The 53,594-nt window shown below is 62.9% G+C and carries 56 protein-coding genes and 2 tRNA genes (2 of these 58 running past the window's edge); 34 read left to right on the forward strand and 24 right to left on the reverse strand.

Annotated features, from left to right (window positions below; all coding sequences use genetic code 11):
- Positions 1-1,484, reverse strand: the 5' portion of a protein-coding gene (locus HMPREF9696_RS02750; RefSeq protein ID WP_002711419.1) for a xanthine dehydrogenase family protein molybdopterin-binding subunit. 886 nt of this gene lie to the left of the window's left edge; the window shows 1,484 of its 2,370 coding nt (coding positions 1-1,484); its start codon is at positions 1,482-1,484; its stop codon lies beyond the left edge, outside the window.
- Between the two features lie 202 nt (positions 1,485-1,686).
- On the opposite strand from HMPREF9696_RS02750, the gene HMPREF9696_RS02755 reads away from it, so the two are divergent.
- Together HMPREF9696_RS02755 and HMPREF9696_RS02760 are read left to right on the forward strand one after the other, a co-directional pair.
- On the forward strand, positions 1,687-2,748 hold the full coding sequence (locus tag HMPREF9696_RS02755; protein ID WP_002711420.1) for a Ppx/GppA phosphatase family protein: 1,062 nt from the start codon (positions 1,687-1,689) through the stop codon (positions 2,746-2,748).
- Between the two features lie 67 nt (positions 2,749-2,815).
- Complete coding sequence (locus HMPREF9696_RS02760) at positions 2,816-3,517, forward strand: RlmE family RNA methyltransferase (RefSeq protein WP_002711421.1); 702 nt, start codon at positions 2,816-2,818, stop codon at positions 3,515-3,517.
- Here the strand turns inward: HMPREF9696_RS02760 and HMPREF9696_RS02765 are convergent.
- Positions 3,514-4,977, reverse strand: coding sequence for a DHA2 family efflux MFS transporter permease subunit (locus tag HMPREF9696_RS02765; RefSeq protein ID WP_040301775.1), 1,464 nt, complete (start codon positions 4,975-4,977; stop codon positions 3,514-3,516). The genes HMPREF9696_RS02760 and HMPREF9696_RS02765 overlap by 4 nt on opposite strands.
- A 331-nt stretch (positions 4,978-5,308) precedes the next feature.
- Here HMPREF9696_RS02765 and guaB point away from each other — a divergent pair, with 331 nt between their 5' ends.
- The 3 genes from guaB (at position 5,309) to HMPREF9696_RS02780 (ending at position 8,747) form a co-directional block, all read left to right on the forward strand.
- On the forward strand, positions 5,309-6,802 hold the full coding sequence (gene guaB / locus HMPREF9696_RS02770) for an IMP dehydrogenase (RefSeq protein ID WP_002711423.1): 1,494 nt from the start codon (positions 5,309-5,311) through the stop codon (positions 6,800-6,802).
- Between the two features lie 146 nt (positions 6,803-6,948).
- Positions 6,949-7,575, forward strand: coding sequence for a hypothetical protein (locus HMPREF9696_RS02775; RefSeq protein WP_002711424.1), 627 nt, complete (start codon positions 6,949-6,951; stop codon positions 7,573-7,575).
- A 137-nt stretch (positions 7,576-7,712) separates the two neighbouring features.
- Entirely contained in the window at positions 7,713-8,747 is a 1,035-nt protein-coding gene (locus tag HMPREF9696_RS02780; RefSeq protein ID WP_002711425.1) for an NADP-dependent oxidoreductase, read from the forward strand.
- A 116-nt stretch (positions 8,748-8,863) separates the two neighbouring features.
- On the opposite strand, the gene HMPREF9696_RS02785 is transcribed toward HMPREF9696_RS02780, so the two are convergent.
- Positions 8,864-9,478, reverse strand: coding sequence for a hypothetical protein (locus HMPREF9696_RS02785; protein WP_002711426.1), 615 nt, complete (start codon positions 9,476-9,478; stop codon positions 8,864-8,866).
- 152 nt (positions 9,479-9,630) lie between these two features.
- On the opposite strand from HMPREF9696_RS02785, the gene HMPREF9696_RS02790 reads away from it, so the two are divergent.
- The 4 genes from HMPREF9696_RS02790 to HMPREF9696_RS02805 all read left to right on the forward strand — a co-directional run bounded on the left by HMPREF9696_RS02790 (position 9,631) and on the right by HMPREF9696_RS02805 (position 13,949).
- Positions 9,631-10,053 (forward strand): MAPEG family protein, encoded by a 423-nt coding sequence (locus tag HMPREF9696_RS02790; RefSeq protein WP_002711427.1) that lies wholly within the window; start codon positions 9,631-9,633, stop codon positions 10,051-10,053.
- A gap of 25 nt (positions 10,054-10,078) precedes the next feature.
- Positions 10,079-11,380 carry an RsmB/NOP family class I SAM-dependent RNA methyltransferase gene (locus tag HMPREF9696_RS02795; protein ID WP_002711428.1) on the forward strand — a complete coding sequence of 434 codons (1,302 nt, stop codon included), beginning with the start codon at positions 10,079-10,081 and terminating at the stop codon, positions 11,378-11,380.
- A 230-nt stretch (positions 11,381-11,610) separates the two neighbouring features.
- Complete coding sequence (gene guaA / locus HMPREF9696_RS02800) at positions 11,611-13,206, forward strand: glutamine-hydrolyzing GMP synthase (RefSeq protein WP_002711429.1); 1,596 nt, start codon at positions 11,611-11,613, stop codon at positions 13,204-13,206.
- Positions 13,207-13,256: 50 nt separating this feature from the next.
- Positions 13,257-13,949: a hypothetical protein gene (locus HMPREF9696_RS02805; protein ID WP_002711430.1), complete on the forward strand. Its 693-nt coding sequence runs from the start codon at positions 13,257-13,259 to the stop codon at positions 13,947-13,949.
- 24 nt (positions 13,950-13,973) lie between these two features.
- Here HMPREF9696_RS02805 and HMPREF9696_RS02810 read toward each other — a convergent pair whose 3' ends face one another.
- Together HMPREF9696_RS02810 and HMPREF9696_RS02815 are read right to left on the reverse strand one after the other, a co-directional pair.
- Positions 13,974-14,612, reverse strand: a complete 639-nt coding sequence (locus HMPREF9696_RS02810) for a Vgb family protein (protein WP_002711431.1) — start codon at positions 14,610-14,612, stop codon at positions 13,974-13,976.
- 33 nt (positions 14,613-14,645) lie between these two features.
- A complete protein-coding gene (locus HMPREF9696_RS02815; RefSeq protein ID WP_002711432.1) occupies positions 14,646-15,881 on the reverse strand; it encodes a hypothetical protein in 1,236 nt (411 codons plus the stop codon).
- Between the two features lie 130 nt (positions 15,882-16,011).
- On the opposite strand from HMPREF9696_RS02815, the gene HMPREF9696_RS02820 reads away from it, so the two are divergent.
- Together HMPREF9696_RS02820 and HMPREF9696_RS02825 are read left to right on the forward strand one after the other, a co-directional pair.
- Entirely contained in the window at positions 16,012-16,794 is a 783-nt protein-coding gene (locus HMPREF9696_RS02820) for a DUF899 domain-containing protein (RefSeq protein WP_002711433.1), read from the forward strand.
- A 35-nt stretch (positions 16,795-16,829) separates the two neighbouring features.
- The gene (locus HMPREF9696_RS02825; protein WP_002711434.1) at positions 16,830-17,093 is read left to right on the forward strand and encodes a hypothetical protein; all 264 of its coding nucleotides are present in this window, start codon (positions 16,830-16,832) and stop codon (positions 17,091-17,093) included.
- 11 nt (positions 17,094-17,104) lie between these two features.
- On the opposite strand, the gene HMPREF9696_RS02830 is transcribed toward HMPREF9696_RS02825, so the two are convergent.
- Positions 17,105-18,019 (reverse strand): LysR family transcriptional regulator, encoded by a 915-nt coding sequence (locus HMPREF9696_RS02830; protein WP_002711435.1) that lies wholly within the window; start codon positions 18,017-18,019, stop codon positions 17,105-17,107.
- Between the two features lie 99 nt (positions 18,020-18,118).
- Here HMPREF9696_RS02830 and ilvD point away from each other — a divergent pair, with 99 nt between their 5' ends.
- Entirely contained in the window at positions 18,119-19,969 is a 1,851-nt protein-coding gene (gene ilvD / locus HMPREF9696_RS02835; protein ID WP_002711436.1) for a dihydroxy-acid dehydratase, read from the forward strand.
- A gap of 72 nt (positions 19,970-20,041) precedes the next feature.
- On the opposite strand, the gene HMPREF9696_RS02840 is transcribed toward ilvD, so the two are convergent.
- Positions 20,042-20,524 (reverse strand): SRPBCC family protein, encoded by a 483-nt coding sequence (locus HMPREF9696_RS02840; protein ID WP_002711437.1) that lies wholly within the window; start codon positions 20,522-20,524, stop codon positions 20,042-20,044.
- Positions 20,521-20,856: an ArsR/SmtB family transcription factor gene (locus tag HMPREF9696_RS02845; protein ID WP_002711438.1), complete on the reverse strand. Its 336-nt coding sequence runs from the start codon at positions 20,854-20,856 to the stop codon at positions 20,521-20,523. Before HMPREF9696_RS02845 ends, HMPREF9696_RS02840 begins: the two co-directional genes overlap by 4 nt.
- Before the next feature lie 138 nt (positions 20,857-20,994).
- On the opposite strand from HMPREF9696_RS02845, the gene HMPREF9696_RS02850 reads away from it, so the two are divergent.
- The 3 genes from HMPREF9696_RS02850 to HMPREF9696_RS02860 all read left to right on the forward strand — a co-directional run bounded on the left by HMPREF9696_RS02850 (position 20,995) and on the right by HMPREF9696_RS02860 (position 23,412).
- Positions 20,995-21,576 (forward strand): 2'-5' RNA ligase family protein, encoded by a 582-nt coding sequence (locus tag HMPREF9696_RS02850; RefSeq protein WP_002711439.1) that lies wholly within the window; start codon positions 20,995-20,997, stop codon positions 21,574-21,576.
- Between the two features lie 26 nt (positions 21,577-21,602).
- The gene (locus HMPREF9696_RS02855; RefSeq protein ID WP_002711440.1) at positions 21,603-21,950 is read left to right on the forward strand and encodes an ArsC family reductase; all 348 of its coding nucleotides are present in this window, start codon (positions 21,603-21,605) and stop codon (positions 21,948-21,950) included.
- A 133-nt stretch (positions 21,951-22,083) separates the two neighbouring features.
- Positions 22,084-23,412, forward strand: a complete 1,329-nt coding sequence (locus HMPREF9696_RS02860) for a dicarboxylate/amino acid:cation symporter (RefSeq protein WP_002711441.1) — start codon at positions 22,084-22,086, stop codon at positions 23,410-23,412.
- Between the two features lie 15 nt (positions 23,413-23,427).
- Here HMPREF9696_RS02860 and HMPREF9696_RS02865 read toward each other — a convergent pair whose 3' ends face one another.
- The gene (locus tag HMPREF9696_RS02865; protein ID WP_002711442.1) at positions 23,428-24,030 is read right to left on the reverse strand and encodes a PAS domain-containing protein; all 603 of its coding nucleotides are present in this window, start codon (positions 24,028-24,030) and stop codon (positions 23,428-23,430) included.
- Between the two features lie 339 nt (positions 24,031-24,369).
- Here HMPREF9696_RS02865 and HMPREF9696_RS02870 point away from each other — a divergent pair, with 339 nt between their 5' ends.
- The 7 genes from HMPREF9696_RS02870 to HMPREF9696_RS02900 all read left to right on the forward strand — a co-directional run bounded on the left by HMPREF9696_RS02870 (position 24,370) and on the right by HMPREF9696_RS02900 (position 30,858).
- Positions 24,370-25,125: an ABC transporter ATP-binding protein gene (locus HMPREF9696_RS02870; protein ID WP_002711443.1), complete on the forward strand. Its 756-nt coding sequence runs from the start codon at positions 24,370-24,372 to the stop codon at positions 25,123-25,125.
- A complete protein-coding gene (locus HMPREF9696_RS02875) occupies positions 25,118-25,846 on the forward strand; it encodes an ABC transporter ATP-binding protein (RefSeq protein WP_002711444.1) in 729 nt (242 codons plus the stop codon). Before HMPREF9696_RS02870 ends, HMPREF9696_RS02875 begins: the two co-directional genes overlap by 8 nt.
- Before the next feature lie 76 nt (positions 25,847-25,922).
- Positions 25,923-27,143, forward strand: a complete 1,221-nt coding sequence (locus tag HMPREF9696_RS02880) for an ABC transporter substrate-binding protein (RefSeq protein WP_002711445.1) — start codon at positions 25,923-25,925, stop codon at positions 27,141-27,143.
- 84 nt (positions 27,144-27,227) lie between these two features.
- Entirely contained in the window at positions 27,228-28,091 is an 864-nt protein-coding gene (locus HMPREF9696_RS02885) for a branched-chain amino acid ABC transporter permease (protein ID WP_002711446.1), read from the forward strand.
- A gap of 1 nt (position 28,092) precedes the next feature.
- Positions 28,093-29,058 (forward strand): branched-chain amino acid ABC transporter permease, encoded by a 966-nt coding sequence (locus HMPREF9696_RS02890; RefSeq protein WP_002711447.1) that lies wholly within the window; start codon positions 28,093-28,095, stop codon positions 29,056-29,058.
- Positions 29,059-29,193: 135 nt separating this feature from the next.
- Entirely contained in the window at positions 29,194-29,838 is a 645-nt protein-coding gene (locus tag HMPREF9696_RS02895) for a DUF47 domain-containing protein (protein WP_002711448.1), read from the forward strand.
- 9 nt (positions 29,839-29,847) lie between these two features.
- Positions 29,848-30,858 (forward strand): inorganic phosphate transporter, encoded by a 1,011-nt coding sequence (locus HMPREF9696_RS02900; protein WP_002711449.1) that lies wholly within the window; start codon positions 29,848-29,850, stop codon positions 30,856-30,858.
- 18 nt (positions 30,859-30,876) lie between these two features.
- On the opposite strand, the gene sugE is transcribed toward HMPREF9696_RS02900, so the two are convergent.
- Positions 30,877-31,191, reverse strand: a complete 315-nt coding sequence (sugE, locus tag HMPREF9696_RS02905) for a quaternary ammonium compound efflux SMR transporter SugE (protein WP_002711450.1) — start codon at positions 31,189-31,191, stop codon at positions 30,877-30,879.
- A gap of 161 nt (positions 31,192-31,352) precedes the next feature.
- On the opposite strand from sugE, the gene HMPREF9696_RS02910 reads away from it, so the two are divergent.
- Positions 31,353-32,969 carry a peptide chain release factor 3 gene (locus HMPREF9696_RS02910; protein ID WP_002711451.1) on the forward strand — a complete coding sequence of 539 codons (1,617 nt, stop codon included), beginning with the start codon at positions 31,353-31,355 and terminating at the stop codon, positions 32,967-32,969.
- Positions 32,970-32,984: 15 nt separating this feature from the next.
- On the opposite strand, the gene HMPREF9696_RS02915 is transcribed toward HMPREF9696_RS02910, so the two are convergent.
- Positions 32,985-33,434 (reverse strand): SRPBCC family protein, encoded by a 450-nt coding sequence (locus tag HMPREF9696_RS02915; protein WP_002711452.1) that lies wholly within the window; start codon positions 33,432-33,434, stop codon positions 32,985-32,987.
- A 34-nt stretch (positions 33,435-33,468) separates the two neighbouring features.
- Positions 33,469-34,443, reverse strand: coding sequence for a Bug family tripartite tricarboxylate transporter substrate binding protein (locus HMPREF9696_RS02920; RefSeq protein WP_002711453.1), 975 nt, complete (start codon positions 34,441-34,443; stop codon positions 33,469-33,471).
- Positions 34,444-34,622: 179 nt separating this feature from the next.
- On the opposite strand from HMPREF9696_RS02920, the gene HMPREF9696_RS02925 reads away from it, so the two are divergent.
- The 6 genes from HMPREF9696_RS02925 to der all read left to right on the forward strand — a co-directional run bounded on the left by HMPREF9696_RS02925 (position 34,623) and on the right by der (position 39,425).
- Positions 34,623-35,207, forward strand: coding sequence for an NnrU family protein (locus tag HMPREF9696_RS02925; protein ID WP_002711454.1), 585 nt, complete (start codon positions 34,623-34,625; stop codon positions 35,205-35,207).
- A gap of 3 nt (positions 35,208-35,210) precedes the next feature.
- Positions 35,211-36,059, forward strand: coding sequence for a 3-methyl-2-oxobutanoate hydroxymethyltransferase (panB, locus tag HMPREF9696_RS02930; RefSeq protein WP_002711455.1), 849 nt, complete (start codon positions 35,211-35,213; stop codon positions 36,057-36,059).
- A 94-nt stretch (positions 36,060-36,153) separates the two neighbouring features.
- The gene (locus HMPREF9696_RS02935) at positions 36,154-36,534 is read left to right on the forward strand and encodes a helix-turn-helix transcriptional regulator (RefSeq protein ID WP_002711456.1); all 381 of its coding nucleotides are present in this window, start codon (positions 36,154-36,156) and stop codon (positions 36,532-36,534) included.
- Positions 36,535-36,753: 219 nt separating this feature from the next.
- Entirely contained in the window at positions 36,754-37,407 is a 654-nt protein-coding gene (locus tag HMPREF9696_RS02940) for a tetratricopeptide repeat protein (protein WP_002711457.1), read from the forward strand.
- A 13-nt stretch (positions 37,408-37,420) separates the two neighbouring features.
- A complete protein-coding gene (locus HMPREF9696_RS02945; RefSeq protein WP_002711458.1) occupies positions 37,421-37,939 on the forward strand; it encodes a hypothetical protein in 519 nt (172 codons plus the stop codon).
- Positions 37,940-38,027: 88 nt separating this feature from the next.
- Complete coding sequence (gene der / locus HMPREF9696_RS02950; RefSeq protein ID WP_002711459.1) at positions 38,028-39,425, forward strand: ribosome biogenesis GTPase Der; 1,398 nt, start codon at positions 38,028-38,030, stop codon at positions 39,423-39,425.
- 18 nt (positions 39,426-39,443) lie between these two features.
- On the opposite strand, the gene HMPREF9696_RS02955 is transcribed toward der, so the two are convergent.
- Together HMPREF9696_RS02955 and HMPREF9696_RS02960 are read right to left on the reverse strand one after the other, a co-directional pair.
- Entirely contained in the window at positions 39,444-39,821 is a 378-nt protein-coding gene (locus HMPREF9696_RS02955; RefSeq protein WP_002711460.1) for a DUF2147 domain-containing protein, read from the reverse strand.
- A gap of 99 nt (positions 39,822-39,920) precedes the next feature.
- A complete protein-coding gene (locus HMPREF9696_RS02960) occupies positions 39,921-40,664 on the reverse strand; it encodes an SDR family NAD(P)-dependent oxidoreductase (protein WP_002711461.1) in 744 nt (247 codons plus the stop codon).
- Here HMPREF9696_RS02960 and HMPREF9696_RS22105 point away from each other — a divergent pair.
- The gene (locus HMPREF9696_RS22105; RefSeq protein WP_283805003.1) at positions 40,663-40,785 is read left to right on the forward strand and encodes a hypothetical protein; all 123 of its coding nucleotides are present in this window, start codon (positions 40,663-40,665) and stop codon (positions 40,783-40,785) included. The two genes, HMPREF9696_RS02960 and HMPREF9696_RS22105, sit on opposite strands and share 2 nt — an antisense overlap.
- 39 nt (positions 40,786-40,824) lie before the next feature.
- Positions 40,825-41,952: a GNAT family N-acetyltransferase gene (locus HMPREF9696_RS22165; protein WP_347335769.1), complete on the forward strand. Its 1,128-nt coding sequence runs from the start codon at positions 40,825-40,827 to the stop codon at positions 41,950-41,952.
- Positions 41,953-41,979: 27 nt separating this feature from the next.
- Here HMPREF9696_RS22165 and purF read toward each other — a convergent pair whose 3' ends face one another.
- The 7 genes from purF to HMPREF9696_RS21145 all read right to left on the reverse strand — a co-directional run bounded on the left by purF (position 41,980) and on the right by HMPREF9696_RS21145 (position 50,217).
- Entirely contained in the window at positions 41,980-43,500 is a 1,521-nt protein-coding gene (gene purF / locus HMPREF9696_RS02970) for an amidophosphoribosyltransferase (protein ID WP_002711463.1), read from the reverse strand.
- A 42-nt stretch (positions 43,501-43,542) separates the two neighbouring features.
- The gene (locus HMPREF9696_RS02975; RefSeq protein ID WP_002711464.1) at positions 43,543-44,187 is read right to left on the reverse strand and encodes a CvpA family protein; all 645 of its coding nucleotides are present in this window, start codon (positions 44,185-44,187) and stop codon (positions 43,543-43,545) included.
- 218 nt (positions 44,188-44,405) lie between these two features.
- Positions 44,406-45,872 carry a DNA repair protein RadA gene (gene radA, locus HMPREF9696_RS02980; protein ID WP_002711465.1) on the reverse strand — a complete coding sequence of 489 codons (1,467 nt, stop codon included), beginning with the start codon at positions 45,870-45,872 and terminating at the stop codon, positions 44,406-44,408.
- Between the two features lie 141 nt (positions 45,873-46,013).
- A complete protein-coding gene (cnbZ, locus tag HMPREF9696_RS02985; protein WP_002711466.1) occupies positions 46,014-46,772 on the reverse strand; it encodes a 2-amino-5-chloromuconate deaminase CnbZ in 759 nt (252 codons plus the stop codon).
- A 26-nt stretch (positions 46,773-46,798) separates the two neighbouring features.
- A complete protein-coding gene (gene alr / locus HMPREF9696_RS02990) occupies positions 46,799-47,965 on the reverse strand; it encodes an alanine racemase (RefSeq protein WP_002711467.1) in 1,167 nt (388 codons plus the stop codon).
- A 73-nt stretch (positions 47,966-48,038) separates the two neighbouring features.
- Positions 48,039-49,541 carry a replicative DNA helicase gene (locus HMPREF9696_RS02995; protein WP_002711468.1) on the reverse strand — a complete coding sequence of 501 codons (1,503 nt, stop codon included), beginning with the start codon at positions 49,539-49,541 and terminating at the stop codon, positions 48,039-48,041.
- Between the two features lie 340 nt (positions 49,542-49,881).
- Positions 49,882-50,217 (reverse strand): hypothetical protein, encoded by a 336-nt coding sequence (locus HMPREF9696_RS21145; protein WP_002711469.1) that lies wholly within the window; start codon positions 50,215-50,217, stop codon positions 49,882-49,884.
- Between the two features lie 276 nt (positions 50,218-50,493).
- On the opposite strand from HMPREF9696_RS21145, the gene HMPREF9696_RS03005 reads away from it, so the two are divergent.
- Together HMPREF9696_RS03005 and HMPREF9696_RS03010 are read left to right on the forward strand one after the other, a co-directional pair.
- Positions 50,494-50,946: an Hsp20 family protein gene (locus HMPREF9696_RS03005; RefSeq protein WP_002711470.1), complete on the forward strand. Its 453-nt coding sequence runs from the start codon at positions 50,494-50,496 to the stop codon at positions 50,944-50,946.
- Positions 50,947-51,043: 97 nt separating this feature from the next.
- Positions 51,044-51,262, forward strand: a complete 219-nt coding sequence (locus HMPREF9696_RS03010; RefSeq protein WP_009736055.1) for a hypothetical protein — start codon at positions 51,044-51,046, stop codon at positions 51,260-51,262.
- Positions 51,263-51,578: 316 nt separating this feature from the next.
- Here HMPREF9696_RS03010 and HMPREF9696_RS03020 read toward each other — a convergent pair.
- From HMPREF9696_RS03020 to HMPREF9696_RS03025, 3 genes are all read right to left on the reverse strand, one after another.
- Positions 51,579-51,664, reverse strand: a tRNA-OTHER gene (locus HMPREF9696_RS03020).
- 29 nt (positions 51,665-51,693) lie between these two features.
- Positions 51,694-51,769: transfer RNA gene (locus tag HMPREF9696_RS21545), tRNA-Cys, on the reverse strand.
- 86 nt (positions 51,770-51,855) lie between these two features.
- Complete coding sequence (locus HMPREF9696_RS03025; protein WP_002711472.1) at positions 51,856-53,115, reverse strand: cyclopropane fatty acid synthase; 1,260 nt, start codon at positions 53,113-53,115, stop codon at positions 51,856-51,858.
- A 309-nt stretch (positions 53,116-53,424) separates the two neighbouring features.
- Here HMPREF9696_RS03025 and HMPREF9696_RS03030 point away from each other — a divergent pair, with 309 nt between their 5' ends.
- Positions 53,425-53,594, forward strand: partial view of a hypothetical protein gene (locus HMPREF9696_RS03030; protein WP_002711473.1) — the beginning only. 739 nt of this gene lie beyond the right edge of the window; only the first 170 of its 909 coding nucleotides appear in the window; its start codon is at positions 53,425-53,427; the stop codon falls past the right edge of the window.

Here is a 53,594-nt window from a genome sequence, read left to right on the forward strand (position 1 = left end):
CCGTCGGCTTCAAACACGATCTTGCCAAGCTCGGCGCTGGGCGGTGCGGTGATTTCGAGATAGGAGCCGACGGCGATGCCGCGCAGCTTGCCGCGCTTGCGGCTCTCTTTCTTGCGTTTTGCAAAGCCTGCGAGATCAGCTTGCTCAACAGCCTGGGCGAACACCCCGGGAAAGTCGCCGCTGTCGTAGGTGAGGCCGTTCGCCGCCGCATATGGAATCTGCGACGGCTTGATGAAGTTGCGCTTGCGCAACGCGAGACGGTCGAGACCCATTTCGTCGGCCGCGCGATCGATCAGCCGCTCCATGAAATAGTTCGCCTCGGGCCGGCCCGCGCCGCGATAGGCGCCCATCAGCGTGGTGTTGGTGAGCACGCACTTAATGTCTACGCCGATCAGCGGCATGCGATATACGCTGTTGATGTTCTTGGCGATGTTCAGCGACAGCGGCAGCGGGGCGACGCCGGTGATGTAGGCGCCGAGATTGCCAAAGCCGCGTACGCGCACGCCCAGGAACGTGCCGTCGGCGGTGAGCGCCAGTTCGCAATGCACGTCCTGCGCGCGGCCGTGGCTGTCGGAGAGAAAGCTGGTCGAGCGCTCGTCGGTCCATTTCACCGCGCGGCCGAGTTCGCGCGCGGCATGCAGGATGCAGATGTATTCCGGATAGTTCGTGTTCTTCATGCCGAACGATCCGCCGACATTGCGCGTGCGCAAATGAACCTTGTCGGGTGGCACGTTCAGCGTCTTTGCGAGCGACAGGCGGTTACCGGACACGCCCTGGGTCGGCACCTCGATGGTGAAGCGCTGGGTCTTCTTGTCGTAGCTCGCAACGCCTGCGCGCGGCTCCATCGCCACGACCGCGAGGCGGGTGTTGACGATACCGAGGCGTGTGACATGCGCGGCGCTTGCAAACGCTGCATCGAGCGCGGCGTCGTCGCCGGAATGATAATCGAGCACGACATTGGACGGGATGTGATCGTAAAGCAGCGGCGCGCCCGGCGCCGCGGCATCTTCCGCGCTTGTCACGGACGGCAGCGGCTCGATATCGACCACGACGGCTTCTCCGGCGTCGCGGGCCTGAGCCAGCGTTTCGGCTACAACGAACGCGACGGGATCGCCGACAAAGCGAACCTTGTCAGTCATCAGCGGCAGGCGGTTGGTCTGTAGCAGCGGAGAGCCGTCGCGGTTCTTCAGCGGCAGGCCGACGCTGAAGGGGGTGTATCCGGCAAGGTCCTTGCCGGTCCACACGCCGAGAACACCGGGCATCGCCTTTGCCGCCTCGGTATCAATGCTCTTGATTCGGCCGTGCGCGTGGGTGCTGCGGACGATCCACGCATATGTCTGGCCGGGCAGGTTGATGTCGTCGGTATAGGTTCCCTTGCCCCGGACCAATGTGTCGTCTTCCTTGCGCCGGACCGGCTGGCCGACCCCGAATTTTTGCAGTGCGATATCGTTCTCGGCCGAAAGTCCGGAGGGATGATCGAGCATGGTGAATCCGTTGAAAAGGCGGTGTGACGCGGGAAATGGCAGGGTTAGGTGCACATTTGCTGGGGCTTCTCCTGAAATATGTCAGCAAAACCAGAACCGCAATGTCCGAAAGGACATGCTCCGGTTGCGCCGCTGACCCACGCTGTTAGACTTTGTTTGAACAGAGTTCGCGGTGTGGATTCCACGCCGCAGAGGGATTTGCATGACTGAGGATGTGCGGCTGCACGACGGATCGTCCGTCAGCCCGCCACCGGCGACGGTTGAGGAGGCGCAGGGCCGCGGCGACGCCCGCGTCCACGGCGCTGCCTATGCTGCCCTCGATCTTGGAACCAACAACTGCCGTCTGCTGATCGCGCGCGTATCCAATGACGGATTCCGCGTAATCGATTCCTTTTCGCGCATCATCCGGCTTGGCGAGGGTATTTCGACGACCGGACGCATCAGTGACGCCGCGATCTCGCGCGCGGTCGGGGCCTTGGGTGTATGTGGCGACAAGATCCGCGCCAAGGGCGCGAAGCGGCTGCGCACCATCGCCACCGAAGCCTGCCGCGCCGCCGACAATTCGGATGCGTTTCTCGACCTGATCGAGCGGGAGACCGGCATTAAGCTGGAAGTCATCGACCGTGAGACAGAGTCGACGTTGGCGGTGATCGGCTGCTCGCCGCTGCTTGATCCGAAGGCCGCGGGTGCGATCCTGTTCGACATCGGCGGCGGTTCGACCGAAGTGGTGCGCATTGCACGTCCTGCCAGACAACCGCACGCCGCGCCGGTAAAAGGGCCATGGGTCTCGCTGCCGCTTGGCGTGGTGACGCTGGCGGAAAAGTTCGGCGGCATGCATGTGACACGCGAATCCTATGGCGCGATGGTTGCCGAAGTGGCGAGCCATCTCGCGCCGTTCGCCGAACAGCACGGGCATGATCTGACCGGCATGCATTTGCTTGGCACATCCGGCACCGTAACAACGGTTGCGGGCATTCACCTTGGCCTCTCGCATTATGACAGGCGCCGGGTCGATGGTTTGTGGATGAACGACGCCGACATGGACCGCGCCATCGCGCGCCTGCTCGACATGACCTATCAGGACCGCGCGCGGAATGCCTGCATCGGCGCCGAGCGGGCCGATCTCGTGCTGGCCGGATGCGCCATTCTCGATGCGATCCGCAAGGCGTTCCCGTTGCCGCGCCTGCGGGTGGCGGACCGTGGTCTGCGCGAGGGGATGCTGGTCGAAATGATGCGGGCCGACGGCGCGATCCCGAATTGCTAAAGTGTTCACGCCGCGGCTGAAACGTCGTATGGGATGCGTGTACCCCGTTTTAGATTGATCCTGCTTTATGGCGAAAGACACCACCGGCCGGCTGCATGTGACCGTCAAGACCGGCGGCAAGCGCAAGCTGTCGTCGAAACTCTGGCTCGAGCGTCAGCTCAACGATCCCTATGTCGCGCAGGCCAAGCGCGATGGCTTCCGTTCGCGCGCAGCCTACAAGCTGCAGGAAATGGATGACAAGCACCGGCTCCTGAAGCGAGGGCAGGTCGTGGTCGACCTCGGTGCCGCGCCGGGCGGCTGGAGCCAGATCGCCGCGAAGCGCGTCGGATCGCTGGAAGGCAAAGGCAAGGTCGTCGCCATCGACCTTCTGGACATGCCGGAGGTCCCCGGCGTGACTTTCGCGCAGATGGATTTTCTCGACGACAATGCACCGGACAAACTGCGCGCGATGATCGGCGGCGGCGCGGATGTGGTAATGTCCGACATGGCGGCGAACACCACGGGCCATCGCAAGACCGATCAGCTTCGCATCATCGGTCTGGTGGAAAGCGCGGCGGCCTTCGCCTGCGAGATTCTCAATCCGGGCGGCACGTTTCTGGCAAAAGTGTTTCAGGGCGGTGCCGACGCCGACCTGCTGGTGCAGCTCAAGCGCGACTTCGCCAGCGTGAAGCACGTCAAGCCCGCCGCCAGCCGGCAGGATTCGTCGGAGCGCTATGTGCTGGCCACGGGATTTAGGGGCGAGAACGGGCTATCGAAACAGGTGCGTTAGCCCAGCTTCTGATCCCGCGCGTCATGGGTGGATTCCGCGGCGGCCGCTTCGGCGGCCTTGGGGCCTTCCATCGTCGGAACCCGGTGGCCCGAAATTTCGTGCCCGGCATCTTCCGGCAGCCGCCAGAACGACACCGCCGACAGCGCCGAGAGAATGGCCACGACAATGAAGGCCGGCCAGAAATCGTTCACGCCGAGTTCCGTTGAATGATTGGCCGCCATGGTCGCCTCGACCGCGAAAGCGCCGACCGCAACGCCTGCCGAGATCGCAAGCTGCTGGTTGACGCTGACCAGCGTCGTCGCACGGCTCATCTCGCCGGGTGACACTTCAGCATAGGCCATGGTGTTGATCGCCGTGAACTGCAGCGAGCGGAAGAATCCGCCGACGATCAGGATGATCATGATCAGCAGCAGCGATGTGTCCGGCGTGAACAGGGCGCAGGCCGCGAGGAAGAATGAACTTGCGACCGCATTGATCGACAGGATGTTGCGGAAGCCGAAGGTGCGGATGATCCGTCCGGCCAGTGCCTTCATGAAGATGGCACCGACCGCCGATGCAAATGTCACAAGGCCCGACTTGAACGGCGACAGCCCAAAGCCGATCTGCATCAGCAGCGGCAGCAGGAACGGCAATGCGCCGATGCCGAGGCGATACATGAATCCGCCAGTCAGGCTCGCGCGTAGTGTCGGATGCCGGATGAGCGTGAAATCGAGCACAGGCGAGGCGGTGCGTCTGGCGTGCCACAGATAGAAGCCCATGGCGATGCCGCCGCCGACAATCAGCGCGATCACGATTTGCCATGGCAGCAGGCCAAGCCCGGCGACCGAGAGGCCGAACGCGAGGCCGGCCACGCCGAGGCCCGCGAGCACGAGACCGACGAAATCGAACCGTTCGGGATTTTCGCTCTTGATAGGGTCGATGTATTTCAGCGCCAGCCAGATGCCGAGCAGCCCGATCGGAATGTTGATCAGGAAGATCCAGTGCCATGAGAAATATGTGGTGATAAAACCGCCGAGCGGCGGTCCGATCACCGGGCCGATCAGCGCGGGCATGGTGACCCACGCCATCGCATTCACCAGTGCGCTTTTGTCGATGGAGCGCAGCAGCACGAGACGGCCGACCGGCGTCATCATCGCCCCGCCAATGCCCTGGATGATACGTGCGATCACAAAGTGGGTAATCGACGTCGAGAGCGCGCAGCCGATCGAGCCGATCATGAACACGCCGATGGCGGCGCTGAACACCGCGCGTGCTCCGAAACGGTCGGCGGTCCAGCCGCTGGCCGGAATGAACACTGCGAGTGACAGCAGGTAGGACGTGATCGCCAGCTTCAGCGTCAGCGGGCTGGTCCCGATGTCGGCGGCGATGGCGGGAAGCGACGTTGCGATCACCGTCGAGTCCATGTTCTCCATGAACAGGGCGCAGGCGACGATCAGCGGTATCAGGCGTTCCTTCTGCATCATCTCGGCTTTGTGGAAGGATTTTTGGAGCAGGACAGGCAGGGAGAGAATAGCGATCCCTGATAGGCCAGTCCGGGCGCATTGGGTCAATAAACTCGTTGTGAAATCGGCCCTGTGGAGAAAAGCCCGCTGTTAGAGGGGCTTTTGCAGACGTCCCATGCGCAAAAACCGCTGAATTTCGAGCGAAATGCTTTGAAACGTCATGCGGTCATGCTATCGACCACCGCCAACCCTACCGATGGGCTTCGATTCGAGCGACGCGCTGGCGGCCGCCGAACACGCGCATCCTCAAGGTTATGTCGCAGTCACGGGCTGCTGAACGGAGTTGGCAATGGCAAATCAGTTGGGTCAGGGTATTCGCGAAGCATTCACATTCGACGATGTGTTGCTGAAACCGGGCCTGTCCGACATTCTGCCTTCGGATGCCGATGTCCGCACCCATCTGACCCGCGCGATCCCGCTCAATATTCCGATCATCGCCTCCGCGATGGACACCGTGACCGAAGCCAGCATGGCGATCGCCATGGCGCAGGCCGGTGGCATCGGCGTTCTTCACCGCAATTTCGATCCCGAAGGTCAGGCCGCGCAGGTCCGTCAGGTCAAGAAGTACGAATCCGGCATGGTGGTGAATCCGCTGACCATCAGTCCCGAGGCCAAGCTGGTCGATGCGCTGACCTTGATGAAGGATCACGGCATCTCCGGCGTTCCGGTGGTGACCGGCGGCAGCAAGGCGCAGCCCGGCAAGCTGGTCGGCATTCTCACCAACCGCGACGTGCGTTTCGCCACCGATCCGGAGCAGAAGGTCTCCGAGCTGATGACGCACCAGAACCTCATTACGGTGAGGGAAGGCGTCAGCCAGACCGAGGCCAAGAAGCTGCTGCACCAGAACCGCATCGAGAAGCTGCTGGTGGTCGACGATCAGTATCGCTGCGTCGGCCTCATCACCGTGAAGGATATGGAAAAGGCGGTCGCACATCCGCTGGCATCCAAGGACGCGCAGGGACGTCTGCGCGTTGCTGCTGCAACGACGGTCGGCGAGGGTGGTTTCGAGCGCACGGAAAGGCTGATCGACGCAGGCGTCGACGTGATCGTGGTCGATACCGCGCACGGACATTCCATGCGCGTGCTCGAAGCCGTCAACCGCATCAAGCGGCTGTCCAACGCCGTACAGGTTGTCGCGGGCAATGTCGCGACCACGGCAGGCACGCAGGCGCTGATCGATTCCGGCGCGGACGCGATCAAGGTCGGTATCGGCCCGGGCTCGATCTGCACCACGCGCATCGTTGCGGGCGTCGGCGTCCCGCAGCTCACCGCGATCATGGATTCGGTCGAGGCGGCGAAGAAGGCGAACATTCCAGTGATTGCCGACGGCGGCATCAAGTACTCCGGCGATCTCGCCAAGGCGCTTGCCGCCGGTGCGGATGTCGCGATGGTCGGCTCGCTGCTGGCCGGTACCGACGAGACGCCGGGCGAAGTGTTTCTGTGGCAGGGCCGTTCCTACAAGGCCTATCGCGGCATGGGTTCGGTCGGCGCGATGGCGCGCGGCTCGGCCGACCGCTACTTCCAGCAGGATATCAAGGACACGCTCAAGCTGGTGCCGGAAGGCGTGGAAGGACAGGTCCCCTACAAGGGACCGGTCGCCAATGTGCTGCATCAGCTCGCGGGCGGTCTGCGCGCCGCGATGGGCTATGTCGGCGCGAAGGACATCCAGGACTTCCACGACAAGGCGGAATTTGTCCGCATCACCGGCGCGGGCCTGCGCGAAAGCCACGTCCACGACGTGACCATCACCCGCGAAAGCCCGAATTATCCGGGCGGGGCTTAACTGGTTCCGTCCCATTTCGGCCTCAACGTCCTGTCAGAACAGGCTGCCTGCGCGCGCCATTGCGCTGCGCGGCGGCGTTCGTTTCCGGAGCCGCCGAGCGGCAGCTTTTCCGGACGCAATTTTCCTAAAACTTAGAGAAGAACATTATGGTTGATTGGACAGACGACAGGATTGCAGGGCTTTCGGATCAGGATCTGAAGAACCTGATGGTGAACGCCGAGCGGAGGTCCGTCGCGGACGTGGTGGCGAAATGCCAGACCGAGCTCGAGAAGCGCAATGCGCTGAAGCCGCGCAAGGCATCGAAGCCGCGTTCGGAGCTGAAGGAATTCGAGCACACGGTCTCTGAGCAGCTTGCCGAGGTCGGCAAGGAAGTCGCCGGCAAATACGATCTTTCCGAAGAAACCGCCAAGGCGAAGTCGGAAGGCGTGAAGGGTTTCAAGGCCCATCGCCTTTTGGACTCGAAGGGCTTTGCGAAGCTGGGCGGCATGCAGCGCGACGGCTCGGTCGCTATCGAGCGTTACATCTCCTATCGCCGCGGCGACAGCACGGCCTATCTCGGTGTTTTCCTGCCGAAGGATGCGCCGGCCGAAGATCACGAATTCCATGTGATCGCGCCGAAAGCTGTTCTTGAGGACGGCAAACCGGTTGCCGAAATTCGTCCGAGCGCGACCGACAAGCAGAAGCAGCCCGCCGACAGCGGCCTCGCGTTCAAGGATTTGCCGAGCGCAGCGGCGGCTTTCGACAAGGCGCTGGCCAAGCTCACGGCGGCTTGATCTTTAAAAGTACATACTCTGTTTAAAACGGGAGCGGCATGGATGTCATGCCGCTCCCGTTGTTGCTTTGGGCCGCATGGTCATGAGGCACGCGCTCGGCTAAACAGTCGTCACGATCCATAAGCCGAGGAAACACCATGTCCCAGTCAGCCAAGCGTATCGTTCTTGCCTCCCGTCCTGTCGGTGAACCCAAGCCGGAGAATTTTCGCCTGGAGGATTACCCGGTGCCAACGCCGGGAGAGGGGCAGATTTTGCTGCGCACGGTCTGGCTGTCGCTCGATCCCTATATGCGCGGGCGCATGGACGACGGACCGTCCTATTCCGCGCCGGTGCCGATCGGCGGCGTGATGGAAGGCGGCACCGTTTGCGAAGTGATGGACTCGAAGAATCCCGGCTTTGCGAAGGGCGATTACGTGCTCGCACACACAGGCTGGCAGCAGTTCGCGCTGTCAGACGGCAAGGGCGTGCGCAAGGTCGATCCGAACATCGCGCCGATTTCCACCGCCGTCGGCGTGCTCGGCATGCCGGGTATGACCGCCTACACTGGCCTGCTCGCCATCGGTCAGCCGAAGCCCGGCGAGACCGTGGTGGTCGCAGCGGCGTCAGGCGCGGTGGGGTCGGCGGTTGGCCAAATTGCGAAGATCAAGGGTGCGCGCGCTGTCGGCATCGCGGGCGGCAAGGAGAAGTGCGACTACGTCAAGAACGAACTCGGCTTCGATGAATGCCTCGACCATCGCGACGCTGACCTCAAGGCGAAGCTGAAGGAAGCGTGCCCGAAGGGCATCGACGTTTACTTCGAGAATGTCGGCGGGAAGGTGTTCGATGCGGTGCTGCCGCGCCTGAATGATTTCGCGCGCATTCCGGTGTGCGGCCTGATTGCCGACTACAACACGATCTTCGGCAAGGACACGCCGACGCCGCCATGGGCCAACACCATCATGCGCTCCATCCTTGTGAAGCGGCTGACCTTCCGCGGCTTCATCGTGCGCGACTTCGCGGCGATGTATCCGGATTTCATCCGCGACATGTCGCAGTGGCTGCGCGAGGGCAAGCTCAAGCACAAGGAGTTCGTCACCGAGGGACTCGCGAGCGCGCCGGAAGCCTTCATGGGCCTGCTCAAGGGCGCCAACTTCGGCAAGCAGCTTGTGCGTGTCGGGCCTGACAAGGCGTGAACATGAAAAGCCTCCTTCATCCCGCTTTTCAGTGGGATGAAGGAGGCTGAAAATTGTAACGTGATGAAATGCGTCGCGTACAAAGGTTTCGGTGATGAAATGTCGGTGCCGGTGCTTCACAGCACGCGGTAACGGATGGCGAAGGTGTCGTCCGGGATGCCGCGCGCGGTGTCGGTGCGGGTCTTGGACATCACGCGATCGACCATGTGCCAGGGTCCGAATTCATCCGAGGGGCTCGGATTTGCCGGAAGCCGCAGTTTGAAAGCGCGCTGCGCTTCACCGGGCAGGCTCAGGACGACCATTCGCTCGGAGGTGCGGAATTTCAGCGGAACCGAGCCGCGCAGCACGGCGCGGCCGTCTTCTGTCGCAAGCAGGCCGTCGTCGATCTGCGCCAGCGTCTGGTTCTGATCGGTCAGAAGTTCAACCTGCGCTTCGCGCTTGAGGTCAGCGGCTGCGGCGGTTCGCGGCAACCTGATTTCAAATTCCACGGCGGGCGCCTTGGCCACCATCCCGAGATGCGACAGCACGGCAGTGCGCAGGCCATAACCGCCGGTGGCGAGCGCGCCCGTCATCAGAATGACGGCGAGGCTGCGAAGGGCGAGGCCGCGGAAGGTCCGCACCTCGCCCTTGACGAGGTTATCGGAACCGGTTGCGGCGGCGATCATCGCCACCGCGGCCCAGCTCGTGAGCGCGCCCAGCACGCCCGCCATTATCGAGATGATATACAGCATCGCAGCACCCGCCGGTCCGGCCAACGCCGGAACCGATCCTTTCCAGGCATTGGTCGCCGCCGTCCGCGCTCCGGTTCACGGGGCGGAGACAATTGTCAGCGCAGGAGGGGGCCGCTATAGCGGTGGGACAACACATTTTCCGGGGGATTTCGATGTCAGTTCAGATGGTTCTGCTGCCTGTCTTCATGCTGGTTTTGCTCTCCTTCATCCTGATGTTCAGGATGTTTTCGGTGCGCACCGGCGCGCTGAAAAGCCGGGAGGTGCGGATTTCCGAGATTGCCGTCGGCCAGAAGGCATGGCCCACCAAGGCAGCGCAGGTGAGCAACGCCTATTCCAACCAGTTTGAACTGCCGGTGCTGTTCTTCGTGTTGATCGCCATCGCGCTGCCGCTGCGTCAGGCCGATCTCCTCACGGTGCTGCTGTCATGGGTGTTCGTGGTCACGCGCTACATTCACGCCGGTGTCTATGCGACCTCGAATAACCTCAAGGCGCGCTTTTCGGCCTTCGCCGCCGGGGCGCTTGTGCTTCTGGTGATGTGGGTCTATTTCGCGCTGAAGATTTTGCTCGCGATCTGACGATTGCCGATTCTGAAAGACGACCATGACGCCTGCCGCGCGGCTGTCCGCAGCCATCGAGATTCTGGGAGCGATCGACGCGCAGCGCATTCCTGCGCCGAATGCGCTCAAGGAGTGGGGCACCGCGCACCGCTTCGCCGGTTCCGGTGATCGCGCGGCCATCGCGGGGCTCGTGTTCGACGTGCTGCGCCGCCGGGCCTCGTCCGCATGGCTGATGGATGCAGATACGCCGCGTGCGCGGCTGCTCGGCATGCTCAGGCTGGAGCGCGGTCTGGATGCCGATGCCGTCGCGGCCCTGTGCGATGGAGGACGCTTTGCGCCGGATCCGCTGACGGACAATGAGCGCGCGGCGCTGACCTCGCGCAGCACGAAGGACGCACCAGCGCACATCGCCGGCGATTACCCGGAATGGCTCGACCCGCAGTTCGCCACTGTGTTCGGTGACGAGCGAGTGGACGAGGCGATCGCCATGGCCAGCCGCGCGCCGCTTGATCTGAGGGTCAATACGCTCAAGGCGAACCGTGAGAAGGTGCTGGCGTCGATGAAGCATCTCGGCGCGCGCCCAACGCCTTGGTCGCCGTGGGGATTGCGGATTGATCTTGGCGCCGATGCGCGCAATCCCGGCATCCACTCGGAAGAGGCCTTCATCAAGGGCGGGGTCGAGGTGCAGGACGAAGGCTCGCAACTCGCGGCACTCCTGAGCGGCGCGAAGCCGGGCGAGCAGGTGATCGACATGTGCGCGGGCGCAGGCGGCAAGACGCTGGCGCTCGCCGCGATGATGCAGGGCAAGGGCCGTCTGATTGCCACCGACCATGACAAGCGCCAACTTGCGCCGATCCATGAGCGCCTCTCGCGCGCGGGCATTCACAATGCGGACGTGCGCACGCCGCGCGGGCCGGACGATACGCTGAGTGACATCAAGGCATCCGCCGATCTTGTGGTGATCGACGCGCCTTGCACCGGCACCGGAACATGGCGGCGCAACCCGGATGCGAAATGGCGGATGCGCCCCGGCGCGCTCGAGGTTCGCATCAAGGATCAGGCGGAAGTGCTGGACCGCGCGGCGGGATTGGTGAAACCCGGCGGGCGCATCGCCTACATCACCTGTTCCGTCCTGCCGCAGGAGAACAATGCGCAGGTGAAGGCGTTCACGGCGCGGCATCCCGACTACGAGGTGCTCCCGACGGAACGGGTGATGTCGCCCCTCTGGGACAAGGCCGATGACTTCGCCGCCGCCACCATCCAGTCGGTCGAGGGGCTGTTGATGACCCCGCGCCGGACCGGGACAGACGGGTTCTTTGTGTCGGTGTTGAAAAAGGCGGGATAGAAATCTCGGGTCGTCCCGGCGAAGGCCGGGACCCATAACCACAGAACGTCGTGGGGCGCGAAACGATCGCTCCGGCATCTCTCTCAAATCGAGAGTTCAGGGAGTATGGGTCCCGGCCTTCGCCGGGACGACCCTGGAGGAGATCGCAAGGCACCAAAACCTGCCGATAAGCCCTGTTTTGCGCACGTTCCGGGGTTGCGACTCCGCCCCCCGTCGCGTATTTCCTGCCCATGACAGCACACAGCCAGACCGCCCCAGCGACGCCCGACCCGGCGGCCGCTCACGAAAAGATTCTGATCGTCGATTTCGGCTCGCAGGTGACCCAGCTCATCGCGCGCCGCGTCCGTGAAGACGGCGTTTACTCCGAGATCGTGCCGTTCCAGAAGGCCGAAGCGGCCTTCAAGGAGATGAAGCCGAAAGCCGTGATCCTCTCCGGCGGCCCGGCCTCCGTGCTCGATCAGGACGCGCCATCCGCGCCGATGTCCATCCTCACCGCCGGCATCCCGGTCCTCGGCATCTGCTACGGCGAGCAGACCATGGCGCAGCAACTCGGCGGCACCGTCGAGGCCGGTCATCACCGCGAGTTCGGACGGGCACTGATCGAGGTCACAGATGACTGCGCGCTGTTCGAGGGCGTCTGGAAAGTCGGCGAAAAGCATTACGTCTGGATGAGCCACGGCGACCGGGTGACAAAACTGCCGGACGGTTTTCGTGGCGTGGCCAAGGCGCCGGGCTCACCGATCTCGGTGATCGCCGACGACAAGCGCAAGTTCTACGCGATGCAGTTCCACCCCGAAGTGGTGCATACGCCCGACGGCGCCAAGCTGATCAGGAATTTCGTGCGCAAGGTCGCCGGCCTCAAGGGCGACTGGACCATGCGCGCTTTCCGCGAGGAAGCCATCGAGAAAATCCGCGCGCAGGTCGGCAAGGGCCGGGTGATCTGCGGCCTCTCCGGCGGTGTCGATTCATCCGTGGCGGCGATCCTGATTCACGAAGCCATTGGCGATCAGCTCACCTGCGTGTTTGTCGATCATGGCATGCTGCGCAAGGACGAGGCCAAGACTGTCGTCGATCTGTTCCGGCATCACTATAACATTCCGCTGGTGCATGTTGATGCGTCGAAGACTTTCCTGGGCGAGCTTGAGGGCGTCACCGATCCGGAAGTGAAGCGCAAGACCATCGGCCGCCTGTTCATCGACGTGTTCGATGCGGAAGCCAAAAAGATCGGCGGCGCGGATTTCCTTGCGCAGGGCACGCTCTATCCCGACGTGATTGAAAGCGTCTCGTTCACCGGCGGCCCGTCGGTGACCATCAAGTCGCATCACAACGTCGGCGGCTTGCCGGCGCGCATGAACATGAAGCTGGTCGAACCCTTGCGAGAACTCTTCAAGGACGAAGTGCGCGCGCTTGGCGTCGAGCTTGGCCTGCCTGATGTGTTCGTCGGCCGGCATCCGTTTCCGGGACCGGGCCTTGCGATCCGTTGTCCCGGCGAGATCACGCGCGAGAAGCTCGACATCCTGCGCGAAGCCGATGCGGTCTACATCGACCAGATCCGCAAGGCGGGCCTTTACGACGCCATCTGGCAGGCGTTTGCCGTGCTGTTGCCGGTGAAGACCGTCGGCGTGATGGGCGACGGCCGGACTTACGAATACGTGGTCGGCCTGCGCGCAGTGACATCCACCGACGGCATGACGGCGGACTTCTATCCCTACGACATGAAATTCCTTGGCGAGACCGCGACGCGCATCATCAACGAGGTGAAGGGCGTCAATCGCGTGGTCTACGACGTGACGAGCAAGCCGCCGGGGACGATCGAGTGGGAATAGAAGTCTGACCACGCTTTCGGTCGTAGTGTATCGATTGAAGTGAGGAGGCCATGCTGCGCAACATCGACTTCAGCTCTTGGCAAAGCCTGCTCATTACGCTGATCGGTCTGGCGCTGGTGACGCTGATCGGCGTCGGCATTCGCCTCGTCATGATGTTCACGATTCAGCAGCGCCGCGAGCGGATGAATCGTCAGATCAATGAACGGTTGCGCGTTCTGATCGCTGCCTACAAGACGCTTGGCGGCTCGTTTACAGGCGATCTCTCGGTCGATCCGACACATTTTCGCGATCTGCGCCGGCAGCGGGAAGACGCCGAAGCGGACATCGCCGATATCACGGACCCCGTCGTCGTGAGGTCGGACCGCGCCCGCCGGATTCGCGATGCCGTCGAAACCGCATTGTCCGACGTCATCCTGCTCGGGACCGAACAGCACGTTCGCCTGGCCGAGCACGCGGCGCGAGAACTGGTTGCCGGGCGTCCCGTTCACACCCACGACCTTGTTGTCTCGCTTCGCGATTTTATACGTCAGGCGCTCGATCTCGATCCTATTCCCGCAGACCTTGCGATTCCGATGCAGGGGCCTGTCCGCCCGGCGGGGAACGGCGGCGGTCGCGGCAAAGGCGAGCGCGATGGAAAAGGCGGAAAGGGCGTCGGTGCAGGAATGGGCGGTGGCATCGGAATGGGCGGCGGTGCCGGCGGGGTGGCCGATGCTGACGATCTGTCTTCACCGGATCATCGCTGAGATGCAGGCCAACACCGTCGCGGATTAACTCCGCTTCGGCCTTTTCACCGCGCGCAGTTTTCCGCTCTTTCCGCCGCCGCAGAACAGCCGATCCTTGCCGTCGGATTCAAGGCCCGAGACGCCCGTACCCGCCGGCAAAGTGAGTTCTTCAAAGACTTCGCCGGTCTGCGGGTCGATCCGCCGCAGCGCGCTGTCGTCGCCTTCCCACACGCCATGCCAGAGGTCGCCATCGACCCAGGTCACGCCGGTGACAAAGCGGTTCGATTCAATGGTGCGGATGATCGCGCCGGTCTCCGGGTCGACCTGATGAATCTTCTTCTCGCGATACTGCCCGACCCAGAGCGAGCCTTCAGCCCAAGCCATGCCTGAATCGCCGCCGTCGCCGGGCGCGGGGATGGTCGCAAGCACGCGGCCTGACGCCGGGTCGATCTTGCGGATGTTCCGTTCAAAAATCTGGAACAGGTGACGCCCGTCGAAAGCGGTGCCCGCATGAGCCGGGATGTCGATGGTGCGCAAGGGCTTCCCGCTCTCCGGATCGAAAGCGTTGAGCTGGTCGCCAGAGGCGAACCAGACATTCTGGCCGTCGAAGGTCACGCCATGCACGTCCTCCGCGCCGGGAAAGGGGCCATATTCGCGCAGGATTTCTGCTGCCGCTCGTTTCATGATCTGCATCTCCATTGCTTTGATGATCGCAACCTAATCACCCGGCAGCGCAGCAGGGAGTAACAATGCCGTCGTGAATCCGGCTGCCGGCGGCGTCATCCAGCGCCGCGCGCGAGCGCGACCGAACGATTGCACCTTGCCTGCCATCGCTAGTTCGTCGAGCGCACGCTGCACCGTGCGCTGGCTGGCGCCGAGCGCCAGCGCAAGCGCGGAACTCGACCAGGACTCGCCGTCGGCGAGAAAGGCGAGCACCGCAGCGTGTTCTTCCTCCACAGGCGTTGTCAGCACCGCGACCTTTCGCGCGCTGTTAGGGATCAACGCAAAGCCGTCCTTGGTGGCGGCAATATCGGCCAGCGGGCGCAGCGCCTTGCGCAGCCGCCCGATCTCGACGCGCAACCGCGCCCGGTGCGAGTCATCGGCGTGCTTTGCGCGAAACGCGCGCACGAGCAGTTCGTTTCTGGACGCGTCGTTCGGCCACGCTTCGGCAAGCGTGCGGGCAAGCGTGAACAGCACGGGCCGCGTGGCGAGCGGGATTGTTGTGCCTGCCTGCCGGACGGCATAACGGCACGCGTCCACGATGAACGTCTTCGATGCAAGAAGCGTCTCGACCTCCGCGAGCAGGAGCGGGCACTCCTCGCACCGCGTGATGAGGCGCGCGGCGGGCGTGTCCAGCACACGCGATGCACTCTCCACTTCTGTTATCAGCGCGGGAATTCGGGCCTCGCGGGCGGCGCGTTCGGCCCGCGCGAGGGCTGCGCGCGCATTTTTGATGCGCAGGCGGCGCATTGCGAGACCCGCCACGGTAAGTTCATGGGCTGCGCGCCATGCGGGCGGCAGCGCGGCGGGATCGAGACCGGTCGTTGCGCGCTCTGCCTCGTCGAGATGCCCGATCAGAAGAAGCCGCCGGATTTCGAGTTGCCGGGCGTGGCCGGCGTTGATCCTGTCGCCATGCCGCTCAAGAACCGCGCGGGCGTCGTCGAGCGCTTTCGCGGACCAGCCGAGATGACCCTCGATGACATCGCGCGAGACCAGCGCGATCTCGGCCTCGGCGACGACGCAGCGGGCGCGGGCAACGGCCTCCCGTGGGCCGAATGCGCGCGCGGCCTTTTGTAAAAGTGTCCGCGCCTTGGCGAGATCGCCAAGCTGCGCCATGGCGAGGCCCCGCAGCGCGAGCGCGGGCGGATCGTCGCGCAGCGCGACGCGGTTCAGCGCGCCGAGCGGATCACCGGTGGCGAGGGCGCGTGCGGCGGCCGTGATCAGCGAGTCCATCGAAATCCCGACACACTTGTCACTCCCGCCCGCTCCTGATCCGGACCTAATCTACCTCACGACCAGACGCCAGCAAGCCGTATCGGGACGGCGCGAACCGGCGATTGAGGAACAGAACGGAGACCAGATCATGCCGCAAGGAACTGAAGCTACAACCGGAGCGCCGCTCACCATCGACATGCCGCCGGTGGTTTCGGCACAGGAATGGGAGGCCGCGCGCGAGCGGCTTCTGGTCAAGGAGAAAGCGCATACCCGTGCGCGGGACGCACTGGCCGCCGAACGGCGGCGGATGCCGTGGATGGCGGTGGAAAAGAATTATCAGTTCGATGGACCGGACGGGACACTGAGCCTGCTCGACCTGTTCGACGGCCGCCGCCAGTTGATCGTCTATCGCGCGTTCTTCGAGCCCGGCGTACATGGCTGGCCGGACCATGCCTGCATCGGCTGTTCGCTCGGCGCGGATCAGGTCAGCAACCCGGTTCATCTCAATGCACGCGATACCACGCTGGTGTACGCCTCGCGCGCGCCGCAGGCCGACATCAAGCGCCTCAAGGCAAAGATGGGCTGGCAGCGGATTCCGTGGGTAACCATCACCGACAGTTTCGATGCCGATTTCGGTGTCGACCTATGGCATGGGCACAATGCCTTCATCCGCGACGGCGACCGCATTTTCCGCACCTACCTCATCAACACGCGCGGCGACGAGGCGATGGGGACCGTGTGGAGTTATCTCGACATGACCGCGCTTGGACGTCAGGAGGTGTGGGAAGACTCGCCTCCGGGCTATCCGCAGGACCGGACTTACAAGTGGTGGAACTGGAACGACAGTTACGTTCCGGGCGCCGCGCCCGATCCGAAATGGGTCGCGGTTTCGGATGCCGGCGAAGAAGCGTTCCGCAACAAGGACGCCTAGCCGCCGTCAGCACGTCCACCATGCAGGAGAGCGTCATGAGCAATGCTCTTGCGGATAAACCGGCCGCCGCTTGCGAAGGCAACAACGCAAAGGTTCTGTCAGGTGCAGCCGAGTGGCTGCACCTGATGGCCGCGCCAACTTTCGCGATCATGGCGCTGGTGACGGGGATCAGCGGCGACGGTGCGATGGCGATGCTCTGCGCGCACGATGCGTCTCCGCTCGGAAGCATGGCCGCGATGTATGCGCTGATGAGCGCGTTTCATGTCGGGCCGTGGCTGAAACTGATCGCGGCCCGGTAAGGCGCGGACGATTATGCCGAACCGCCCGCCATCTCCCGCGCGATGCTGACAAAGCGTTCAATGGTCGGCGTCGTATCTCCAGTGCGCCATGTAATGCCGGTTTCAAGGATCGGGGCGTCACCCGCGAGATCGACATAGCGGACGCCGGTGCGCGCTAAGTTTCGCAGCGAGGCGGGCACCAGCGCGATGCCCATGCCAGCGGACACCAGACTGATGATGGTCTGCATCTGGATCGCTTCCTGCGCGATCCGTGCCTGTCCGCCGTGGGCCGTGTAGTAGCCGGTCACGAGATCATGGAAGGCGGGCGCGCTCTGCCGCGGAAAGATAATGAGCGGGGCGCTCACCACTGAATCCGGTGCAAGGCGATCCGCCGACAGCGACAGCGTGCCGTCGGCAAGCCAACTCTCCGGCACGGCGGCAACGAGCGGCTCGGTGACCAGGGGCAAATAGGAGAGCGGGTGGGGGAGTGCTGCATTCGGCGGCGGAATCACGAGGCCGACATGGCCGTGGCCTTCGAGCAGGTTTGCGATCTGCACATTGCTGGTTGCCTCGGTCAGCGTGATCTCGACATTCGGATAGAGCGAGGCATAGCGGCGCACCAGCAGCGGCAGGATACTGTAGTCCGCCGTGCTGACGAAGGAGAGCGCGAGGCGGCCCGCGGTGCCGTCGCGCAACTGATGCGCGATCTCGGGCAGGGCGTTGACGCCATCGAGCGCGGCGCGGACGCGGGGCAGCCACTCCGCGCCGAACGGGGTCAGCGCCACGCTGCGTTTGGTGCGCACGAACAGCGGCGCGCCGAGTTCGCGTTCCAGCATCATGATCGACTGGCTCAGAGGCGGCTGGGTCATGCCAAGGCGTCCGGCGGCCCTGCCGAAATGCAGGGTGTCCGCGACGGTGACAAAATACCTGAGTTGACGGATATCCACTTCTGATACTCTGGTCGACCTAATCGTCTTCTAATAATATATTTTACAGCGTCGAATAACCCCTTTATTGGAACCGTTCCAATAAAAGAGGGAACACCCATGCCGGCATATCGCTCCAGAACCTCCACCCACGGCCGCAACATGGCCGGCGCCCGCGGCCTCTGGCGCGCGACGGGCATGAAGGACTCGGACTTCGGCAAGCCGATCATCGCGATCGCCAACAGCTTCACCCAGTTCGTGCCGGGCCATGTGCATCTGAAGGATCTCGGGCAGCTTGTTGCGGGCGAGATCGAAGCCGCGGGAGGCGTGGCAAAAGAGTTCAACACCATCGCGGTCGATGACGGCATCGCGATGGGCCACAGCGGCATGCTCTATTCGTTGCCGAGCCGCGAACTGATCGCGGACGCCGTCGAATACATGGTCAACGCGCACTGCGCCGACGCGCTGGTGTGCATTTCCAACTGCGACAAGATCACGCCCGGCATGCTGATGGCCGCGATGCGGCTCAACATTCCGACCGTGTTCGTGTCGGGTGGACCGATGGAAGCCGGCAAGGTCGTGGTGAAGGGCACGCAGCGTTCGGTCGACCTGATCGACGCGATGATCGTCGCCGCCGATGACAGCTACACCGACCAGGAAGTCGCAGCAGTCGAGCGCTCGGCGTGCCCGACCTGCGGCTCGTGCTCGGGCATGTTCACCGCGAACTCGATGAACTGCCTCACAGAAGCGCTCGGCCTCTCGCTGCCCGGCAACGGTTCGGTGCTGGCGACGCATGCCGACCGGGAGCGGCTGTTCCGCGAGGCGGGCCATGTGATCGTCGATCTCGCGCGCCGCTGGTACGAACAGGACGATGCCAACGCGCTGCCGCGCAACATTGCGAACTTCAAGGCTTTTGAGAACGCCATGAGCCTCGACATCGCCATGGGCGGATCGACCAACACCGTGCTGCATCTCTTGGCCGCCGCGCAGGAAGGCGAGGTGGACTTCACCATGGCCGACATCGACCGGCTGTCGCGTCGCGTGCCATGTCTCTGCAAGGTCGCGCCGGCGAAGAACGACGTTCACATGGAAGACGTGCATCGCGCCGGCGGCGTGATGGCGATTCTCGGTGAACTCGAGCGGGCCAAGCTGATCGACACCAGCCTGCCGACCGTGCACGCGCCGACCATGGCGGATGCACTCAATCGCTGGGACATCGGCCGCACCAACAGTGAAGCCGTGCGCACCTTCTTCCGCGCGGCGCCAGGCGGTGTGCCGACGCAGGTGGCCTTCAGCCAGTCCGCGCGCTGGGACGATCTCGACACCGACCGTCAGAAGGGCGTGATCCGCTCGGCCGAGCATCCGTTCTCCAAGGACGGCGGCCTTGCGGTGTTGTTCGGCAACATCGCGCCCGAAGGCTGCATCGTGAAGACCGCGGGCGTCGATGAATCGATCCTGACCTTCCGCGGCACCGCGCATGTGTTCGAGAGCCAGGACGATGCAGTGTCCGGCATTCTCGGCAATCGCGTGAAGCCCGGTGAAGTCGTCGTGGTGCGCTATGAAGGGCCGAAGGGCGGGCCGGGCATGCAGGAAATGCTGTATCCGACCAGCTATCTGAAGTCGAAAGGCCTCGGCAAGGTCTGCGCGCTCGTCACCGATGGCCGCTTCTCGGGCGGCAGTTCGGGTCTGTCCATCGGTCACGTTTCGCCGGAAGCGGCGGAAGGTGGCCTGATCGGTCTGATCGAAACCGGCGACCCGATCCTGATCGACATTCCGAACCGCATCATCAGCGTCGAACTCGACGATGCTGTTCTCGCGGAACGCCGTGCAGCGATGGAAGCCAAGGGTGCTGCGGCATGGAAACCTGTGGACCGCAAGCGTGTGGTGTCACCGGCATTGCGTGCTTACGCGGCGCTGACCACCAATGCGGCGCGCGGCGCGGTGCGCGACGTATCTCAGGTCGAGAAGTAACTCTCACCTCGGACGTGTTTTGAACGCCGCCGCCTGTTACGGGCGGTGGCGTTCTGCTTTGCGGATCAGGCGTTAGCCCTTCACATACGCAGCCAGCTTCTCGAAGGTCTGCATGCCAAGCTCAATGGCGCCGAACTTCATCACGGCGTTGCGCGCCTCGACCGACGGGAAGGTCGAGGTCTTGGTCAGCAGCGTGCGGTTTCCTCCAATGGCCTTGAACGTGGTGACGACTTCAAATGCATTGGGGTCGTTGTCGACGTCCGTGCCATGACGATAGACAAGGCGCGCGGCGGGAACGATGTCGCGATAGAGCATGCGGTTCGGATAGTCCGTGCCATCCGGCCCGTGCATGGTGAAGCGAAACAGGCCGCCGACGCGGAAGTCCATCGCCAGCACCGTGATGGTGAAGCCGTTCGGGCCGTACCAGGCCTTCATGGCGTCGGGCTCGCTGTAGGCGCGAAACAGAAGAGCCGGCGGCGCGTCGAACTCGCGCTCCATCATGATGGTTGGCTGGTTGTCGGGTGCGCTCGCGGTGACCTTGAGAGTTGCTGTCATGTGTCCTCTTCCTTTGCTTGAATGTCTTTCAGGTAGAGGTCGAGCTTGCCGAAGCTCTCCTCCCAGAACCGCCGGTATTGATCGAGCCATTCGCTCGCTTCCTTCAGCGCCTTCGGCTCAAGACGGCAGGGCCGCCACTGCGCCGTGCGTCCGCGCGTGACGAGCCCGGCGGTCTCCAGAACCTTCAGGTGCTGGGACACGGCGGGCAGACTCATGTCGAACGGCTTTGCCAACTCCTGCACCGAAGTCTCACCCAGTGCGAGACGGGCGAGGATTGCGCGCCGGGTCGGATCCGCGAGGGCCTTGAAGGTCATGTCGAGCGCATCGGCCATGGTCAAACTCGTATTTAAGGTATTGCTTAAATACAATCCGGGACGTTAGAGGTCAAGCAGAAGGCGCCAAGCTGGCACGGGTGCTTTACGCCCAATCATGTTCATGATTTGTTCTTTGGCGTGACCGGGGTGCGTATCATGTCTGAGCGAAGCCTGCCGCGTGGCTTTTCGGGCGGGAAGCAACGTCAATCGCTGTTCTTCGCTCTGCTTTTCATGCCCGATGACCAGCAAACGCTGACGGCGCTCGCCAGCGAATGTTGCTGCAGGGAAGGGCTGACCGGCGCGCCGACGCCGGGGCCGCGATTTCATCTTTCGCTTCACGCCGTGGGCGGCTTCGCCGAACTTCCCGACCGGATCGTGAGCGCCGCTGCGAACGCGGCGGCTTCGGTGCACGTTCCAGCGTTTGCGGTGGCATTCGACCGGACGATGACCTTCCAGATCAGGCAGCCGGCCAATCCGTTCGTCCTTTGCGCCGGTGACGGCATGATGGCGCTGGATTCCTTGTATGGGCAATTGGGGCAGGCGCTAAGGCGCGTTGGCCTTGGCCAGCATGTCTCGCGGCGCTTTACCCCGCATATCACGCTGCTCTATGACCGGCGTTGCGTACCGGAACGGTTGATTTCGCCAATAACATTCCGCTTCGACAGTTTCGTCCTGATTCACAGCCTTGTTGATCCAAGACGACATGCTCATGTGGCGCGTTGGCCGCTGCGTTCATAAGGTCGCGAACAGCAAGGGAGAGCACGTTGGCGACGACGATCTACGGCATCAAGAACTGCGACACGATGAAGAAGGCGCGTGCCTGGCTGGACAAGCACGGAGTCGCCTACAGCTTTCACGACTACAAGGCCGAGGGTATCGACAAGGAGCGGCTGGCGCGCTGGAGCAAGGCGGTAGGCTGGGAGACGCTGCTGAACCGGGCCGGGACCACTTTCCGTAAGTTGCCGGAGGCCGACAAGGACAACATCACCGAGAAGAAGGCGATGGCGCTGATGCTGGCGCAGCCGTCGATGATCAAGCGTCCTGTGCTTGAGATCGGGGGCAAGCTGCTGGTCGGTTTCAAGCCGGAAAGCTACGCGGCACAGATCAAGTAGCTTCCGTCGGCAGCCGGCGTTCGGCCGTGCAAAATCCCGTTAGCTGCCGGGGATTTTCCTTGAGGGGTGCGGCGTTCTGGCGCAGGCTAAGGCGTGCTGAAATACCATCGCCACTCCCTCGCATGAGCCAGCTATGACAGTCACCGCCGTACCGACCGGACAGGCCTCCACCCGGTCGCCCTGGTATTCGATCCTCTATGTCCAGGTCCTGATCGCCATCGCGCTCGGCATCCTGATCGGCCATTTCTACCCCGGCACGGGCAAGGCGCTGAAGCCGCTCGGCGACGGCTTCATTTCGCTGATCAAGATGATGATCGCGCCGGTGATCTTCTGCACAGTGGTGCATGGCATTTCCTCGATGGGCGATCTCAAGCGCGTCGGCCGCGTGGGCCTGAAGTCGCTGTTCTATTTCGAGGTCGTCTCGACCATCGCGCTGGCGATCGGTCTGCTCGTTGGCGAAATCATCCAGCCCGGCAATGGCTTCAACATCGACCTGGCGACGCTCGATCCAAAAGCGGTCGCGACCTACGTTCACAAGGCGAGCGAGGATGGAATCGTCGCGCATCTGATGGCGATTATTCCGAACAGTTTCATCGGCGCGCTGGCAAACGGCGACCTGCTGCAGGTCCTGCTGGTCTCGATCCTGTCGGGCTTCGCGATTGCCTTTATGGGACCCGCGGGCGAACCCATCGCCCATGCCATCGACATGGCGGCGAAAGTTTTCTTCGGCGTGATCCGCATTATTGTGCGCGCCGCTCCGATCGGCGCATTCGGCGCAATGGCCTTTACGGTCGGCGCCTATGGCCTCGGCGCGTTGTGGAATCTCGTGGCGCTGATCGGCACGTTCTACCTGACCAGCATTCTGTTCGTCCTGTTTGTGCTCGGAGGCATCGCGCGGTTCGCGGGCTTCTCGATCCTGCGGTTCATCGCCTACATCAAGGATGAACTGCTGATCGTGCTGGGCACCAGTTCATCGGAGACGGTGCTGCCGAACATGATCACGAAGATGGAGCGGCTCGGCGCCTCGCGCGGCGTGGTCGGCCTCGTGATTCCGACCGGCTACAGCTTCAATCTCGACGGCACCAACATCTACATGACGCTGGCGACGCTGTTCCTGGCGCAGGCCACCAACACCCATCTGACGATCTGGCAGGAGCTTGGTATCCTCGGCGTGGCGATCGTCACGTCGAAAGGCGCGTCCGGCGTCACCGGCGCCGGATTCATCACGCTCGCGGCGACGCTGGCCATCGTGCCGGATATTCCGATTGCCTCGCTCGCCATTCTGGTCGGCATCGACAAGTTCATGAGCGAATGCCGGGCGCTGACCAACCTGATCGGCAATGGCGTTGCGACGGTCGTGATCAGCCGCTGGGAGGGCGAACTCGACAAGGACAAGCTGCACGAGGCGATGGCGCATCCCCTCGAACTCGGCGAGGAGCTGGAGCGGAATCCCGCCGCGTGATCGCTTGCTGAGAAGCTAGACGAACTCGATGGTGTCGCCAGGCGCGATACGGCCCGGCAGCTTGTGATAGAGTTCGCGGTCGATGACTGAACGCAATTGATAAATCGGCAGCACGTCGTTCGCGCGCATCAGATTCCTGATCTCGAAGCTGCCGTCGTCGCTGATGGTTTTCAGCGATGCGAGAATGTGGGTCACGCCGGCGACATCGGAAAACGGCAGCAGCAGCCGTTCGTAATCCACCTTGCGCCCGTAAAGGTCATTGACCTTCGAGATGGTATAAACCGGCAGCCTTCGCCGGACACATTCGAGATAGATTGGAACGACAATCGGCTCGAGCTTGGCGCCGACATATTCGTCAAGGTAGCGGCCCTGGCCGGTGGCGCCGTAGGCGTTCGCCATCCGGGTGCCTTCGCTCTCGATCCGGAAGCGGGGGTGCTGTCCCGTGCCGTGAACCGTATAGGTCACAAGATCGGCGGCCTCTTCGGCGAAGCGTTCGGGGCGATATTCGTCGAAGCCGGGCAAGCGTTTATGGCGGGCATACAGCCGCAGCCAGACGTTCAAGAAATCTCGTTGCTTGATCGACTTTACGATGGCCGGACCAGCGCCTTCAAATTCCATGACCGACGTCCTGAGCGGGGGTTAAGGAATGTCCTTGCCGCAATCATCGGTCTTTGGGCGAAATTTTTCATGAAGAGCTGAGATCGGCGGAAATTAGGCTTAACCGCTCGTTTATCGGGTTCCAGCGTTTGTGCGTATCCGGCTTAGGCCCCGGTGGACATTACAGATTTTGCGCGCTACGCATAAATGGTGGGCAGCATTGCGGCTTGCGCAACACTAACGACCGATACATATTCCCGGCCGGATTGCCGGGGCGGCTGCCCCGGCTCAAGCGCCAGGGGCGGCGCAAATAAACGGCCACGCGCGAAAACCGCGCGAAGGCTGACAGGGGGAATTTGCTTGTCTGATGAGTTTATCCTTGAAACCTCTGGGTTGACCAAGGAGTTCGCGGGCTTTGTGGCCGTGAGCGATGTCAATCTGAAGGTTCGCCGTGGGACCATCCACGCGCTGATCGGCCCGAACGGGGCCGGCAAGACCACCTGCTTCAATCTCTTGACCAAGTTCCTGCAGCCGACGCGCGGACAGATTCGCTACAAGGGGCAGGACATCACCGCGATGAAGCCGGCGGATGTGGCGCGGCTCGGCCTGGTCCGCTCGTTCCAGATTTCAGCGGTGTTTCCACACCTCACTGCAATGGAAAACGTGCGCGTCGCCCTGCAGCGCCAGCACGGCTCATCGTTCGATTTTTGGCGCTCGAAGGCGGTGCTCGATCAATACAACGCACGCGCGCGCGAACTGCTCGATGACGTCGGCCTGAGCGATTTCGCCAACACGCCGGCGGTGGAAATGCCGTATGGCCGCAAGCGCGCGCTGGAGATCGCCACTACGTTGGCGCTCGATCCGGAAATGATGCTGCTGGACGAGCCGATGGCCGGCATGGGACATGAGGACATCGACAAGGTCGCTGCGCTGATCAAGCGCATTTCGCAGAAGTACACGATCCTGATGGTCGAGCATAACCTCAACGTCGTCGCCAACCTGTCCGACACGATCACCGTGTTGACGCGCGGCAAGGTCCTGGCCGAGGGCGATTACGCCACGCTCACGAAGCATCCGCAGGTCAAGGAAGCCTATCTGGGAGCTGGCCATGAATAATCCAGCCAGCAACGCAGCAAGCTCGCCGGTTCTGACTGTCAAGAATCTGGAAGCCTGGTACGGCGAATCCCACATCCTGCACGGCATGAACTTCGACGTTCGCCCAGGCGAGGTGGTGACGCTGCTCGGCCGAAACGGCGCGGGCAAGACATCGACGCTGAAGTCGGTGATGGGCCTGATCGGCAAGCGCACCGGCTCGGTAGCGTTCGAGGGCGCGGAACTGATCAAGCTGCCTGCGGAAAGAATCGCGCGGCTCGGAATCGCGTTCTGCCCGGAAGAACGCGGCATTTTCGCCAGCCTCGATGTGAAGGAAAACCTGCTGCTGCCGCCGGTGATCCGCAGCGGCGGCATGACGCTCGATCAGATCTTCGAGCTGTTTCCGAACCTCAAGGAACGTCTTGGCAGCCAGGGCACCAAGCTCTCCGGTGGCGAGCAGCAAATGCTGGCGATTGCGCGCATCCTGCGCACTGGCGCACGCTTCCTGATGCTGGACGAGCCGACCGAAGGTCTCGCGCCGGTCATTATTCAGCAAATCGGCAAGATGATCGCGAGGCTGAAACAGGAAGGGTTCACCATCCTTCTCGTCGAGCAGAACTTTCGCTTCGCTTCGACCGTCGCGGATCGATTCTACATTGTCGAACATGGCAAGATCATTGACACGTTCGCCAATTCCGAACTCCAGGCCAACATGGAGAAACTGCACACCTATCTCGGCGTGTAAAACGGCAACCAGAACGACAAGAAAAGCCCAAGAGTAGCAAGCGCCGTCAATCGAGCGGCATCCAGGAGGGAAAACCATGAAAACAACGATTTCGGCACTCATGCTGGGGACCGCGCTGATCGTCGGCGCAGGAACCGGCGCCTTCGCGCAGGATAAGGTCGTCAAGATCGGCAACCTGACGGATATGTCGGGTCTCTACGCCGACGTGGGCGGACCCGGTTCGACCACCGCCGCGGAAATGGCGATCGAGGATTCCGGCCTGACCAAGAAAGGCTGGAAGATCGACCTCATCTCTGCAGACCATCAGAACAAGCCTGACGTCGGCACCACGACCGCACGTCAGTGGATCGACGTTGAAAAGGTCGACGTGATCGTTGACGTGCTGAACTCCGGCGTCGCGCTCGCGGTGAAGAACGTCGTGACCGAGAAGAACTCGATCATGATCAATTCCGGCGCGGCGTCGTCGGATCTGACCAACGCGCAGTGCTCGCCGAACGTGGTCCACTGGACCTACGACACCTACATGCTCGCGAACAGCACCGGCACCGCGCTGGTGAAGGCGGGCGGCGACACCTGGTTCTTCCTGACCGCCGACTACGCATTCGGCGCCGCGCTCGAGCGTGACACCACGGCGGCCGTCACCAAGGCCGGCGGCAAAGTGCTCGGCAGCGTCAAGCATCCGCTCAACTCGTCGGACTTCTCGTCGTTCCTGCTGCAGGCGCAGGCGTCGAAGGCCAAGATCGTCGGTCTTGCGAATGCCGGTGGCGACACCACCAATTCGATCAAGCAGGCGGCGGAATTCGGCATCGTCAAGGGCGGACAGAAGCTGGCCGGCATGCTGATGTTCATCAGCGACGTCAACTCGCTGGGCCTGAATGTCGCGCAGGGCCTGAACTTCACCGAGACGTTCTACTGGGACATGAACGACCAGACCCGCGCCTTCTCCAAGCGTTACGCGGCGCGCGCTAAGAACAAAGCCATGCCGACCATGGTGCAGGCGGGCGTCTATTCCGGCCTGTTGCATTACTTCAAGGCCCTCGAAGCGCTCGGCGGCAACCCGCATGACGGCAAGAAGGTCGTGGAGAAGATGAAGTCCATGCCGACCGACGATGCGCTGTTCGGCAAGGGCACCATCGAACCCAACGGCCGCGCGCTCCATCCGGCCTATCTGTTCGAGGTGAAGAAGCCGTCGGAGTCGAAGGGTCCTTGGGACTATTACAAGCTGGTTGGCACCACGCCGGCCGACAAGGCCTTCCGGCCGCTGTCGGAAAGCGTCTGCCCGCTGGTGAAGAAGTAATCGCGATCGCCCGGCGGCCTCGCGCCGCCGGGCATCCTCTTGCAAGACTCTATCTGACTATCTGAGCGCGAAAGAACCGGTACGATGCAAGCTCTCTACGCCCAGCTTCTGGTTGGACTGATCAACGGCTCGTTTTACGCGCTGCTAAGTCTCGGGCTGGCCGTGATTTTCGGAATGCTGAACATCATCAACTTCGCGCATGGCGCGCTGTATATGATGGGCGCGTTCGTCGCGTATTTCCTGCTGAACCTGTTCGGTATCAACTACTGGTGGGCGTTGCTTCTGGCGCCGCTGATCGTGGGCGCCTTCGGCATTCTGCTCGAGCGCACCATGCTGCAATGGCTGACGGGTCTCGATCATCTCTATGGCCTGCTGCTGACCTTCGGCCTCGCGCTGATCATCCAGGGCTTGTTCCAGAATTATTTCGGCTCCTCCGGCCTGCCGTATGCCATCCCCGATCTGCTGAAGGGCGGCGTGAATCTCGGCTTTATGTATCTGCCGATCTATCGCGGCTGGGTGGTCGTCTTCTCGCTCGTGGTCTGCATCGCCACTTGGTTCCTCATCGAAAAGACCCGCCTTGGCGCCTATCTGCGCGCCGCGACGGAAAATCCGACGCTGGTGCGCGCCTTCGGCATCAATGTGCCGCGCATGATCACGCTGACCTACGGCCTCGGCGTCGGTCTTGCCGCACTCGCCGGTGTGCTCTCCGCGCCGATCAATCAGGTCCGTCCGCTGATGGGCGCGGACCTGATCATCGTGGTGTTCGCGGTGGTCGTGATCGGCGGAATGGGGTCGATCATGGGCTCGATCATCACCGGCTTTGCGCTCGGCGTGATCGAGGGCCTGACCAAGTATTTTTATCCCGAGGCGTCCAACACCGTGGTTTTCGTGCTGATGGTGCTGGTGCTTCTCGTAAAGCCGACTGGACTGACGGGGCGGGCAAATTAACATGACAACGATCACTGACAACGCCGTTCCCGTGAAGGGCCGCACCAGCGACGAAATGATCGCCTTCGTCGTCATGACAGTGCTGCTGGCCATTGTGCCGCTGACCGGGATCTATCCTTACTTCGTGATGCAGGCCCTGTGCTTCGCGCTGTTCGCCTGCGCCTTCAACCTGCTGATCGGATATGGCGGTCTGCTGTCGTTCGGCCACGCCATGTTCCTCGGCACTGCGGGTTATGTGTCGGCGCATGCGCTCAAGGTCTGGGGTCTTTCGCCTGAACTCGGAATCATCGCCGGCGTTGCGGCAGCCTGCGCGCTGAGTGTGGTGACCGGCCTGATCGCGATCCGCCGTCAGGGCATCTATTTCGCCATGATCACGCTGGCCTTGTCGCAGCTTCTGTTCTTCATCTATCTGCAGACGCCGTTCACCCACGGCGAAGACGGCATCCAGGGCATCCCGCAGGGCATGATGTTCGGCGTGTTCGACCTCTCGAAGCCGACCACGCTGTATTACGTGGTGATGGTGATCTTCCTGCTTGGCTTCCTGCTGATCTACCGCGCCATCAACTCGCCGTTCGGCGAGGTGCTGAAGTCGATCCGCGAGAACGAGCAGCGCGCCATTTCGCTGGGCTACAAGACCGACCAGTACAAGCTGCTGGCCTTTATCCTGTCCGGAACGCTGGCAGGTCTGGCAGGGGCGGTGAAGGTATTCGTGGCGCAGAACGCCTCGCTCACCGACGTCCACTGGACCATGTCCGGCGAAGTGGTGCTGATGACTCTGGTCGGGGGTCTTGGATCCGTGTTCGGGCCGGTGGTCGGCGCCTTCGTGATCATCGCCATGCAGCAGTATCTGGCCGGTTTCGGCCAGTGGGTGACGGTGATTCAGGGCGCGATTTTCGTGATTTGTGTGCTGACCTTCCGGCGCGGTGTCATCGGCGAAATCGCCCATTTCTTCAAGCGATCGCTCTAACCGCCAGATTTTTCAGGCCTTCCGGCCCGCACAAAACAGTGGATGACCGGTGCAAATGCGCCGGTCGCTGCCTGTTGGCCTGCAAACCGGTTTATGACAGATATGTGACAAATTCTGTCGTGCCGGAGAACGATCATGCTGGGCTGGTTTCGTAAGCTGCTTCCTCGGGAGGAGCGGTTTTTCGACCTGTTCGCCCGGCATTCCCAGGCGGTGGTGCAGGGCGCCGAGGCGCTGGAAGGCATGATGCGCGGCGGGGAGGAGACCCCGGTCTACTGCCAGCGCGTCAACCAGTATGAGAACGACGCCGACCAGATCACGCGCGAAGTTCTCACCGCCGTCCGCCGCACATTCATTACCCCGTTCGACCGCGGCGATATCAAAAATCTCATCACCTCGATGGACGACGCCATCGACCAGATGCAGCAGACCGCCAAGGCGGTGATGCTGTTCGAGGTGCGCAGCTTCGAGCCGCCGATGCGCGAGATCGGCGCCATCCTTGTTCAGTGCGCCAATCTTGTCGGCAAGGCTGTCCCGCTGATGCAGGCGATGGGGGACAACGTCACCACGCTGACGGCGCTCACCGAGGAAATCACCCGCCTGGAAGGCCGTGTGGACGATCTCAATGATATCGGCCTGAAGGAGCTTTTCCTCAAGCACCGCGACGGCAATACGATGGACTTCGTGGTCGGCGCGGAAATCTACAAGCATCTGGAAAAGGTCGCCGACCGCTTCGACGACGTCGCGAACGAGATCAACAGCATCGTGATCGAACAGGTTTAGGGCCGCGTCGTGGATGCATCGCTCGCTTTCCCCATCCTGATCGGACTGATCGCCGTCGCGCTGCTGTTCGATTTTCTGAACGGCCTGCACGACGCGGCCAACTCCATTGCCACGATTGTGTCGACCCGCGTTCTGCGGCCGCAATATGCCGTCGCATGGGCGGCGTTCTTCAACTTCATCGCGTTTGCCGTGTTCGGCCTGCATGTGGCGCAGACCATCGGCACCGGGATTATCCATCCCGAGGTGATCGACGCGCATGTGATCTTCGCCGCGCTGATCGGCGCCATCGTTTGGAACCTGGTCACCTGGGGCCTCGGTATGCCGTCGAGCAGTTCGCACGCGCTGATCGGCGGATTGCTGGGGGCCGGGATGGCGAAGGCCGGCATTTCGGTGGCGGTGTGGAGCGGCCTGTCGAAAACGCTGCTCGCCATTGTGTTGTCGCCGCTGGTCGGTTTTCTGCTGGCGCTGCTTCTGACGGCCATCGTCTCATGGGCGTCCGTCCGGTCCACGCCGTTCGCGGTCGATCGCGCGTTTCGCATTTTGCAGTTTGCGTCCGCCTCGCTGTATTCGCTCGGCCATGGCGGCAACGACGCGCAGAAGACCATGGGCATCATTGCCGTGCTGCTGTACTCGCAGGGCTATCTCGGCAACGAATTCAGCGTGCCGTTCTGGGTGGTGATCGCCTGTCAGGCCGCGATGGCGCTCGGCACGCTGATGGGCGGCTGGCGTATCGTGCGCACCATGGGCCTGCGCATCACCAAGCTGACGCCGATGCAGGGCTTCTGCGCCGAGACCGGCGGCGCGGCGACGCTGTTCGCCGCGACCTTCCTCGGCATCCCGGTGTCCACAACCCACACCATCACCGGCGCGATTGTCGGCGTCGGCGCCGCACGCCGCGTTTCGGCGGTGCGCTGGAACGTGGCAAGCTCGATTGTCTGGGCCTGGATCTTCACGATCCCGGCCGCCGCGCTGGTGGCCGCTGCGACCTACTACGCAACCACTCTGGTCGGATGGAAGTAGCGGCGGCTTGTCAGCCGCTCAGGCCACGACCTTGAGGCCGATGATGCCTGCAACGATCAGCCCGATGCAGGCGATACGCAGCGCGGTCGCCGGATCGCCGAAAAGCCAGATGCCGAGGATAGCGGTTCCGACCGAACCGATCCCGGTCCAGACCGCGTAGGCGGTGCCGACCGGCAGCGTTTTCAGCGAGAGACCGAGCAGGGCGACGCTGGCAATCATGCTGGCAATCGTCAATACCGACGGCATCAGCCTGGTGAAGCCTTCGGTGTATTTCAGCCCGACGGCCCAGCCGATCTCCAGCAAACCCGCAATAAACAGCATCGACCACGCCATGGCCTAACTCCTCCATAGCAGGGCCGTCCCTGCGGATCATGTGGGGTGAATCGAGGTCGTCCTCGACGATCCGAAACATGCACCAAGAACAAAGAAGATGCAAGTGCATGGAAATCAAATACCCTTGATCCTGCCGCGTTTCTTTGTCACACGCTCGCACCATGTCCGACACCGCCATCGCCGCCGAATCCTCGCTGACACCGCTTGCCGAAGAAGTGGCGCGCCGCCGCACGTTCGCGATCATTTCGCATCCTGACGCCGGCAAGACCACGCTGACCGAAAAGCTGCTGCTGTTCGGCGGCGCCATCAACCTCGCGGGTCAGGTGAAGGCCAAGGGCGAGCGGCGCAACACCCGCTCCGACTGGATGAAGATCGAGCGTGAGCGCGGCATCTCCGTCGTCACCTCGGTGATGACCTTCGAGTTCCAGAATCTCGTGTTCAACCTGCTCGATACGCCGGGCCATGAGGACTTCTCCGAGGATACCTACCGCACGCTGACTGCCGTCGATTCCGCCGTAATGGTGATCGACGCCGCGAAGGGCATCGAAGCGCGCACGCTGAAGCTGATCGAGGTGTGCCGGCTCCGCGACATTCCGATCATCACGTTCATCAACAAGATGGACCGCGAAAGCCGCGACGTGTTCGATCTGCTCGATGAGATCGAGAAGACGCTTGCGCTTGATACGTCGCCGATCAACTGGCCGGTTGGCCGCGGCCGCGATTTCATGGGCACCTATAATATCGAAACCGGGGGCATCCGCCTGCTGGAAGGCGGCGGCGCCAAGACCGGGGCCATGGAAAAAATCGAGATTTCCGATCTCGCCAGCCGTAACGCCAACCTCAATGCCGGCGAGATTGCCGACGAACTCGAACTGGTGAAAGAGGCCTCGAAGCCGTTCGACCTGCAGTCGTTCCGTGAGGGCCATATGACGCCGGTCTATTTCGGCAGCGCGCTGCGCAACTTCGGCGTCGGCGATCTGTTGGAGGGTCTCGGCCGTTTCGCGCCGTCGCCGCGCGCGCAGGACGCCGACAAGCGCAAGGTCGAGGCCGACGATCCGAAGATGAGCGCGTTCGTGTTCAAGATTCAGGCGAATATGGACCCGAACCACCGCGACCGCATCGCTTTTGCGCGGCTGTGCTCGGGCAAGCTGACGCGCGGCATGAAGGCCAAGCTGGTGCGCACAGGCAAGGCAATGCCGCTGTCGTCACCGCAGTTCTTCTTCGCGCAGGATCGCGCCATTGCCGACGAAGCCTTCGCGGGCGACGTGGTGGGCATTCCCAATCATGGCACGCTGCGCATCGGCGATACGCTCACGGAAGGCGAAGACCTGACGTTCGTTGGCGTGCCGTCATTCGCGCCGGAAATCGTGCGCCGCGTGCGCCTGACCGACGCGATGAAGGCCAAGAAGCTGAAGGAAGCCTTGCAGCAGATGTCAGAAGAGGGCGTCGTGCAGGTGTTCCGTCCGCGCGACGGCGCGCCCGCGCTGGTCGGCGTGGTCGGCATGCTGCAGCTCGATGTGCTGAAGGCGCGGCTCGATGCGGAGTATTCGTTGCCGGTGGATTTCGAGATCAGCGAGTTCCAGTTGGCGCGCTGGATTTCGTCGGACGACCGCAAGAAGCTCGACGCCTTCATGGCGGCGAACAATTCGGGCGTGGCCGACGACGTCGACGGCGACCCGGTGTTTCTGGCCAAGAACGAGTTTTATCTCGGCTATACCCGCGAGCGCGCCGAAGGCATCGTGTTCTCGTCGGTCAAGGACGTGAAGAAGAAGGCGTGAGCGCTTCCTTTTCGCCTACCGGCTGCGCTTCTCCACATTCGCCTTGATGTTACCAAGACCGATGGCGGCTTCTGCATCCATGTTGGCGATCTGTTCGTCGGTCGGCGGCTTCTTGCGGGCCGGATTGCGCAGGGTGCGGGTAAACTTCGTGCCGCCATCGACCTCCTCGCAGGTGTACTGAACCACGATGGGGCCGATGAAGGTTGTCTCGGCCTGCACGATCCAGAGCTTGGGGCTGACGCAGGCGCGCACGATCCAGTCGAGCGAGACTTCGCCGGAACGAATGTGCCATTTCTCGTGAAACAGCTCGCCGGTGTCCAGCGGACGATTCTCGCTGTCGATGTGGTGCGAGGCCGCGAGCCATTCGGGCCAGGACTGCGGATTGGTCACGTAGTCGAACACCGCTTTCGCCGGCGCATTGATGACGATGTCGTGGCTGCGCTCGAAGGAGACGGTGGCGTTCATGGCGTTCCTCTTTGTTTTGTTCGCTTACCGGACTTTAGTTGATCCGGATATCGCCGCGTTTGATGACATCGGACCATAGTCTGATCTCCGCGTCCATCCGCGCCCGGAGTGCAGCAGGCGTGGAGGGGACAGGCTCCATCAGTTGCGTTTCCAGCCGCTCGCGCACGCTCGGCTTGGCCAGGATGTCGTTCACCTCTTCGTTGATCTGCGTGATGGTCGCAGGCGATGTTCCGGCAGGCGCAATCAGCGCATTCCACGCGTCGGACTCGACGTCGATGCCTGACTCCTTCAGCGTCGGCACGTCGGGCAGGAATCGCGAGCGCTGCGCCGTCGCAACCGCGAGGATTTTCACCTTGCCGCCTGCGAGTTGCGGTGTCACGGCGATGGCTGGCAGGCACGCGGCCTGCACGTCGCCGCGGATCACGGCGGTGATGGCTTGCGGCGATCCGCCATAAGGGATGTGGACCATCGTCGTGCCCGCGCTCTGCGCGATGGCTTCCATGGTCAGATGCGAGAGCGAGCCTGCGCCGATCGAGCCGAAGGCGAGTTTCGATCCATCGCGTTTCAGCATGGCGACGAACTCGGCGACCGAATTGATATTGAGGCTTGCAGGCACCACCAGCACGCTCGGCAAGGATGTCAGCATGCTGATCGGCGCGATATCCTTTGCCGGATCGTAGGGCAGCTTTGAGAACAGCAGCGTGTTGATGGCGAGCGGCCCACCGAGGCTGATGCCGAGCGTGGCCCCGTCGGGCGCGGCTTTGGCGACGGCGTCGGTGCCGATATTGCCACCGGCGCCCGGCTTGTTCTCGACCACAAAGCTCGCACCGGGATGCCGCACCTGCAGATCGTCGGCGATGATCCGCCCGACCAGATCGGGTGTCGAGCCGGGCGCATAGGGCACGACGATCTTCACGATTTTCGGCGGCCACGACGAGTCCGCTGCGCGGGCGTTGGAGGCGGGCGCGGCGAATGCCAGCGCGAGGGCGGCGATTGCAAGGGATTTCATAAGGCCGGGAAGAACTTGGAGCAGGGTTGCGATGCGGAAGCGGCATTGCGCGCCGCACCCCAAAAGTGATACCGGGGCACAGCGCAGCCGGACCCTAACAGGGTCGCGCGCGGGGTGGAATGTGCCGGAAAGCGGGGCTGAAAACCGCTGCGGGCAGATCGAGAGGGAGGAGCGGCACTATGGGCTTGTTGATCCTGATCGCCGGACTGGCGTTGTTCCTCGGCGTTCACACCCTGACCACGCTGCGCGGTCCCCGCGCGACGGTGATCGCGCGGCTGGGCGAGGGCGGCTACAAAATTGTCTACACACTGGTGTCGTTCGCGGGCCTCGGGCTGATCGCCTGGGGCTTCAGCATGTATCGCGCCACCGGCTGGATCAATGTCTGGTATCCGCCGGTCGCGCTGCGGCACCTTGTGCTCGCGTTGATGCTGCCTGCGGTGATCCTTGTGGTGGCGTCCTATATCCGCGGCCGCATCTACACCACGGTGAAGCATCCGATGCTGGCCGGTGTGAAACTGTGGGCCCTTCTGCATCTTCTGGCCAATGGCGATCTCGGGTCGATCATCCTGTTCGGCTCGGTGCTGGCTTGGGCGGTCTATGACCGCATCTCTCTCAAGCGCCGCGAAGATCCCGGCGCGCCACCCATTCCTGTCGGCGGCGTCGGCAACGATTTGATCGCGGTCGCGGTCGGTGTTGTGGTCTACGCCGCGCTGGCCTTCGCATTCCATCCTCTCGTGATCGGCGTCCCTGTGATTGGAGCTTAAGACATGTCCGTACAATCAGCCGTCAAGCGCAAGACCGCGCCCGATATTCTCAAGCGCAAGGGCGGCGACCCGATCGTGATGCTGACGGCTTATCATGCCCACACAGCGCGGCTGGTCGACAAGTATTGCGACGTCATTCTGGTCGGCGACTCGCTCGGCAACGTGATGCACGGGTTCGAGACCACGGTGCCGGTGACGCTCGAGATGATGATCCTGCAGGGCCATGCGGTGATGCGCGGCTCGCAGGAAGCGCTCGTTGTCGTGGACATGCCTTTCGGCTCGTATGAAGCCTCGAAAGAGCAGGCGTTTCATTCCGCCGCGCGTGTGATGAAGGAAACCCACTGCGGCGCGGTGAAGATGGAAGGCGGTGTGCGCATGGCCGAGACCATCGAGTTTCTGACCACGCGCGGCATTCCGGTCATGGGTCATATCGGCCTCACACCGCAATCGATCAACACGCTCGGCAGCTTCAAGTCGCAGGGCAAGGATGAAGCTCTCAAGATCGCGGCCGGCGAAAACGCCAGCGGCCCGTTTCAGGACGACGCGCGCGCGGTGGCGCAGGCCGGCGCGTTTTCCATGGTCGTGGAAGCGGTGGCGGAGCCGCTGGCACGCCGCATCACCGAGATCGTGTCCGTGCCGACCATCGGTATCGGCGCCAGCAATGCCTGCGACGGTCAGGTGTTGGTGCTTGAGGACATGCTGGGCCTGTCGCCGTGGGTGCCGAAGTTCGTCAAGCGCTACGGCAATCTCGGACCCGGCATCGAAGCGGCGATTCAGGATTACGCCAGGGAAGTCCGCTCGCGGGCATTTCCGGGGCCGGAGCATGTCTACGGCATCAAGCCCAAAGGCTGATCTTTCCGTTTGAAAGAGGCTCCGGGTTTGAACCCGCGGCCTTCCTGGCGCGACACATCATCGGGACGGTTTTGCTCCCGGTGGTGGATGAGACATGGAAGACGGTTTCTTCGTTATGCGCGGCTCGCGCCTCGGCGCGATCAAGGCGTTTATTCTGACCAAAATTGATAATCCCGAACTGTGCCTTGATGATGTGGCAGCGCATCAGGAGATTTCGTCGAGTTATGTGCGAAAGCTGTTCGCGGCCGAGGGCGCGAAGTTCACGGCCTTTGTTCTCCAAACTCGCCTCGAGAAAGTCCTGGAGATGCTGGCCGATCCCGAGATGCGGGGCCAGCCCATCAGCGCCATCGCGCTGAAATGCGGCTTCAATGATATTTCCTATTTCAACCGCGTCTTTCGCAAGCGCTACGGCTGTACGCCATCCGATCTCCGCTACGGCCGCGTTGCCAATACCGAACTCGCCGCCAACGGCTGAATGTCAGCCTGATTTCCGCGCCCGCGATCCGGCCCTCGATGCCGGATCGGTGGGCTGCCTGACCCTCCGGACAGTGTTAACGCTTTGATCCGGCTGACTTTGCCTTGTCAGCGCCATACCGGTACTGTATCGCCGCCGTCATATCGGGGAGCCGCGCCAGCCGCGCGGCGGGCGACGGTTTCACACGTTTTCCAGAACAGGCCGGGGCGGGACAGTTAAGTGTCTGAGATTTTTAATGAAATTGACGAGGACTTGCGCCGGGAGCAGCTCAAGAAGCTGTGGGACAAGTATTCGTTCCTGATCATCGGTGTTGCGATTCTCATTGTCGCCGGTGTCGGCGGCTGGCGCGGCTATCAATATCTCGAAGCCAAGAAGGCTGCGGAAGCCGGATCGGCTTTCGAGGCCGCTGTGACGCTGTCCGAGCAGGGCAAGAAGGCCGAGGCGGAAGCCGCCTTCACCAAGATCGCGACCGAGGGCGCCAAGGGATACCGGGCGCTCGCACGTCTGCGCGCCGCCGCTGACGCGGCTGCCGCCGATCCGAAGGCTGCCGCCAAACTCTACGACAGCATCGCGGCCGACCCGGGCATTTCGGTCACGGAGCAGGATCTGGCGCGCATCCGCGCCGCCAGCCTCGTCATGGAAACCGAGCCTTACGCGGATATGCTCAAGCGCCTTGAGGCTGCCACTGCCGAGGGACGGACTTTCCGGCATACCGCGCGCGAGTTGCTTGCCCTGTCGGCCTATCGCGCCAACGACGCCACCGCCGCGCGCCAATGGCTCGACATGATCGGCAACGATGCGCGTACGCCTGCAAGCCTGCGCAGCCGCGCCGAAGCCCTGCAGGCGCTGCTGCCGCCCGCCGCGAAGAGCTGAGACGAGATTCCGCATGCGCCGTTCGCAACGCCTGATTGCCGCCGCCGTCCTTGCCGCGATCTCTGTCGCGCTTGCGGGTTGTTCGGGCGGCGGGTTTGATCCGACCGACATGATGGATTGGTTCGACACCAAGAAGAAGCTGCCTGGCGAGCGCCGTCCGGTCTTCCCGGAAGGCGTTCCCGGTGTCGAGCAGGGCGTGCCGCGGGACATGTACAAGGGCGCGCATCAGCAGGAGCCGCCGCCACCACCGGTGGCCGAGGCGCCGCCGCCTGCCCCCGAGCCGCGCAACCCGCCTGCGCGTTCTGCTGCCCGCGAGGCAGATCCGTTCCCGAAGCCGGTGGACAGTGCCAGCCCGCCGCCGAAGATGAAGAAGCCGAAGCGCAGGAGCGTGACCGCGCCCGAACCTGAAGCCGCCGAACAGCCGGCACCAGCGCCGCAGCGGCAGCAAGCCGCTCCGCCTCCGCAGGCCGCCCCGCAGCAGGCGACAACGCCGTTTCCTGCACCGTTGCCAAGCGGGGGCTTCTCGCGCTGACCGGTCTCAATTCTCGCTGCGGCTGTTTCGTCCGCGCTCGCTGATCCCTTTATTGACATGAGGTCGGTAAAGGGCGAACGGATTTCCCATGTCCTTTACGATCGCCATCATCGGCCGGCCCAATGTCGGCAAGTCGACCCTGTTCAACCGGTTGGTTGGACAGAAGCTCGCGCTTGTTGACGACCAGCCCGGCGTCACCCGGGACCGCCGCGAGGGCGCCGGAAAACTCGGCGATCTTGAATTCACCCTGATCGACACCGCCGGACTGGATGAAGGCCCGAAGGGCTCGCTCACCGCGCGGATGCAGGAGCAGACCGAAGCCGCCATTGCCGCCGCCGATGCGCTGATGTTCGTGATCGACGCGCGGATCGGCCTGACGCCGACGGATCGTGCCTTTGCCGATTTCGCGCGCCGCGCCAACAAGCCGGTGGTGCTCGTCGCCAACAAGAGCGAAGGCAAGCATGGCGAAGCGGGCGCGATGGAATCCTATGCGCTCGGCCTCGGCGATCCGGTGCCGATTTCTGCGGAGCACGGCGAGGGCCTGAGCGATCTTTATGACGCGCTGGCGGCGCTGATGCCGGAGCCGGTCGAGACCGATGACGACGAGGACGATGCAGAGTCGTTCGAGAATGTGGACGGCGAGGATGAAAGCCTGTCCACGCGCCCGATCCGTGTTGCCGTCCTCGGCCGTCCCAATGCCGGCAAGTCCACAATGATCAATCGCCTGCTTGGCGAGGAGCGGCTGCTGACCAGCCCGGAAGCCGGAACGACACGCGACTCCATCGCGGTCGATGTGATGTGGAAGGGCCGCGAGTTTCGCGTATTCGACACTGCCGGCCTGCGGCGGCGTTCGCGGATCGAGGACAAGCTGGAAAAGCTCTCGGTCTCCGACGCGCTGCGCGCGGTGCGGTTCGCCGAAGTCGTCGTGCTGATGATGGACGCGCAGAACAGGTTCGAGGAACAGGATCTGCGGCTCGCCGACCTGATCGAGCGTGAAGGCCGCGCCATCGTGCTCGCCGTCAACAAGTGGGACCTGATGGAGCGCGCGCCGAACCAGATTTCGCGCCTGCGCGAGGATGCCGATCACTGGCTGCCGCAGATGAGAGGCGTTCCGGTGGTCGCCGTATCGGGCATGATGGGCGAGGGCATGGATCGCCTGATGAGCGCGATCGAGGATGCCTATGCGGTCTGGAACCGGCGGATATCAACGGCGTCGCTCAATCGCTGGTTCGAGCAGGCGGTGCAGACCAATCCGCCTCCGGCCGTTTCGGGCCGCCGCCTCAAACTGAACTACATCACGCAAAGCAAGGCGCGTCCGCCGAGCTTTGTCGTGTTCTGTTCGCGGGCGGATGCGGTCCCCGAATCCTACCTGCGTTATCTGATCAACAGCATGCGCGTCGCGTTCGACCTTCCTGGCACGCCGATGCGGATCACGCTGCGCGAGAAGGACAATCCGTTCGCGCACAAGCGCAAGCGGAAGTCCTGACTCGCGCGCGCTTCGCAGTCAGTTCGCCTTCGTCCAGGTCGAGGACTTGCAGATCATGCCGCCCATGGCGCAACCTGCCGTGGTGAGCGTGCCGCCCGAGAGCGACATCTTGCCGGAATAGGTCTTGCCGTCTTCCGGATTGAACGCGGAGCCTTTCCACGCATCCGCGCCGTCGGGCTTCATGTCGTAGAAAATGCGCTGGCCGACCTTTGCCGGAGTTTCGACGCCAGGCTTGAGCCAAACCAGCGAGCCACAGTAAGCGCCACCGCCACAGGGGCCAATCTTGACCTTGGACGCGCCGGTGTCGCGCAGCCATGTCCCACTCGGATCGCCCGCGAAGGCGGGCGAGGTGACGAGTGCGAGTGCTGCAACCGCAGCGGCGATTTTGAATCTCATGATGTTTCCCCTCAACAAGCATCCGCCTCTTCGTGCGGGCTTGTGCAAATTGAACAGGGGGTCTTGTCGGGAGTCAATCGCGCACTGCAATGGCGAGCGTTACTCCACCGGAGTGCGGAAACTCTTCAGCGTCCTTGATGGATAGTCGAAGAATTTTCCGGTCTCGGTCCAGGATGGCAGGCACATCGGCATGATGAATTCGGCGGCCTGCTCGGGCGTGTCGAGAGTCATCGGGTCTTCGCCCGGCATCACGGTGGCGCGCATGCGGGTGCGGATCGGGCCGGGGCTGAACAGGTTGACGCGGACCGGTGTGTTGACGGTCTCGTTGGCCCATACGCGCACCAGCGCATCGAGCGCGGCTTTCGAGGCGGCGTAGGGGCCCATATAGGCGGTCGCCTTGCTGGCGATGCCGGATGTGATGAACACCGCGCGCCCGGCGTCCGACTTCTGCAGCAGCGGCTCCATGCAGCGGATCAACTGGAAGTTCGCCGTGGTGTTGACGGCCAGCATGTTGTCCCAGAATTTCGGATCGGTGTGGCCGAGCGGCGACGACGTCCCGGCGACACCGGCATTGCCGATCAGGACATCGAGCTTGCCATGGCGTTCGTGCAGCGCGGCGCCGAGGCGCGCAATGCCGTCTAGGTCGGTCATGTCCAGCGGCACCAGTGTCGCGGTGCCGCCATCGGCGCGGATGACGTCGTCCAGTTCCTCGAGCGCGCCCTGTGTCCGCGCCACCGCGATGATGTGGGCACCGGCCCGCGCCAGCGCGCGCGCCGTGGCGTAGCCGATGCCGCGCGATGCGCCGGTGACGAGAGCGAGGCGGGAAGCGAGAGGTTGGGTCATGCTTGAACTCATTCTGGGCCGGGCGGCCATCAGCGTCTTTCGGCAGGGTTTTATAGACATGGACGGCCGGGACAAGCCCGCCGAACGCATGAAAACCCAGTTTGGTCCCGCTCTCCGGTAAGCCTCGAAATCGGGCTCGGGTCCATGTTAAACGCCCGCCATGAGCGCGAACCCAAACCCCGGCGGCTGGCGGGCGATGACGGCTGTGGACCTTCCGGCTGTCAACGCACTGGCGGCGCGCATTCACCCTGAATATCCGGAGGACCCGGCGGTCTTCGCCGAGCGGCTGCGGCTTTATCCTGACGGATGCCGGGTGTTCGAGCGAGGCGACGGGATCGAGGCCTATGTGGTTAGCCACCCGTGGCAGCGCACGGAGCCGCCGGCGCTGAACTCGCTGCTCGGCGAACTGCCCGCCATCCCATCGGCCTATTACATCCACGATCTGGCGCTGACCCCGGACGTCCGGGGTTCGGGTGCCGCATCTGAGATCGTTGCGTGGCTTGGAGCGCATGCAAGGGCCAGCGGGTTTTCCGGCATGTCGCTGATCGCGGTCAACAGCTCGTCGGGGTTCTGGCAGCGTCAGGGATTCGAGGTCACGCGAAACCCGCAGCTTGACGCCAAACTGCGAAGCTATGGCGACGATGCGGTCTACATGACGCGATCACTTGAGGTTACAGGTTGGCATCCGTCATCGAGAAACATCAGCGCCCTCTATGAACGCCATGCAACTGCCTTTGACCGTGATCGCGGCAAGCGACTGGTGGAGCATGCGTGGTTCGAGCGGTTCCGGCAGGTGATGCCGGCGGGAGCGGATGTGCTCGATTTCGGATGCGGCTCGGGCGAGCCGGTGGCGCGCTATCTGATCGAGGCGGGGCACAGGGTTACGGGCGTCGATTCATCGCCGACGCTGATTGAACTTTGCCGCTCGCGCTTTCCGGATCAGACATGGATTGCGGGCGATATGCGAAAGGTTTCGCTCGCGCGCCGCTTTGGCGGCATTGTAGCGTGGAACAGTTTCTTTCATCTCACTCCGGACGATCAGCGCGCGATGTTCGCCGTCTTCCGCGATCATGCGGAGCCAGGCGCCGCACTGATGTTCACCAGCGGCCCGGCAGCGGGAGAGGCGATTGGAAGCTATCGGGGCGAGGCGCTGTATCACGCCAGTTTGGCGACTGCGGAATATGAAGCGCTGCTGGCGGCACACGGGTTTTCAACCGTGCAGCATGTGGTGGAAGATCCGGAGTGCGGCGGCCTGACGGTGTGGCTGGCGCGGAGACAGCCAGCCTGAGCGGGTGACCGCGCAGGCTGATGATGTTCAGCTCGCCTCGGCCAGCAGCGATAGCTGATGCGGCTGCTGCTCGACCTGGGTCTGGTCGGTGAGGTGCGTCGGATAGGCGCCCGTGAAGCAGTGATCGGCGAACTTCGGGTTGGCAGGATCGCGGCCGTCGAAACCCATCGCGCGATAAATGCCGTCGATGGACAGGAACGCCAGCGAATCGGCGCCGATGATCTCGCGCATTTCCTCAATGCTGTGGGTCGCGGCCAGCAGGCCGCCGCGGTCCGGCAGGTCGATGCCGTAATAGTCCGGATTGACGATCGGCGGCGAGGCGAGGCGGAAGTGGACTTCCTTCGCGCCCGCGTCGCGCATCATGCGCACGATCTTTTTCGAGGTGGTGCCGCGCACCAGCGAGTCGTCGATCAGGATGATGCGCTTGCCTTCGATGGCGGCGCGGTTCGGCGCATGCTTCATCCGCACGCCGAGTTCGCGCACGCTTTGCGTCGGCTGAATAAAGGTGCGGCCCACATAGTGATTGCGGATGATGCCGAGCTCGAACGGCACGCCGGAGAACTGGCTGTAGCCAACGGCGGCAGGCACGCCGGAATCCGGCACCGGAACGACCACGTCCACCTCGACCGGATTTTCGCGCGCAAGCTGCGCGCCGAACGCCTTGCGCACTTCGTAGACCGAGCGGCCGCCGACGATGGAGTCCGGCCGTGCGAAATAGATGTATTCAAAGATGCAGGGACGGGGCGGCTGCGGCGGGAACGGCTTGTGGATTTCCTGGCCGTGCTCGTCGAACACGATGACTTCGCCCGGCTCGATGTCGCGGACATATTTCGCGCCGATGATATCCAGGGCACAGGTCTCGGAGGCGAGGATCGGACACCCGTCGAGTTCGCCGAGGACGAGGGGGCGGATGCCGAGCGGATCGCGCGCGCCGACCAGCTTCTTGTTGGTGAGCGAGACCAGCGCATAGGCGCCTTCGATGGCGCGCAGCGCTTCGATATAGCGCTCAATAAAACGGCCGCGCTTGGATTGCGCGACCAGATGCAGGATGACTTCGGTATCGGTGGTCGACTGCATCACGGTGCCGTGGCGGACCAACTCACGGCGCAGCGACAGACCGTTGGTGAGGTTGCCATTGTGCGCGACGGCGAAGCCGCCTGCGTTCAGTTCGGCGAACAGGGGCTGCACGTTGCGAAGGATGGTGCCGCCGGTGGTGGAGTAACGGACATGGCCGACGGCCATGTTGCCGGGCAGGCGTTCGATGACTTCGGCGCGGGAGAAGGTGTCGCCGACAAGGCCGAGACGGCGTTCGGAATGGAAGCGGCCATGGTCGTAGGTGACGATGCCGGCGGCTTCTTGGCCGCGATGCTGGAGCGCATGAAGCCCGAGGGCGGTAATGGCGGCGGCTTCGGGATGTCCGAAAATGCCGAACACGCCGCACTCTTCGCGCAGCGTGTCACCGTTCAGGTCCTTGTCGAGATCGTCATCCAGGTCGTAGCCGGATTTGGAGGAGGGAGTGGCAGACTGATCGCCAGAAGGGGTTTTCATATGGTCCACCGCGCCCTTGTCTGAGGCAGGACTGGCCTGAGCCTAGCGTCCTGCGGGTTTGCTTTCGATCAACTGTTTCAGCCCGTCACGAGCCGATTTGCCATACCCGCCGTCGTTTCCCACCGTTGCCGTCGTGCGCGGTTCGGGAGCAGCATCGGTCTGCTCCTCGTCGCCCTTTTTCTTGAACCTCTTCAAGATGGTGTTCTCGGGGTCGTCGGGCAAGAGGCCCATCAGCCACTCGCCGGTTCCCTGCAACATCACCTTGGACTTGGCACTACGGACCCAATCGGGCTGTTGTTTGTCCGGCACCAGCCAAGCGAAGAACAAAAATGCCACCACCATGATCAACAGGCCGCGAGCGAGGCCGAACAGGAAGCCGAGCGTGCGGTCCAGCGCGCCGATCCGGGAGTCCAGGATCATGTCCGAGATTCGGACGGTGATGATCGAGACCACGATCAGCGTCAGGATGAACACACCGGCGACCACAGCAACCGCAGCCACCGTCTCGTTGTTGAAATAGGTTTTCGCCGTCGGCAGCAGCTTCTGATAGGCGTACAGCGTGGTCAGGGCGGCGGCGCCCCATGCGGCGATCGACAGGATCTCGCGCATGAAACCGCGGATCATCGCCAGAAGACCCGACAACAGCATCACGGCAAGGACGATAATGTCGAGAAGCGTTATCGGCATCGGATGGTCAGGTCCGCTTTCAGTTTCAAAAGCCGCGAATCGGGTCGCTCAGTCCCCGGATAGCTGACGGCCATATCGCACGTCCCGCAAGGGCCGGGAACCCGCAAAAAGCCCGGCATCAACGGCAAAACTGCATCGCAGCCATGGAACGCCCGTTGCGGTTAACGGTCCGTAGCGAAAGCGGCGCGCAGCCTCGTGAGGCCGCCGGTTATATAGCGTCAGCGCACACGCGCGTCACGCCGCGCTTCGTCGTCACGGCGCTGGAATCGGCCCTCCGGAGCGGATTTTGCCGGTGCTGTGGCTTTGCGGCCCTTGGCGGCGATGTCCGCCACCAGCGAGGTGAGCGAACCGACCGTGTTGAGCGCCAGTCCGGCGTCGCCCACGGCATCGCCGCGCGCGGTTTCCGGCAGCACGGCGCGGCCGAAACCGAGCTTGGCGGCTTCCTTGAGCCGTGCGGACGTTTGCGCCACCGGGCGAACCGCGCCGGACAGCGAGATTTCGCCGAAATAGACCGCATCGACCGGCAGCGGCGCATTGGCGAGTGACGACACCAGCGCGGCGGCCGCGGCCATGTCCGCTGCGGGCTCGTTGATGCGCAGGCCGCCGGCGACATTGAAGTAGACGTCGTAGCCGGAGAGCTTGACGCCGCAATGGGCCTCCAGCACCGCCAGCACCATGGACAGGCGGCTGGATTCCCAGCCGACCACGGCGCGGCGCGGCGTGCCCAGGGTGGTCGGCACCACCAGCGCCTGCAATTCCACCAGCACGGGACGTGTGCCTTCGAGGCCCGCGAAAACGGCGGTACCCGGACTGCCGAGATCGCGCTCGGACAGGAACAGTTCCGACGGGTTGGAAACTTCGCGCAGGCCCAGACCTGTCATCTCGAAGACACCGATTTCGTCGGTGGGGCCGAAGCGGTTCTTCACCGCGCGCAGAATGCGGAATTGCTGCGAGCCTTCGCCCTCAAAACTCATCACCGCATCGACCATGTGCTCGACCACGCGGGGACCGGCGATCTGACCATCCTTGGTGACGTGGCCGACAAGGATCAGCGCCGCGCCGGACTTCTTGGCAAAGCGAATGAGCGCCTGCGCCGAGGCGCGGACCTGCGTCACGGTGCCGGGTGCGGATTCCACCGTGTCGGTCCACATGGTCTGGATGGAGTCGATCACCACAAGGCGCGGCGGCGTGCCTTCCGACAGCGTGGCGATGATGTCTTCCACCGAGGTCTGCGCAGCCAGTTGCACCGAGGCATCGGCAAGTCCGAGCCGCGCGGCGCGCAGGCGCACCTGCGCCACGGCTTCTTCGCCGGATATGTAGACCACACGGTGCCCGGCGCGCGCCATCAGGCTGGTGGCTTGGGTGAGCAGCGTTGATTTGCCGATGCCGGGATCGCCTCCGACCAGCAGCACCGAGCCTCGCACAAAGCCGCCGCCGGTGACGCGGTCGAGTTCGGTCATGCCCGATGAGAGGCGCGGCGCTTCAGGGCTCGAGCCGGTGAGGGATTCCAGCGCGAAGGGCCGGCCCTTGCGCTTGGCGCGCAGATTGGCGGGCACGGAGGTTGCGCCGGTGACGTCTTCCTCCGACAGCGTGTTCCACTCGCCGCAGGACTCGCACTTGCCCTGCCACTTGTTATAGGCGGCACCGCAGTTCTGGCAGACAAAGGAGAGGGCGTTTTTCGCCATGGAGCGGGCCTGCCAGCGTCAGAACAACGGGAATCGTATGTTCCTCTTTTGTTCACAAAAAGCGTTAAAAAGTCAACCCATGTCCGTGCGGCCCCCCGATGGCAGGCGTCTGCCGAAGCGGGGGCAAGAGGTAGCCTTTCTCTAACGCGGGTCGATCACCAGTTCGGTGCGCACGCTGCGGACGTCCACCTCGAACTCCATGCCGATCACCGGCGGCCATGCCGGATACCAGGCGAGGCCGAGCTGACTGATCTTGTCTTCGGCGAAGACGGTATCGAGCAGCGGGCGGATGTCGTGAACGGTGTAAATCTGCGCGGCGGTGACCTTGCTCCAGTCGCACCCGAGTGCGGCGACACGCTCGCGCATCGCGTTCATGACAAAGCGCGCCTTGGTCTCAAGTCCCTTGAGCGAGACATCGCGTCCGCCGACGATGCGCTCGGAAGGCGGGGCGCCATCGCGGATTTCAGGCTTGCCTGAAATCAGGAAGTCGCCGGACGCGCCAGTTTCCGGAACGGTGTAGGTGAAGGCAAAGAACATCGCCTCGCTCGGCACCTCGGTAATTGGCGCGAGATTGCTGCGCGCCAGCGGATTGATGTCGCCGGCCTTGCAGCCCCATTGATGCAGCGTCTTGAGATATTCGCCATTGAAGGCCTGAAACTGTTCGCCGGTCATCGCCGCGGGCGAGCGCAGTTCACAGGCTGCCAAAGCCGTGACCGGGCGGCCTTCGCGTTCGAGATGCTTTTTGATGAAAGCGAAGCCATCGGCCATCGGGATCGGGCGCATCAAGCGCACGCGGCGCAGCGCGTATCCGGGCAGGGCGGCCACGCCGCTTGAGAATGGCCCTCCGGGCGAAACGATGTACTTGTAGTTTCCGGGCGCGAACTCCGTGACGTCGGGCATTCGGCTGTCCTTCTTCTTGTTTGAACTTATTGCCCGCCCTTGTAAGCGCGCACGTATCGCTTGCCGAGGCTCGTCAGCACCTCATAGCCGATGGTGCCGAAGTGATGCGCCAGTTCGTCCACGGTGATCTCGCTGTTGAGCAGCGAAACCAGCGCGCCGCGACGGGTTGCGCCGGGTGGCAAAGCCGTGATGTCGATGGCCATCAGGTCCATCGAGATGCGGCCCGCGACCGGGCAGCGTTTGCCTGCGACCATCGCCTCTGCACTGCGCATGTTGTCGATGCTGCCCGCGGCACGGAAATAGCCGTCGGCATATCCCGCCGTCACGATCGCCAGCTTGGTCGGCTGTCGCGCGGTCCATGTGCCACCATAGCCGACATGCTCGCCTTTCTCGACATTGCGGACCTGCGCCACGCGAACTTTCAGATCGACCACGGGCTGCATCGGCGTATCGGCTTCCGGCGTCGGATTGACGCCGTAGAGCGCCGCGCCGGGCCGCACCATGTCGAAGTGGAATTGCGGCCCGAGGAAAATGCCGGACGAATTCGCCAGCGAGGCAGGAACGCCGGAAAACTGCGAGGCGATTTCGCGGAACGCCGCGACCTGCCGTCCATTCGATGGATCGTTCAGCAGTTCGGCGCTGGCAAGATGACTCATCACCAGCGAAATGCCGTGATTGCCGTTCTTGATCCGCGGCAACAGCGCCTGCGCTTCCGCGATACGGAAGCCGAGGCGGTTCATACCGGTGTCGATATGGATCGCCGCCTGACCCTCCCAGCCGCTGGTGGTGCGGAACGCATCCCACTCGGCGAGTTCGGTAGCATCGCCGATCACCGGGCGGCAATCGTACTTCGCGTACTGGTCGCCTGCACCGGAAAAGAAGCCGTCCAGCACATAGATGACTGAGGTCGGCGTGACGTCGCGCACGGCGCGCGCCTCGTCCAGCGTGGCGACGAAGAATGTACGGCAGCCGGCTTTCGCCAGCGCGCGGGTGACCTGTGCAATGCCGCAGCCATAGGCGTCCGCCTTGACCACGGCGGCGCAGTCGGCCGGCACGGCCTGGCTGCCGAGCTTGCGCCAGTTGGCAACGATGGCATCGAGGTCGATGGTCAGAAGGCCGGTCGCGCTTGCGGGCAGGGGCGCATCCGCCGCGATGATGGTGTCGGAAGATTTGAGATCGGAAGCAGGAGTCATTGGCTCGGGCAGCAAGTGTGATTCAAACGTTGAACCACACTAACACACTCTTTGCGCCCCGACGTACAGCCGATCAGCCAAATCGCTCGGGCAGTTGCGCGTCAGGCGCGAGATCGCCGAAGCGGGTGACGCTGGCGTCGAACTGCAGGTTGATGGTGCCGGTGGGGCCATGACGCTGCTTGCCGATGATAACTTCGGCTTTTCCGTGCACCAGCGACATGTCGAGCTGCCACTTCTCATGCTCGGGCGTACCGGGACGCGGCTCCTTGCTCTGCAGGTAGTATTCCTCGCGATAGACGAACAGCACGACGTCGGCGTCCTGTTCGATCGACCCTGATTCACGCAAGTCCGAAAGCTGTGGGCGCTTGTCGTCGCGGCTTTCGACCTGACGCGACAACTGTGAAAGCGCGATGATCGGAACGCTGAGTTCCTTGGCCAGCGCTTTCAGGCCGGTGGTGATCTCGGTAATTTCCTGCACGCGGTTGTCCGAGCGCTTGCCCGATCCCGACAGAAGCTGGATGTAGTCGATGATCAGTAGATCGAGACCCTTCTGCCGTTTCAGCCGCCGCGCGCGCGCGGTGAGCTGCGAGATCGAGAGACCGCCGCTGTCATCGACATAGAACGGCAGGCTCTGCATTTCGATGGAATGGTCGCGGATCTTGTCGAAGTCGGCTTCGCTGATGCCGCCGCGGCGGATCGAGCTTGACGAGATGCCGGTGCGCTCGGCGAGAATACGGGTCGCGAGCTGTTCGGCCGACATTTCGAGCGAGAAGAAGCCGACCACGCCGCCGTCGACGGATTTCATCTGTCCGTCCGGTTGAACCTCGCCGCGCCACTTCTGTGCGACATTGAACGCGATGTTGGTGGCCAGCGCGGTCTTGCCCATGGCTGGGCGGCCAGCGAGAACGATCAAGTCGGACGGCTGCAGGCCGCCCATCTTGATGTCCATGTCGCGCAGGCCGGAGGCGAGGCCCGACAGATTGCCGTCGCGGCTGTAGGCGGCGGCGGCCATGTCCACTGCGGTGGTCAGGGCCTGCGAGAATTTCTGGAAGCCGCCATCGTAGCGGCCGGACTCGGCGAGGTCGTAGAGTTTCTTTTCGGCGTCCTCGATCTGCGCGCGCGGCGCGAAGTCCACCGGCGCGTCGAATGCGACATTCACCATATCCTCGCCGACACGGATCAGGTCTCGGCGGATCGAGAGATCGTAGACGGTGCGTCCGTAGTCCTGCGCGTTGATGATGGTGGTCGCTTCGGCGGCGAGGCGGGCGAGATACTGCGCCACCGTCATGCCGCCGCCGATGTCGGTGTCGGCGGGAACAAATGTCTTCAGCGTCACCGGGGTAGCGATCTTGCCCGCGCGGATCAGGCTGGCCGAGGTCTCGAAGATCAGTTGATGGATCGGCTCGAAGAAATGCTTCGGCTCGAGGAAATCGGAAACCCGATAGAAGGCGTCGTTGTTGACCAGAATGGCGCCGAGAAGTCCCTGTTCGGCTTCGATATTATGAGGCGCAACCCGGTAAGCCGGCGAGCCGGCGTCCGGCGCGAGCTTGATAATGTTCGAATCGGTAATCGCCATAGAGGTTTAATGGTCTTCTAATCGGATGAAAGTGGGGCAGGCGGCTGCACGAGGCGGACTGCTACCTAATACTTTCAGAGTCGCGGACGGAATGCTTCATCCAAACTATCCCCACTCTTCAATGTGAGAAAGAAACCGCAGGCGGGGCTTGATTTGCGCCGCGCGATCGGATCGGCCGCTGACAGGACTTCTAAACGCAGGCCTGCGGTATGCTTCAACCGATGCTCGGAAGGCTCTGACTTTCAACGCGGATCGAGCGGGAACCTTGACGCCGCCTGCATTCGCAAGGCGGCGTTTCCTTTTTCGAGCGCATCGCGCGAACGAGGCGTCCGCTCCTCACTCAGGAAGCAAGAGCCATGGTCTGGGCCGGAGGGGGAGCCGCATGTTGCGCCGCGCCGCCCTTGAATGGTGGCGGTCCATCGTCGTCGTCGTCCAGGCGGCGGAGCGCGCTCAGTATATCTTTCAAGGCAACGGCAGCGGGCGCGCCAGGCAATTGCCGCAGCCAGGGATTGTCCTCGACCGCAAAAGCGTCGGACGCCCAGGCCGCAAGAACGCATCGTTTGTCTGCAGCGGTAAGAAGGGGACTGGACAGCACCTCGTCAGGGTGACTGAAGGTCGCTGCCAGCAGGGAATTTGCATGAATGTCGAAAGGACGTGAACGAACTTCGGAACTCATGGTCGCCTCCTCTTTCTCCTTTCAGGTTGGGATGGCGCCAAACGATTTAGGCGGGCGAAGGCAGCCGTCAAGATTTCCTGGCGAAAAAATTGCGTCGTTAACCAATGCGGTTTCGTCCGAAAAATTTTTCAAGGAGGGGCTTGAAACGCGCCTCTGTTTTTTTAGGTTTTTGTTGCCGGAAACGGCCCGAATGCCCTTTGGGGTTCGGTGAAGACGGGCACCGGCAGGTGTTCGGCGGCCCGCTTGTATCCAACTTGCTCAATGGAGGATTTGGCTATGAGAAATGCATTCGACATTACCCCGTTCTGGCGGTCGTCTATCGGTTTCGACCGTTTCTTCGACCTCGTTAATGCCGCGCAGCAGCAAGCCGAGGCTCACTATCCCCACTACAATATCGAGAAGCTCGGAGAGGATCGCTATCAGATCTCCATTGCTCTTGCGGGCTTTCGGCCGGAGGAGATCAGCATTACTGCTGAACAAAACATCCTTACGGTGGAGGGGTGCAAGACCGACGAGAAGCGGCAGTATCTCTACCAGGGGATTTCCGAGCGCCAGTTCCGCCGGCAGTTCAATCTGGCGGACTATGTCGAAGTCAGGAACGCGACCTTCGGCAACGGGCTCCTGCGAATCGAACTCGTCCGGGAGATTCCGGAGGCCATGAAGCCGCGGCGCATCCCGGTCAATGGCGCGCCCAACGTGCAACAACTCGACGCGAAGGTCGCTGCTTAAGCGGCATCCGTTAATCAACGGCGGTTCCCGTTGGCTCAAGCCGACGGGTGCCGTCAGCTTTGGATGAAAGGAAAGATGGAGGCCCATCGTGTCAACGATGATGGTGGATGAAAAACTCGCCCGCATCCGCGCCCGCACCAGCAACATCAGGAGATATCGCCGTCTTCTGAAGACGGAGCTGACCGAACTCGAGCGAAGTTTTGTTCTGAAGCGATTGTCGGAAGAGGAGCGCGCGCTGAGGGAATTGACCGGCGAAACCTTTCCGGTGGCAATCGGGCCGCTCAAGCCTGAGGGCGCGTTTCTGACAGCGTCCTAGCGGTGCGGCATCATGCCCGACAGCATTCGCGACTTTCTGGTCCGGGGCCACCGAAAAGTAATCGAGCACTACGACTGCCTGCTCAGGTCGCCGTCACTTCCGGAAAGCGAGCGGCGTCTGATCCTGGGTCGCCGCGCGAAGGAAGAGGAGGCCCTTGAGAGGCTTCTGAAGGCGGTGTGGACAGGCCGAATGGCGTCGTAGACGCGATCATTCGTCGGCGTGTCGCGGACCCTGTGCCTGACGCGGCAAATCATAAAAGACAAAACGGCAAGCCAGCCTCGGGAGAGGCTGGCAAATCCCATGTTAGAAAAGGAAATGGAGGAAAGGGAGAGGATTCGAACCTTCGACACGGTCTCCCGTGTGCCGCGTTAGCGGTGCCTTAAGCCACTCGGCCACCTTTCCAAAGACTTCGAGCAACCGGCTCTGGAATTTGGAGGCCCAGCCTGGATTTGAACCAGGATGTGAAGCGTTTGCGGCGCCCCCGCGTAGACTTTCCGCCACCGGGCCATGGAATGAGCGTGCATCAGCGGCGGCGCGCGTGCAATCGGCGATTGGGGTGTTAGTTAATACCCGCGATGGCTCGGGTATTAGGGTTACTCGCCTGCAAGGCGGAAAACCGGATGTTTCGCGGCCTCAAGATCGCGCAGGCGCTGCTCTTCGCGCGCAATGTAATCGCGGGTGATCGGCACCACGCCTTGCTTCTTGCTGAGTTGAATCTGGAACACCATGACGTTCTGCTTGCGGAACGACATTTCGGACGACGCCAGGTAGAACTCCCACATCCGCACGAAGCGTTCGTCGTACAGCTTCGCCGCTTCCTCGCGGCGGGCGAGAAAGCGCTCGCGCCAGGCTTTCAGCGTTTCGGCGTAATGCAGCCGCAGGATTTCGATGTCATCGACCAGCAGTCCCGCGCGTTCGATCGCGGGCAGAACTTCGGACAGCGCCGGGATATAGCCACCGGGAAAAATGTACTTCGCGATCCACGGATTGGTGATGCCGGGGCCTTCCGAACGCCCGATGGAATGGAGCGTCATCACGCCGTCGTCCGTTAGCAGTTCGGCGCAGCGCTGGAAGTAAGTGTCGTAATAATCAACGCCGACATGCTCGAACATGCCGACAGAAATGATGCGGTCGAACGGGCCGGGCGTGTCGCGATAGTCCTGCAGCAGGAATTTGGCACGGTCAGCGAGGTTTTGCTCGGCGGCGCGTGCGTTGGAGACACCGAGCTGCTCCTCGGACAGGGTGACGCCGGTGACATTCGCACCCGCGATGTCCGCGAGGTAGAGACCGAGGCCGCCCCAGCCCGAGCCGATATCGAGCACGCGGTGATCGGGTTTCACCAGCAGCTTGGCGGCGAGATGGCGCTTTTTGGCGAGTTGCGCGTCGTCGAGTGTCGTGTCCGGCGTCTCGAAGTAGGCGCAGCTATACTGCATGTCCGCGTCAAGGAAGAGGCGGTAGAGCCGTCCATCGAGATCGTAATGACTGGCGACATTCTGCTTCGAGCGGGTGGGAGGATTGAACTGCTGCCAGTGGCGGATCAGGTAACGGAGCCACCAGCGCAGCTTCGACCAACGTGGCAACATGTCGGGCTGGTCGAGCGCGATGGCGAGCAGGTCCGCGATCGAGCCGTTCTCGACCACGAATTCGCCGTCGGTATAGATTTCCCCGATGGCCAGCTCCGGGTCGAGCAGCAGGTGGCGCTCCGCCTCCGCCGTCATGAACCGGACCGATACGGGCCGGCCCGTGCCGTCCCCGCAGGTGAACGACACACCGCTGGAGGTCGTGAATGTAATCGAGCCGCGCCGGATGAACTGGCTCAGGAAATGCCGCAACAAACGATCTATCGAACGCATGTCCAACGATCCCGGGTGCTTCACGCTATATACAGGTGCCTCACACCTCATAAATGTTGGTAATTCCGGTCCGGCTTTCAATCGTAATTTGACGTAGATGGCGCTTGTGTAAGGCTGGTCTGCGTTTTTATCCGGTGAATCGCCTGCCATGCCGCCCTGAAGGCGCCATGCTTCCCGGTAACTTGCTCACAAAGTTGCGAAATCTCGGCGCTTCCATTCGCGTCATAATCCGCTAAAGGTGACCGCGAGGCCAGCGGCAGGGGTGAGACCGCCGTCTGGCCTTGGCTAGCGATATTTTGGAGATTCGGGATGTTGAGCCGAGCGCTCATTTTGGCGGCGGTGGCTTTTGCTTTTGGCTGTTTCGGGGCGATCCCGGCGACCGCGCAAAATCTGGAAGCCGGCAAGCCTCCCTCCCAGATTTTTTCCAGCACGTGCTCGCTGTGCCACAAGAGTTCGCGCGGGTTGCTGAAGACCGTCTC

It is taken from the genome of Afipia clevelandensis ATCC 49720, from assembly GCF_000336555.1.
Classification (GTDB): Bacteria; Pseudomonadota; Alphaproteobacteria; order Rhizobiales; family Xanthobacteraceae; genus Afipia; species Afipia clevelandensis.

Excerpts from the sequence above, each read along its gene's own strand:
- HMPREF9696_RS02755 (WP_002711420.1), top strand. The coding sequence starts at position 1,687 with ATGACTGAGGATGTGCGGCTGCACGACGGATCGTCCGTCAGCCCGCCA.
- HMPREF9696_RS02760 (WP_002711421.1), top strand. The coding sequence starts at position 2,816 with ATGGCGAAAGACACCACCGGCCGGCTGCATGTGACCGTCAAGACCGGC.
- HMPREF9696_RS02765 (WP_040301775.1), bottom strand. The coding sequence starts at position 4,977 with ATGCAGAAGGAACGCCTGATACCGCTGATCGTCGCCTGCGCCCTGTTC.
- guaB (WP_002711423.1), top strand. The coding sequence starts at position 5,309 with ATGGCAAATCAGTTGGGTCAGGGTATTCGCGAAGCATTCACATTCGAC.
- HMPREF9696_RS02775 (WP_002711424.1), top strand. The coding sequence starts at position 6,949 with ATGGTTGATTGGACAGACGACAGGATTGCAGGGCTTTCGGATCAGGAT.
- HMPREF9696_RS02780 (WP_002711425.1), top strand. The coding sequence starts at position 7,713 with ATGTCCCAGTCAGCCAAGCGTATCGTTCTTGCCTCCCGTCCTGTCGGT.
- HMPREF9696_RS02785 (WP_002711426.1), bottom strand. The coding sequence starts at position 9,478 with ATGCTGTATATCATCTCGATAATGGCGGGCGTGCTGGGCGCGCTCACG.
- HMPREF9696_RS02790 (WP_002711427.1), top strand. The coding sequence starts at position 9,631 with ATGTCAGTTCAGATGGTTCTGCTGCCTGTCTTCATGCTGGTTTTGCTC.
- HMPREF9696_RS02795 (WP_002711428.1), top strand. The coding sequence starts at position 10,079 with ATGACGCCTGCCGCGCGGCTGTCCGCAGCCATCGAGATTCTGGGAGCG.
- guaA (WP_002711429.1), top strand. The coding sequence starts at position 11,611 with ATGACAGCACACAGCCAGACCGCCCCAGCGACGCCCGACCCGGCGGCC.
- HMPREF9696_RS02805 (WP_002711430.1), top strand. The coding sequence starts at position 13,257 with ATGCTGCGCAACATCGACTTCAGCTCTTGGCAAAGCCTGCTCATTACG.
- HMPREF9696_RS02810 (WP_002711431.1), bottom strand. The coding sequence starts at position 14,612 with ATGAAACGAGCGGCAGCAGAAATCCTGCGCGAATATGGCCCCTTTCCC.
- HMPREF9696_RS02815 (WP_002711432.1), bottom strand. The coding sequence starts at position 15,881 with ATGGACTCGCTGATCACGGCCGCCGCACGCGCCCTCGCCACCGGTGAT.
- HMPREF9696_RS02820 (WP_002711433.1), top strand. The coding sequence starts at position 16,012 with ATGCCGCAAGGAACTGAAGCTACAACCGGAGCGCCGCTCACCATCGAC.
- HMPREF9696_RS02825 (WP_002711434.1), top strand. The coding sequence starts at position 16,830 with ATGAGCAATGCTCTTGCGGATAAACCGGCCGCCGCTTGCGAAGGCAAC.
- ilvD (WP_002711436.1), top strand. The coding sequence starts at position 18,119 with ATGCCGGCATATCGCTCCAGAACCTCCACCCACGGCCGCAACATGGCC.
- HMPREF9696_RS02840 (WP_002711437.1), bottom strand. The coding sequence starts at position 20,524 with ATGACAGCAACTCTCAAGGTCACCGCGAGCGCACCCGACAACCAGCCA.
- HMPREF9696_RS02845 (WP_002711438.1), bottom strand. The coding sequence starts at position 20,856 with ATGGCCGATGCGCTCGACATGACCTTCAAGGCCCTCGCGGATCCGACC.
- HMPREF9696_RS02850 (WP_002711439.1), top strand. The coding sequence starts at position 20,995 with ATGTCTGAGCGAAGCCTGCCGCGTGGCTTTTCGGGCGGGAAGCAACGT.
- HMPREF9696_RS02860 (WP_002711441.1), top strand. The coding sequence starts at position 22,084 with ATGACAGTCACCGCCGTACCGACCGGACAGGCCTCCACCCGGTCGCCC.
- HMPREF9696_RS02865 (WP_002711442.1), bottom strand. The coding sequence starts at position 24,030 with ATGGAATTTGAAGGCGCTGGTCCGGCCATCGTAAAGTCGATCAAGCAA.
- HMPREF9696_RS02875 (WP_002711444.1), top strand. The coding sequence starts at position 25,118 with ATGAATAATCCAGCCAGCAACGCAGCAAGCTCGCCGGTTCTGACTGTC.
- HMPREF9696_RS02880 (WP_002711445.1), top strand. The coding sequence starts at position 25,923 with ATGAAAACAACGATTTCGGCACTCATGCTGGGGACCGCGCTGATCGTC.
- HMPREF9696_RS02885 (WP_002711446.1), top strand. The coding sequence starts at position 27,228 with ATGCAAGCTCTCTACGCCCAGCTTCTGGTTGGACTGATCAACGGCTCG.
- HMPREF9696_RS02890 (WP_002711447.1), top strand. The coding sequence starts at position 28,093 with ATGACAACGATCACTGACAACGCCGTTCCCGTGAAGGGCCGCACCAGC.
- HMPREF9696_RS02895 (WP_002711448.1), top strand. The coding sequence starts at position 29,194 with ATGCTGGGCTGGTTTCGTAAGCTGCTTCCTCGGGAGGAGCGGTTTTTC.
- sugE (WP_002711450.1), bottom strand. The coding sequence starts at position 31,191 with ATGGCGTGGTCGATGCTGTTTATTGCGGGTTTGCTGGAGATCGGCTGG.
- HMPREF9696_RS02910 (WP_002711451.1), top strand. The coding sequence starts at position 31,353 with ATGTCCGACACCGCCATCGCCGCCGAATCCTCGCTGACACCGCTTGCC.
- HMPREF9696_RS02915 (WP_002711452.1), bottom strand. The coding sequence starts at position 33,434 with ATGAACGCCACCGTCTCCTTCGAGCGCAGCCACGACATCGTCATCAAT.
- HMPREF9696_RS02920 (WP_002711453.1), bottom strand. The coding sequence starts at position 34,443 with ATGAAATCCCTTGCAATCGCCGCCCTCGCGCTGGCATTCGCCGCGCCC.
- HMPREF9696_RS02925 (WP_002711454.1), top strand. The coding sequence starts at position 34,623 with ATGGGCTTGTTGATCCTGATCGCCGGACTGGCGTTGTTCCTCGGCGTT.
- panB (WP_002711455.1), top strand. The coding sequence starts at position 35,211 with ATGTCCGTACAATCAGCCGTCAAGCGCAAGACCGCGCCCGATATTCTC.
- HMPREF9696_RS02935 (WP_002711456.1), top strand. The coding sequence starts at position 36,154 with ATGGAAGACGGTTTCTTCGTTATGCGCGGCTCGCGCCTCGGCGCGATC.
- HMPREF9696_RS02945 (WP_002711458.1), top strand. The coding sequence starts at position 37,421 with ATGCGCCGTTCGCAACGCCTGATTGCCGCCGCCGTCCTTGCCGCGATC.
- der (WP_002711459.1), top strand. The coding sequence starts at position 38,028 with ATGTCCTTTACGATCGCCATCATCGGCCGGCCCAATGTCGGCAAGTCG.
- HMPREF9696_RS02955 (WP_002711460.1), bottom strand. The coding sequence starts at position 39,821 with ATGAGATTCAAAATCGCCGCTGCGGTTGCAGCACTCGCACTCGTCACC.
- HMPREF9696_RS22105 (WP_283805003.1), top strand. The coding sequence starts at position 40,663 with ATGCTTGAACTCATTCTGGGCCGGGCGGCCATCAGCGTCTTTCGGCAG.
- HMPREF9696_RS02960 (WP_002711461.1), bottom strand. The coding sequence starts at position 40,664 with ATGACCCAACCTCTCGCTTCCCGCCTCGCTCTCGTCACCGGCGCATCG.
- HMPREF9696_RS22165 (WP_347335769.1), top strand. The coding sequence starts at position 40,825 with ATGAGCGCGAACCCAAACCCCGGCGGCTGGCGGGCGATGACGGCTGTG.
- purF (WP_002711463.1), bottom strand. The coding sequence starts at position 43,500 with ATGAAAACCCCTTCTGGCGATCAGTCTGCCACTCCCTCCTCCAAATCC.
- HMPREF9696_RS02975 (WP_002711464.1), bottom strand. The coding sequence starts at position 44,187 with ATGCCGATAACGCTTCTCGACATTATCGTCCTTGCCGTGATGCTGTTG.
- radA (WP_002711465.1), bottom strand. The coding sequence starts at position 45,872 with ATGGCGAAAAACGCCCTCTCCTTTGTCTGCCAGAACTGCGGTGCCGCC.
- cnbZ (WP_002711466.1), bottom strand. The coding sequence starts at position 46,772 with ATGCCCGACGTCACGGAGTTCGCGCCCGGAAACTACAAGTACATCGTT.
- alr (WP_002711467.1), bottom strand. The coding sequence starts at position 47,965 with ATGACTCCTGCTTCCGATCTCAAATCTTCCGACACCATCATCGCGGCG.
- HMPREF9696_RS02995 (WP_002711468.1), bottom strand. The coding sequence starts at position 49,541 with ATGGCGATTACCGATTCGAACATTATCAAGCTCGCGCCGGACGCCGGC.
- HMPREF9696_RS21145 (WP_002711469.1), bottom strand. The coding sequence starts at position 50,217 with ATGAGTTCCGAAGTTCGTTCACGTCCTTTCGACATTCATGCAAATTCC.
- HMPREF9696_RS03005 (WP_002711470.1), top strand. The coding sequence starts at position 50,494 with ATGAGAAATGCATTCGACATTACCCCGTTCTGGCGGTCGTCTATCGGT.
- HMPREF9696_RS03010 (WP_009736055.1), top strand. The coding sequence starts at position 51,044 with ATGATGGTGGATGAAAAACTCGCCCGCATCCGCGCCCGCACCAGCAAC.
- HMPREF9696_RS03025 (WP_002711472.1), bottom strand. The coding sequence starts at position 53,115 with ATGCGTTCGATAGATCGTTTGTTGCGGCATTTCCTGAGCCAGTTCATC.